Here is a 56894-nt window from a genome sequence, read left to right as displayed (position 1 = left end):
CCCACTCCAGCAGCAGCGCGCCGATCGCCTGGAACAGCGCCAGGTCGCCGTTGAGCCGGATCGGCAGGTGCAGGTCGGCGAGCTCGGTGCCGGTGCCGACGACGCCGCGGGGCTTCTGGGGGTTGCGGAAGCGCACCAGCCCGGCCTCGCGCAGCGGGTTGACGGAGATGATCCGGGCGCCGTTGCGCTTGGCCACCTCGAGCGCGGTGAGCATCCGCGGGTGGTTGGTGCCGGGGTTCTGCCCCGCGATCACGATCAGCTCGGCCTCGTGGAGGTCGTGCAGCGTCACCGAGCCCTTGCCGATGCCGATCACCTCGGCGAGGGCCACGGACGTCGACTCGTGGCACATGTTCGAGCAGTCGGGCAGGTTGTTGGTGCCGTACGCGCGGACGAAGAGCTGGTAGGCGAAGGCGGCCTCGTTGGAGGTCTTGCCCGAGGTGTAGAACACCGCGCGGTCGGGGTCGTCGAGACCGGTGAGGTGGCCGGCGACGAGGTCGAACGCCTCGTCCCAGCCGATCGGTGCGTAGTGGGTGGCGCCCGGGCGCAGCACCATCGGCTCCACGATCCGGCCCTGCTGGCCCAACCAGTAGTCGGTGCGCTGCGCCAGCTCGGCCACCGGGTGGGCGGCGAAGAACTCGGCGCCGATGGTGCGCAGCGTCGCCTCCTCGGTGACGGCCTTGGCACCGTTCTCGCAGAACTCCGCGGCCGCCCGGTCACCCGGGTCGGGGTCGGGCCAGCCACAGCCCTGGCAGTCGAAGCCGTCGGCCTGGTTGAGCCTGCTCAGGGTGGAGGCCGTCCGCCGTACGCCCATCTGCTCCACGGCGCGCTTCAGGCTCACCGCGACCGCCGCCGGGCCGGCCGCGGCCTCCTTGGGCTCCCCGACCCGCAGGTCGGCCTCGTCGATGTCGTCGACCGGCGGCTTGCGGCTCATGCGTCCATCCTGTCCCGCGCGTCAACAGGTGGTCGAGGACGTACGCCGTCCCGGCCGCGCTGGTTGAGGAAGAACGAAGTCCTTCACTCGTTGCTCAGTCGTCGAACCGGAGCGCCACGCTGCAACCACCTGACCCTCCCGCGCGTCCCACGTGGCTGGGGAATGGCCCGTGTGGGCCCTGTCCGCCGTGGCCACCGACCGCTAGGTTGCTGCCGTCGCGGACAGCACCGATCCGCAGCAGACAAGGCCGATAGCGGCTGCACATCCGCACGAGGAGCACACGATGACCGAGACCCCGCCTCCCCCGCCCGCCGGGGACCCGACCCCGCCACCTGCGGGCGGCGCCGTACCGCCGCCCCCGCCCGCCCCGGCCACCCCGCCGCCGGCGGCCGCGCCCGTCGCGGGCGTGCCGCGGCCCGCGGAGCTGCTCGACCGCTTCCTGGCCCGGCTGATCGACAGCGTGATCGTCGGCATCCCGTTCGGCATCCTGACCGCGATCTTCAGCGGCATCTTCCTGAACGGCTTCATCTACTCCACCGGTGAGCTGTTCCTCTACGGCCTCTTCACCGGCGTGGTCGGCACCGTGCTGTTCATGGGCTACCAGGTCTTCCTGGAGACCTCGCAGGGCGCCACCTTCGGCAAGCAGATCATGAAGCTGAAGGTCTACGGCCCCGACGGCACCTCGCACCCGACGGTGGAGCAGTCGGTGAAGCGCAACATCTGGAACGCCTTCCCGCTCGCCTACATCGTCCCGATCGGCGCACAGGCGGCCCTCGCCGGCCTCGCCGCGCTCGTGGCCGAGGTGCTGATCGCCGTGAACATCCAGCAGGACACGGTCAAGCGCCAGGGCTGGCACGACAAGTTCGCCGGCGGCACCCAGGTGATGAAGGTCGGCTGACCCTCACAGCAACGACAGTCGCAGCCGCGTCGAGTCCCCGATCTCGAGGGACTCGGCGCGGCGCACTGCTTTCTTGAGCGGCAGCACGAAGCCGCGGCGCTTGTCCGGGAACACCGACGTCCGCCAGGTCGACCCACCCAGCGTGACCTCGACCCGCACCGAGCCGAAGCCGGTGGGCGGGCCGCTGAGCAGCCGGACGTCGTCGTCGACCTCGGGCGGCAGGGTGACGAACGCCCAGCTGCCGCCGTCGGCCAGCCAGATCTCCGCCTCGAACTCCCAGGTGCCGTCCACGGCGCCATGGTGACGGCGAGCACCGACACCGGGGAACAAGCCGAGCGACCGCTCGCTTGAACCCGTCGTGACCACGATCGCCGACCAGCTCCCGCTCGCCCACGGCGCCCCGCTCGACAACCGGTTCGCGCTGGCGCCGCTGACCAACAAGCAGAGCCACCCCGACGGGACGCTGTCGGACGACGAGATCCGCTGGCTGGTGGCCCGGGCCGAGGGCGGCTTCGGGCTGACGATGACCGCGGCGGCGTACGTCGCGCCGGCGGGCAAGGCCTGGACCGGCCAGCTCGGCATCCACGACGACGCGATGCTCCCGGGTCTCGAGCGGCTCGCCACCGAGCTGCGCGCGGCCGGCAGCCGCTCCGCGGTGCAGCTCCACCACGGCGGCCTGCGCGCCGACCCCGCCGCCAGCGGCACCGGCCGGGTGGCGCCGTGGGCGGTCGAGGGAACGGCCCGCGCGCTCAGCACCGGCGAGGTCGAGCAGGCCGTGGCGGACTTCGTGGCCGCGGCGGTGCGCGCCGAGCGGGCCGGCTTCGACGGAGTCGAGGTGCACGGCGCCCACGGCTACCTCGTGGGCGAGTTCCTCGACCACCGGCACAACCAGCGCACCGACGGCTGGGGCGGCGAGCTCGCCGCCCGGGCCCGCTTCGTCACCGAGGTGGTGCGCGAGATCCGCGCCGCCACCGGTCCCGACTTCCAGCTCGGCCTGCGGCTGACGCCCGAGCGGCAGGGGATCCTGCTCGCCGAGGCCAAGACGGTCGCAGCCGACCTGATGACGTCGGGCTGGCTCGACTACCTCGACATGTCGCTGTGGGACGCGTTCAAGACGCCCTACGAGGAGGAGCACGACGGCCTCCTCATCGAGCACTTCACAGAGCTGCCCCGCGGGGAGACCCGGCTCGGCGTGGCCGGCAAGGTGCTCTCGGCCGCCGACGCGCAGTGGTGCCTCGACCACGGCGCCGACTTCGCGCTCATCGGCTCCGGCGCGATCCTCCACCACGACTTCCCGCGGCGGGCCCTGGCCGACCCGGCGTTCGTGGCGTGCGCCCAGCCGGTGACCCGCGACCACCTCGCGGCCGAGCGGGTCGGGCCGGCGTTCGTCGACTACCTCAGCACCGGCTGGAGCGACTGGGTCGCCTGAGGCTCAGCGGCCCTTCCAGACCGGCGGGCGCTTCTCGGCGAACGCCGTCGCGCCCTCGATCGCGTCCTCGGAGCCGAACACCGGGGCTACCAGCGCAGCCTGCTCCTCCCACGCCTGCTCGGTCGTCCAGTCGCCGGCCGAGCGCGCCAGCTGCTTGGTGACGCGGACGGCGAGCGGGCCGTTGGCGGCGATCCGGGCGGCGAGCTCCAGCGCCCCGCCGAGCGCCCCGCCCTCGGCCGTGACCCGGTTGACCAGCCCCAGCTCCGCGGCCCGACGGGCGGTGATCGGGTCGCCGGTGAGCAACAGCTCGAGCGCCACGGCCTGCGGGATGCGTCGAGGCAGGAACAGCGCCGCGCCGGCACCGGCGACCAGCGCCCGCTTCACCTCGGGTACGCCGAGCCTCGCGGTCTCGGCGGCGACGACGAGGTCGCAGGCGAGCAGCAGCTCGAAGCCGCCGGCGACCGCGTGCCCCTCGACCGCGCCGATGAGCGGCTTGGCCGGCGGCCGCTGGGTGATGCCGCCGAGCCCGCGGCCCTCGACCAGCGGCACGTCGCCGGCGAGGAACGCCTTGAGGTCCATGCCGGCGCTGAAGGTGCCGCCGGCGCCGGTCAGCACGCCGACCCGCAGGTCGTCGTCGGCGTCGAGCTCGTCGACCGCGGCCGCGATCGCGTGGGCCACGGCGCCGTTGAGCGCGTTGCGCTGGTCGGGACGGTTGATCGTGATGACCTGCACGCCGTCGCGTGCCTCGACCCGGACCTGCTCGTCAGTCGTCATGCGCGTCATCCAACCACCGGCGCACGCGGTCCAGTGGGCGGCGGGTTGCGGTCCGAGAGGACTTCAGGTTGCTCGGGTGGCTCAGTTCCGCCTGTGGAACCGAACCTTCCCGGTCGGTAGGTAGGTGGTCTGGTACGTCGGGTCGTGTGCTCGCTGGTGGTGTGAGGGGCAGAGGAGGACGCCGTCGCGGAGGTCGGTCCTGCCGCCGTCGGTCCAGCGGACTCGGTGGTGGGCCTCGCAGGTCGACGCCGGCCGGTCGCAGCCCTCACTTCGACAGGTCCTCTGCTGCAAGCCCAGTGCGATCCGCTGACCGGTCGAGAAGAGTCGTCGGGTGCGGCCGAGGTCGAGGACCTGCGACTGCCCGTCCAAGACCGCGGGGATGAGTCCGGCTTCGCAGGCGAGCCTGCGGGCGGCGCCGGGGCTGATCCGGGTGCCGGTGTCGAGCTCGCACGCCGCGAGCCGGCCCTCCAGCACCGCCAGCGGGATCGTGACCACCACGGTGGCGTTGACGCCGCCGCGCTGAGGCAGCACGTCTGCTGGGTACTTGAGGATGTAGTCGCAGAACGCCTGGCCCAGCGACTGCGACGTGACCTTCTCGTGGGTTAGCGCGGCGTGCGCGAAGAGCGCCTTCCTGAGCGCCTCGGCATGCATCGTCGGGACCACGAACCGGCCGTGTGTGCTGCCCTCGCCGTCGTCGAGCATCGTGAGCTTGCACTTCGCCTCGGCCTCGCGCTCCTCCTTCGCAAGCGCGGCGGCCTCGTGCGCTTCACCGACCTCGGGTGCGACGACGTCGAGGATGCGGTTGCCGAAGATCGTGATGTCGCGGGCGTCGTGGTGCTGCGCGAGCTCCACGAGGTGGTGCTCGGCGTCGCCGCGGGTGTCGGGGTCGAGGTCGTCGGGGAGCTTGTCGATCGCCCGCGCGATGACCTCGGCCTGCTCCAGCAGCAGCTCGCCGCGGGCCAGGGCCCGCGCCACGATCGGCATGGTGTCGAGCTGCTCGGCCAGCCGCATCGTTCGCGACGCGTCCCGGCGGGTCGCGTGGGTGGCCACCGCGAGCCACGCCGCGGTGCTGGTGGCGCCGGAGGCGGCCTCGAGATGCTGGGTCTGGGCGTGCTTGGCGAGCCGGAGCTCGAGAGCGGCGACCTGGCTCTTGAGCTTGGCGATCTCGGTCAGGGCATGGCCGGTCTCGGCGGCGTCCATGCTCCACAGCGGCAGGTCGCGGACGTCGTCGAGCACACCACGCGCCTCACCGACGGCACGCGTGACGCGGTGCCGGTAGCGGGTGGTGTGCGGGCTTGTCATGTGTTCTACTCAAGCACCGACCACCGACAGTCCCCGGCTGGTTTTCGCGTTGTCCACAACGGGATTCGCGGTTGTGACCCGATCGTTACCTAGGTTCTTGAGCGCTTGGTTTCGAGGCTCGTCGCTAGCGCTCCTCGCACCTCAACCAGCGCCCACCGTGCCCACCCCTGGTTGAGGAAGTCGCGCTGCCGACGTTCTCGAATCCTCCGCCGGCCGAACACCCTCCCGTCCCCAACGGATGCGGGCGCAGGTATCGCCGACCCGGCGCTTGTTGTCGCCGGCTTGCGCCGACCCGGCGTCAATTAACGACGGCTCGGCGAAACCTGGGCCGCCCGCCGTGGTTGCCGGAGGGCTGCCGGCTCACCGGGTTTCGAGACAGGCGTTGCACGCCTTCCTCAACCAACGATGGGACGAGCGCCCGCGCAGGCTGGCGGCGCGAGCTTGCGAGTGCCGGCAGTGCGCCGTACCAGCAGGCGGACCGAGGCTCGCGGTCAAGGACGCCGAAGGCGCCGCAGGGGATCCTTGACAGTGAGCGTCGGCCTGCTAGGCGCGCGGGCGCCCCGAGTCAGCACCGGGGCGACCCGAGTCCCGAGCAAGGGAGGGCGCTCGGCTCACCGGGTTTCGCGACAGGACTTCGTCCCTCCTCAACCAGCGAGCGGCACGTCACCAGGAGGCGCCGCCGACCTCCGACTCCCGCGCGCAGCTGCCGTCGGCGCCGCACAGGGACGACGAGGCCAGGACGTCGAGGCCGAGCAGCACCTGCACGACGACGAGCACCAGGGTGGCGAGCAGGATCGCCGCGACCGCCACCCGCCCGGCCAGCGGCATCGACAGGAACCAGCCACGCACCCGCTCGACCAGCGACTCGTGACCGGCGCGCGGGGCCTCGGTGACGTCCATGCCGTCAGCGTAGACCGAGCGAGGGGTCGTCGAGCACCCCCAGGTCGCGGATCGCGGCGCACGAGCGGGTGACCATCGCCGCGAACATCCGGTCCCCGCGCTCGGTGCGGGCGCCGTAGGCGCAGCCGAACACCGCGACCAGCGGGCCTTGGAGCAGCGACCAGCGGTAGTCGTCCCAGCAGGTGTCGCCGTCGTAGCCGGTGACGCCGTGGTCCACCAGCGCCCGGTGGTACGACGCCACCAGCGACCGCTCGTGGGCGCGCCGGGTGGCCGGCTCGAGGCTGGTGGCGACGACGTAGGCCAGGTCGCGCGCCGGGAGCGCCAGCGACAGGGTCTGCCAGTCGACGGCGACCACGTCGTGTCCGGCGGGCGGGAACATCAGGTTGTCGAGCCGGTAGTCGCCGTGCACCAGCCCGAACCGCTCGGCCCGGCCCAGCACCCAGGCCGCGGTCACCTCGACGCAGTCGCGCAGGGTGGCGACGTCCTCGTCGGCGAGCAGGTGCTCGCGGCCGTCGACGAACAGGTCGACGGTGGGGCCGTAGAGGTCGGCGAGCATCGCCGCGTCGTCGGGCCCGCTGAGGGAGAGTCCCTCGACGTCGAGCAGGGTGGGGTCGCACCAGCGAGGTCCGTGCAGTCCGGCGAGGTTGACCACGGCGTCACGGAGCGGCTCGACGCCGCAGCCGGCGACCTGGTCGCCCTGCCGCCGGGGTGCGAGGTCCTCGAGCAGCAGCGTGAAGTCGCCGCCCTCGGCGGCGGCCACCGCGTAGTAGCAAGCCGGCACCCGCACCGCCACGGTGGGGGCGAGGTCGGCGTAGAAGCGCACCTCGCCGCGGTAGGCGCCGGCGAGCAGCTCGCGGGTGGCGGGGTCGGGCGAGGGCAGCTTGGCGAGCAGCGTCGGCGGCACCGCGTGGCCGGCGAGGTGGCCGCGGAAGACGCTGCCGATCTGGCCGGTGCCGACCGGCTCCCACCGGACGGCGTCGACCCGCGCACCCAGTGCCTCCGAGAGCCACTCGGCGGTGAGCCCGTCGACCTCCGCCACGACCCCCGCCCTCACGCCGACCGCCCGGGGTTGACCGGCAGCTCGTCCAGCGCGTCGTCGCGGACCCGACGCCAGGCGGCCAGCACCGGCGCGAGCTCGTCGGGGGTGGCGCCGTGCAGCACCACGCTGTCGGCGCCGGCGTCGAGCTGGTCCTGCACCCGGCCGGCGCAGGCCTCCGCGCTGCCGACGGCGGCCGCGGCCAGCCACTCGTCGGGCAGCACCTCCTCGCGCAGCCGGGACAGCTCCTCGACCGTGCCGATCGCGTCGAAGGCGCCGGGGTAGCCCTGCACGAGCGGGTGCTCCCGGAACCGGCGCAGCACGTCGGGGTCCCAGCCGTTGGCACGCACCAGCACGTCGCCGTAGCCCTGGAGGTAGGTCGCCAGCCGGCCCACGAGCTTGCGCTGCCGGGCCTCCTCGGGCAGCGAGTCCTCGACGGTGGCGAGCACCGACCAGATCCGCACCGACGCCGGGTCGCGCCCGGCCCGCTCGGCCGACGCGCGCACCGTGGCGACGGCGCGAGTCAGGGTCTCGTCGGTGAAGAAGGTGTGCAGCACCACGCCGTCGGCCACCCGGCCGGCCAGCTCGAGCGACCGGTCGCCGATCGCCATCAGCAGCACCGGCACGTCCTCGGCGAACGAGGAGTCCTGGTGGAGGAACGGGTAGCTGCCGGCCGGGCCCTCGTGGCCGAGCACCATCTCGCCGCGCCAGAGCCTGCGGTAGATCCCGATCACGTCCTCGAGCTGGGCGCCGGTGACCTGCGGCAGCCCCATCACGTCGAACAGCGCGCCGAAGCCGCGGCCCAGGCCCAGCGCGTAGCGGCCGCCGCTGAGTCGGTAGGCGGTGGTCGCCAGCGTCGCGGTCACCAGCGGGTGCCGGGTGTTGTGGTTGGTGGCGGCGGTCGCGATGCCGGTGCGCTCGGTCGCGGCGGCCACGGCGCCCGCCAGCACCCCGGCGTCCTTGAGGTTGAACCGCTCGGAGAGGAACACCGACCCGATGCCCAGCTCCTCGGCCCGGCGGGCCTCGGCCAGGACGTCGCGCGGGGAGGCGGTGTGGCCGGGCAGCCCGTAGCAGGCGAGCTCCGGCAGCTGCCCGGTGGTGGTCGAGGTCATCCGGCCGCCGCCCGCTGCCGGGCCACGAACCTCGCGGCCTGGTCGTTGGTCCACCGCGGGGCCAGCCGGCTCACCAGCCAGGTCAGCCTGGCCCGGCGGGGCGCGACCAGCAGCGCGTCGCCGCGGCGTACGGCGTCGAGCACCTGGCGGGCCAGGTCGTCCGGGTCGAGCGGGGTCTTGATGCCCTGGCCCGATAGGTAGTAGTCGCGGCCGACGAAGCGGCCGACCACGCCTTTCTCGAGGATCGGCGTCTCGACCGCCGCCGGGCAGACGGCGAGCACGCCGACGCCGTGGGCGACCGCCTCGCTGCGCAGCGCCAGCGACAGGCCCACCACCGCGTGCTTGGTCATGCAGTAGCTGGTGATCAGTCCGCCCGCCACCAGGCCGCCCATCGACGCGGTGTTGACGATGTGTCCGCGGCGCTGCCGCACCAGGTGGGGGTACGCCGCGTGCACGCCGTGCACCACGCCGCGGATGTTGACGTCGACGATCGCGTCCCACTGCTCGAGCGTGAGCAGCTCGGTGTCACCGGCCCAGGTGATGCCGGCGTTGTTGAAGAGCAGGTCGATCCGACCGGCGGTGGCCACGACGTCGTCGACCACGGCGCGCACCGCGGCCGCGTCGGTGACGTCGAGGGCGACCGCCCGAGCGGTGCCCGGGCCGGTCGCGGCGGCTGAGACCGCCTCGGCGGCGGCGAGGTCGAGGTCGGCGCAGACGACCGAGGCGCCGGCCGCCACCAGCGCCCGGGTCAGCGCGGCCCCGATGCCGGAGCCTCCGCCGGTCACCACCGCCTGGGCGCCGGCGACCTCCGTGCCCCTGCTCACCCGAACGCCCGCGCGACGTGGCCGTGGATGTCGGGGTACCGCTGCAGGTGGGCGCCGCCGTTGAGGTCGAGCACCTCGCCGGTGAGCCAGGCGGCCCGGCTGATCCACACCGCGGCGTCGGCGACCTCCTCGGGGGTGCCGGCCCGGCCGAGCGGCGTGTTGGCGAGGTAGTCGTCCTCGATGCCGGGGATGTCGAGGGCCGGGGCGGTCAGCGGCGTGACGACCAGTCCGGGCGAGATCGCGTTGACCCGCACCCCGCGGCCGGCCAGCTCGAGCGCGGCGACCTGGGTGAGCATCGCGAGCCCGGCCTTGGCCGAGCAGTACGCCGCCATGCCGGTGCCGGGCTGGCGGGCGTTGAGCGAGGTGAGGGAGGTGATCGCGCCGCCGTCGGCGATCACCCGGCCGGCGTGCTTGAGCACCAGGAACGCGCCGGTGAGGCACACGTCCACGACCCGCCGCCACTCGGCGAGGTCGTGCTCGACCACCAGGCCGAGCGTCGACGTGCCGGCGCTGTTGACCACCACGTCGAGCCGGCCCTCGCGGGCCACGACGCCGTCGAGCAGCGCCGCGACCCCGGCGGCGCCGTCCTCGTCGGTGACGTCGACGTCGACGTCCGCGCCAGTCCCCGGCAGGTCGGCCGAGACGACCCGGCAGCCGTCGGCCCGGAGCGCGGTGACGCACGCCGCCCCGATCCCCGACCCCGCCCACGACCACCGCGACCCGGGTCGCCGCGCCACCGCCGTCGTCGTCCTGCTCCGCCATCCGGCCCTCCCGTGTGGTCCGCGTCACTAATTGACGCGTGTCAACCTAGGGCCTAGCGTCGCGCTGTCAACACCCCCCGGACCGATCCGCACCGGATCGGGAGCAGGAGCAGCAGATGGCGAGACCCACCACCGCGGTCATCGGAGCGGGCATCAGCGGGCTCACCGCCGGCAAGATGCTGGGCGACTACGGCGTGCCCTACACCTGCTTCGAGACCTCCGACCGGATCGGCGGCAACTGGGCGTTCGGCAACCCCAACGGTCACTCCAGCGCCTACCGGTCGCTGCACATCGACACCTCCAAGCACCGGCTGTCCTTCAAGGACTTCCCGATGCCCGAGGACTACCCCGACTTCCCGCACCACACCCAGATCAAGGCCTACCTCGACTCCTACGCCGAGGCGTTCGGCCTGCTCGACCCCATCGAGTTCGAGAACGGCGTCGTGCACGCCGAGCGGCTGCCCGACGGCGGCTGGGATCTCGACCTCCAGTCGGGCGAGCGGCGCCGCTTCGACCTGCTCGTCGTGGCCAACGGCCACCACTGGGACCCGCGCACCGCCGACTTCCCGGGCGAGTTCACCGGCGAGTCGATCCACTCCCACCACTACATCGACCCCCACGACCCGCTCGACTTCACCGGCAAGCGGATCCTCGTCGTGGGCCTGGGCAACAGCGCCGCCGACATCGCCGTGGAGCTGTCGAGCCGGTCGCTGCAGAACGAGGTCACGCTCTCCACCCGCTCGAGCGCGTGGATCGTGCCGAAGTACACCTACGGGCTGCCGGCCGACAAGTACTACGTCACCACGCCGTACCTGCCGCTGTCGTGGCAGCGCAAGCTGGTGCAGAAGATGCAGTTCATGACCGGGTCGAACCCCGAGCTCTACGGCCTGCCCAAGCCCAACCACAAGTTCTTCGAGGCCCACCCCACGCAGTCGGTGGAGCTCCCGCTCCGGCTCGGCTCGGGTGACATCACGCCGAAGGGCAACGTCGCCCGCCTCGACGGTCGCACCGTGCACTTCGACGACGGCACCAGCAGCGACTTCGACGTGATCGTCTACGCCACCGGCTACAACATCACCTTCCCGTTCTTCGACCCCGAGCTGGTCAGCGCACCCGACAACCACATCCGGCTCTACAAGCGGATGTTCAAGCCGGGGCTCGAGGACCTGGTGTTCATGGGGTTCGCCCAGGCCACGCCCACGCTGTTCCCGTTCGTGGAGGCGCAGGCCCGGCTGCTGGCGGCGTACGCGACCGGGCTCTACCGGCTGCCGTCGGCGGCCGAGATGGAGCGCACGATCGACGCCGACAACGAGAAGTTCATGGGGCACGTGCTCGACCGGCCCCGGCACACCCAGCAGCTCGACTACTTCGTCTACGAGCACGACCTGCGGGCCCGCGAGATCCCGGCCGGGATGGCCCGGGCCGGTCGGGCGGGGAGGGCGTCGTGACCACCGAGAGCGACAAGGCCAGCCGGCCGCACGGCGACCGGCGGCGTTCGGCCCTGCTGCACGCCCTCGACGAGCACCTCCAGGACAGCAGCCTCGACTCGATCACGATCGCCGACATCTCCCGAGCGGCGGGGGTGACCCGGTCGGCGTTCTACTTCTACTTCGAGAACAAGGCCGCCGCGGTCGCCGCGCTCATGGAGGACATGTACGACCAGGCGTTCGTCGCCACCGGCGAGCTGACCGGCGCGGGCACGCCGGCGGAGAACATCGAGGCCACCATCCGCGGCCTGTTCGCGGCCTGGGAGCAGCACCGGCACCTGTTCCGGGCGATGCTCGACGCCCGCGCGACCAGCCCCGCGGTGCGCGAGATGTGGGAGAGCGACCGGCTGTCGTTCGTCGAGCCGGTGGCCGAGATGATCCGCGGCGAGCGGGCCGCCGGGCGGGCGCCCGACGGCGTCGACGCCGCGGCCCTGGCCTCGGTGCTGCTCGAGCTCAACGACCGGATGCTCGAGCGGCTCGCGCTCGGCGGGCCGCTGGAGCGCGAGGAGCTGGTCGCGGCGGTGGTGCAGGTCTGGTTGCGGACGATCTACGGGAGGACCGACGCGTGAGCGCCTACGAGCAGGTGACCGTCACGGGCGACGGCGCCGACCTGGACGCCTGGCACTTCGCCGGTGCCGGCGACGGCCTGGCCGGCCCCGCCGGTCGGCCCGTGGTGGTGATGGCGCACGGCCTGGCCGGCACCAAGGACTCCGGTCTCGAGCCGTTCGCCGTCGGGCTGGCCAAGGCCGGGCTGGACGTGCTGGCCTTCGACTACCGCGGGTTCGGGGCGAGCGGCGGCCAGCCGCGGCAGCGGGTCTCGGTGGTCGGGCAGGTCGCCGACTACCGCGCCGCGATGGCGCACGCCGCCACCCTGCCCGGGGTCGATCCGCGGCGGCTGGTGCTGTGGGGCGTCTCGCTGGCAGGCGGTCACGTGCTCACCGCGGCGGCCGGGCGCGACGACGTCGCCGCTGTCGTCTCGCTCACCCCGCTGGTCGACGGCCTCGCCGCCGGCCGCCTCGCGACCCGGCACCACAAGCCGTCGTCGATCGCCCGCTCCACCGCGCTCGGGGTGCGCAGCCGGGTGGGCGCGCTGGCCGGACGCGGACCGGTGACGATGCCGGTGGTGGCCCGCCCCGGCGAGGTGGGGGCACTCACGCTCGAGGGCTGCTACGACGACTACCTCGCGCTCGCCGGGCCGACCTGGCGCAACGAGGTCGACGCCGCCGTCGGGCTCGAGCTCGGCGCCATCCGGGTCAAGCAGGACGCCAAGCGGGTGACCTGCCCGGTGCTGGTGCAGATCGGCGACCTCGACCGCAGCGCACCCCCGCACGCGGCGGCGAAGGTCGCGTTCGCGGCCCGTGCCGAGGTGCGCCACTACCCCTGCGACCACTTCGACGTCTGGCCCGGCAAGGACTGGTTCGAGCCCGCCCTGGCCCACCAGGTCGCGTTCCTCACGCGGCACCTGGCGGCGGACTGATTCGTCAAGTGACGGTCCGTGTCGTGAATCGACCCGGAACACGACCTCAACGCGTCACTCGACGCACCTGGGGCGCCCGATCAGCGCGAGCGCAGCCAGGCCAGCACGGCGGCCCGGGTGGCGGGCGCCGAGGGCTCCAGCGGCAGCGCGCTGCCGGCTCCGGCCACCACGCGGGTGGTGACCGAGGTGCCGCGCGCGAACCCCTTGCCGCCCTGGGCGGCACGGCCGCGGACCAGCGCGTCCCGCGCGCCGAGGAGCCGCAGCGTGGGCACCTTGACCTTCCCCGCGCCGTACGCCGTGGCGAGGGTGGTCGCGGCGAGGGTCGAGACGTCGCCGCAGGGCGTCGGGTTGCGCCGGGCGGAGGCGGCCCGCTGCACCGCGGCAGGGGCGGCGGCGAAGAGCAGCGACCGGTACGCCGCGTCGTCGACTCCGAACGGCGCGTAGCCGCCCCGGCGGCAGGCCGCGGCCTGGCGCCGCGACTCGGCCGCGGCCGTCGGGGAGGCGTCGCCCGCCGACCACGACATCAGCACCAGGCCGTGGGTGTCGTCCCAGTGGGCGGCCTCGAGCTGGGCGATCGCGGCGCCGGTGCCGTGCCCGTGCACGACCACCCGCGCGGCGTGGGGCGGCACGCCCGGACCGCTGGTGTAGGCGTAGGTGCCGGAGTAGAGCTTCTGCACGACCTCGTGGAGCATCGTCGCCTGCGCACCCAGGCAGGTCCGCCGGCCGTCGGCGAGAGGGCTGGCGTCGTAGCCGAGCCGGTCGATCACCAGTGAGGTCTCGCCCTGGCGGGCGAGCTGGCGGGCGTAGTTGAGCGTGGGGTGGCCGGGCAGGGTCCAGAACCAGCCGCCGGTGCCGGCGTCGTGGACCAGCACGTTGAACCGCCGGGGGCCACCGTGGCCGTTGACCATCTGGCGGGGGCCGACCAGCCGGCCGCGCACCTGGTACTTCTGCCGGTCGGGGGTGCAGCCGGCCGGGGTGTTGTTGACGTTGTAGAGGTCGAAGACCACCGACCGCGACGCGATCTTGCGCGGGGTCGGGTAGCCGCCCGCCTGGGCCGGGGCCGCCACCAGCGTGGCCGCCACCACCGCCACGGCCGCGAGCAGGGAGAGACCGGGCAGCGCACGGGGGACCATGCTGTTGAATTTACGTCAACTAAGGATGCCCCTGGCACCCGGGGTGGGTGTGAGGCTCCCGACACCCGACGGGCAATCCCGTTGCGAGACTGGGGATTCGCGTGTCGCAGGTCACACCGGTCAGGCCGCCGCCGCCTCGACCGCCCGCTCCGTGGCGGCCGGCCGCACGTGGACGTGCGGCACCAGGGCGGTGATGGCGACGCCCACGAAGGCGGCCACCGCGCCGATCAGGAAGCACGCCTCGTAGGCGCCCCGGGTGGGCAGCCCGGCCGCCGTGACCGAGCCGGCGAGCACGGTGGTCATCACCGCCGAGGCGACCGTGGTGCCGACCGAGCGCATGAGCGAGTTGATGCCGACGGCGGCGCCGGCCTCGGCCATCGGCACCGCGCCCAAGATCATCGTGGGCATCGCGGCGTACCCGATGCCCACGCCGGCCGAGGCGATGATCGAGGCCACGGCGAGCTCCCAGGCCGCGTTCATCAGGAAGAACGCGACGAGGTAGCCGACGCCGAGCACCGAGCCGCCGACCATCAAGGTCAGCTTCGGGCCGACGTTGGTGAGCAGCCGGCTCGAGACCGGCGCGAAGAGCAGCATCATCAGGCCGCCGGGCGCCATCCACAGGCCGGCCTCGAGCATGGTCTGGCCCATGCCGAACCCGGTGGACCGCGGCAGCTGGAGCAGCTGGGGCACGACGATCGCCTGCGCCATCATGCCGAACCCGATCGCGACGGCCGCGACGTTGGTGAGCAGCACCGGACGGCGGGCGGAGGTGCGCAGGTCGACGAGCGGCTCGTCGCGGCGCAGCTGGTAGCTCCCCCACACCAGCAGCACGGCGACGCCACCCACGATCGCGCCGACGGTGCGGCCGGAGCCCCAGCCCCAGTCGTGGGCCTTGGAGACACCGACCAGCACGCCGACCAGCCCGACGCCGAGCCCGACGCCCCCGAGGAAGTCGATCCGTCCGGGGTGGGCGTCGTGCACGTGGGGGACGACGAACAGCACGCCCAGCGAGGTGAGCGCCGCCATGATCGCGGCCATCCAGAACACCGCGTGCCAGTCGAAGGACTGGGCGACCCACGCCGAGAGCGGCAGCCCGATGGCGCCGCCGACGCCGAGCGTGGCGCTCATCGCGGCGATCGCGGTGCCGGTGAGCCGGGGCGGGGTGACCTCGCGCATCAGCGCGATGCCCACCGGGATGAAGCCCATCGCCACGCCCTGGAGGGCGCGGCCGACCAGCATCGGCGCGAGCGACGTCGAGAGCGCGCACACCACCGAGCCGACGGCCAGGATCGCGGCGCTGGCGACCAGGACCCGCTGCTTGCCGAGGATGTCGCCGAGCCGTCCCGACACCGGCATCGCCACCGCGGCGGCGAGCAGGGTGACGGTGACGACCCAGCCGGCGTTGGAGACCGACGTGCCCAGCAGCCGGGGCAGGTCGCCCTGCAGCGGGATCACGAGCGTCTGCGTCAGCGAGGCGGACATGCCGCCGAAGCAGAGCGCCACCACGGTCAGGGGTGCGCGGTCGGTCGCGGTCGAGGGCGGGGCGTCGGACACCGTGTGTACGATACACATCCCTGTCCGGTCTGGAAGAATCCGTGACCCGCATCACCTGCCGACCACCGGAGCCATGACCCAGACCCCCGAGCCGGCCCCGCCCGCCGACGACCCCGCCGACGACCCCGCCGACGACCCCGCCGACGACCCCGCCGACGTCGCGGTGCTGGCCGACCAGCTGCTCCGCCTCCAGCGCCGCCGCACCCAGACCTACGCCGGCAGCCGGCTCGAGACCTCGGCCTTCCGGATCCTGTGGGTGCTCTCCGACGACCGTCCCCGCACCCTGCGCGAGCTCGCGACCGAGCTCGAGCTCGAGCAGTCGACGGTCAACCGCCAGGTCAACGCCGCGATCGACGCGGGCTGGCTGGAGCGGTTCGACGTCGAGGGCAGCGCGAGCCGGCCGGTGCGGCCCACCCCCGCCGGCCGCGCGGCGTACGACCACGACGGCCGACTGCGGGCCGCGCAGATCCGTGCCGCCCTCGCCCGGATGGGCCCCGACCGCGCTGCGCTCCTCGTCGAGCTGCTCCGCGACTACAACGACGCGCGCGACGCCGTGCTGGAGGGGTGACCCGCCGCGGCACGGTGGTCACGGGCGTTCGGCACCCGATCCGCCCGGAAGCACCTGCCGTTCGCCCGTGACTACCCCGGACGGACGGCCCCGACCATCCCTGCGGTCGTGAAGACCGCGAGCTGCTCGGCCCAGGCGGGGTCGAGGCCGGTGGGGCCCAGGGGTCGGCCGTACGCCGCGTGGTCGACGCTGGCGAGGGCGGTCAGCATGGAGTACATCGCGATGCCGGTGCGCCGGGCCAGGGCGTCGTCGAAGGTCGGCAGCGCCCGGGTGGCGGCGGTGAGGAAGGCCGCGGAGAGCTCCTGGTCGTCACCGAGCTCCGCGACCCAGAGCGGGTCCTCGTCGAGGCCGAGGCGGGCGAAGAGCTTCATCCACGACAGGCCGCCCACCGGGTCGGCGTCGAGCACGTCGACCAGCGGCTGCAGCACCGCCGCCACGACCTGGCGCGGGGTGACCCGGTCGGCGGCCACCAGGACGTCGAGGAGCTCGCGCATCCGCACGGCCACCGGCCGGGAGCGCCGCTGCACGACGGCGGCCACCAGGTCGTGCTTGGCGGGGTACCAGTAGGTCAGCGCCGCCGGCGCCACGCCGGCCTCGCGGGCGATCGCCCGCAGCGAGACGCCCTCGGGGCTGGTGTCGCCGAAGAGCCGCTCGGCGGTGTCGAGGAGCAGCAGCCGCACGTCGACGTCGGCCCGCGGGCCGGGCGGGTGCGCGGTCGTCACGCGTCGGAGTGTATGTCCGTCAGGCGGCGGTGCAGGGCGACCGCGTCGTGGGGTGCGTGACCCCGGGCGTCGTTGTCGAAGTAGACGTGCACGTCCTGCCCGGCCGCCAGCCAGCCGCGGCAGCGCTCCGCCCACGCGTCGAGCCGGCCGGCGTCGTAGCCGCTGGCGTAGAGCTCGGTGTGGCCGTGCAGCCGCACGTAGCGGAAGTCGGCGGTGTCCTCGTCGAACGCCGGCCAGCGGCCCGCCGAGTCGGCGTGCACCAGCGCCACGCCGTGCTCGCGCAGCAGCGCCACCGCCTCGGCCGTCGCGAACGACGGGTGCCGCGGCTCGAGCGCGTGGCGCAGCGGCCGGTCGTCGAGGGCCTCGAGGGCGGGCTCGGGCACCTTGTCGTCGTGGCGGGCGGCCACCTCGGCGGCGGCGCCGGTGCTGCGCGGCAGCGAGGCCAGGAAACCGCCCACCCGCTCGGTGTCGAACCGCACGGACTCCGGCAGCTGCCACAGCAGCGGCCCGAGCTTGGCGCCGAGCCGCAGCACCCCCGAGGCCAGGAAGTTGGCCAACGCCGTGTCGGTGTCGCGCAGCCGTTTCATGTGGGTGAGGTAGCGCCCGCCCTTGACCGCGAGCACGAAGTCGTCGGGCGTCGCGTCGCGCCAGGCGTCGTAGGACGAGGGGCGCTGCAGGGAGTAGAAGGAGCCGTTGAGCTCGACCGAGCCCATCCGCTCGGCGGCGTAGGACAGCTCGTCGCGCTGGCGCAGGCCCTCGGGGTAGAAGTCACCGCGCCAGGAGCGGTAGCTCCAGCCGGAGATGCCGATCAGCGCGCGGGCCACCGCTACTTCTCCGGGTCGTGGCCCCAGTTCATCAGCGACCACCGCCACTTGGTGTCCGCGACGTCGCCAGCGGGCCGCTGGGCCAGGTGACGGTGGACGTAGCCGACGACCTTGCGCATGTGGGCGGCGTCGTCGGCCGTCAGCTCGGACTTGCTCGTGCCCAGGATCGACACGATCCGGCGTCCGGAGCGGTGCCCGGTCGACTCGCCCTCACCCTGGCCCACCGACCGCGACTCCTCGGTGTCGAGCCACTTCTCCAGCTCGGCCTGCGTCATGTTCACCGCCGCCTGCCAGTCGTCCCAGACGTCCTGCACCTGCTCGTCGACCTCGGCCATGCCCCTGCGTTACCCGGCCGGCGTCCGAGCAGTCGCTCAGAGGTCGGCGGCGCCGTGGTCGGCGTCGAAGGTGTCGCCGGTCAGGCGGGTCTTGACGAAGCTCACCAGCGAGGCAACCTTGCTGCCGGGGGTGTCCCAGTACTCCCCGCCCTCGAGGTCGACCCGCACCAGCACGGCGTCGGGGTTGTCCGGGCCGCCGGGCAGCCAGGCCTCGGCGAAGGTGTTCCACAGCTCCTCGAGCTTGGCGCGGTCGGTGACCACCTCGGCGGTGCCGTGCACCGAGACCCAGGCGTCGCTGCTGGCGAACGTGAGCCCGACGTGCGGCCGAGTCCGAAGATGGCGGACGTGGTCGGTGTCGCGCGCGGTGATGAACCAGAGCTCGGCCGACGGCTCCACCTCCTGGCGCGCCATCGGCACGGCGCGCAGTCGGCCGTCGTCGTCGGTGGTGGTGAACATGGCGATCGGCAGGTCGCCCAGCAGGTCGAGCAGCCGGGCAGCGTGGTCGGTGGCGGGGTCGCTGGTCGGGTCGGTCATGGCGGGGCGGTACCCGGGGCGCCCCCGGCCACCCGCCGGGTCCGGCGGTGGGCTGTCCCGACCGGGTCGGGGGTACGGTCCTGGCACCGACGCCCGAGGGGGAGCCCGTGACCGTCCCGACCCGCCGGCTGCACCGGCCGCTCACCGCCGCCGCGACCAGCGTCCTGACCGTGCTGGTCGCGACCGTGCTCCCGGCCGTCCCGGCCGGCACCGCGGCGGGGTCCGCCTCGGACGCCGGTGCCGCGACCGCCGCGCCGCTCACCCAGGAGCGGTACGCCGCGCTGGGCGACTCCTCGGCCGCGGGGCCGATCATCGTGCCGCAGCGACCCGGAGCGCCCTCGCCGTGCTACCGCAGCGCGGTCAACTTCCCCTCGCTCGTGGCGGCCGCGCTCGGGACCAGCGGCGCCGCCTTCGCCGACGCGACGTGCAGCAGCGCCGAGACGATCCACGCCTTCGAGACCCAGGGGCAGAACCCGCCCCAGCTCGACGCCGTCGACGGGCGGACCACGCTGGTCTCGGTGGGGCCGATCGGCGCCAACGACGCGGGCATCGTCTCCGCGGTGGTCCGCTGCCTGGTCCCGGGGTGCGCGCAGCGCGAGGGCGACGAGATGCGCGCGGCCGTGGCGGCCGTGCGGCCGGGCGTACGACGCGTGCTCGCGGCCGTGCGGCGCGAGGCGCCGCGGGCCGCGGTGGTCGTGGTCGGCTACGGCCGCTACGTCCCGCCCGGCGCCTGCCCGCTGACCCAGCCGCTGACCGTGGCCGACGCGACCTACGTGCAGGACCTCATCGACCGGCTGAACGGGATCCTCGCCGGCGAGGCCCGTCGAGCGGGCGCGACGTTCACCGATCTCGGCGCGACGCCGGGCGCCCTCGACCACACGGCCTGCGCCCCGCCCGGCCGGCGGTGGCTGGAGGGGCTGGTGCCGCTGAGCGGCGACGGCGCGGTGCCCTTCCACCCGACGGCGCTGGGGATGCGGGCGTTCGCCGGCCAGGTGGTGCGGGCGGCCGGCCAGGCCCGCAACGAGCAGCTGCGCGCGGCGCGCGCCTCGCTGTCGGTCGGGCAGCGGTGCGTGCGCGGGCGACCTCGCCTCACCGTGCGCGGGGGTCTCGGCCTCGTCGACCGCGTGGGCTTCCGCACCGCCGGCACCACCCGCAGGGTCGACGTGGCCGCGCCGTACCGCTGGCGGGTGCGCGGCCCGGTGACCCGCCGGGCCGTGGTGCGGGTCCGGCTGGTGCGACCGGGCGCCGGCAGCCTGCGCGTGCTCCGTCCGGTGCTGCGCCGCTGCCGCTGAGCCCGCGCCGGACGCCCTCCCCAGGGGGACGGGAGGGCGCCCGGCCCACCGGACCCCGGCGGGCGGCGGCCTCAGGCCACCGCGGCGTCGGGACCGAGCATCTCGGCGAGCGCGGCCCGGGCACGGCTCAGCCGCGACTTGACCGTCCCGTCGGCCACGCCGGTGCGCTCGGCGACCTCGTGCACCGAGAGGTCGGCGATGTAGTGGAGGACGACGGCCTGGCGCTGCTCCTCCGGCAGTCGCCGCAGCGCCGCGACCAGCGCCGCGCGCTCGTCGAGCGGGGCCGGAGGCTGGGTCTGCACCTCGGCAGCGGCGATCAGCTCGGTCGCCCGCTGGAACCGGCCGCCGCGGCGGAAGCCGTCGACGGCGACGCGGTAGGCCGTGGTGTGCACCCAGGCGTCGCCGCGCTCGGCCCAGTCGGGTGCCGAGGGGTGCCGCCAGCCGCGCGCGAACGCCTCCTGCACCGCGTCGCGGGCCAGGTCGCGGTCGCCCAGGCGGGCGGTGAGCTGACGGACCAGCCGGTCGAAGGAGCGGCGGTAGAAGTCGGTGAACTCGGTGGACTCGGTGTCCGGGTCGGTCTCCGGCGCGAGCTGGGTGGTGGTCATCGTCGTGCTCCTGGGTGAGGGTCCGTCAGGACAGTTCTCCCAGCGACCGGTTGCGGCGACCTTGCAGGATCCTTGTGGCCCGGCAGCGGAGCGGTGAACGGGTCGGGCCTCGGGTCGGCGTCGGAGCCGCGACGGCGGGCCGCGGACGTCGTACAGTGCTGGCGTGGGACCCGCCTTCAGCCTGCTGGGTCCGCTCGAGGTCCGTTCGGCATCGGGGTCGCTCGTCCACCTGGGCGGACCCAAGCCACGCCTGCTCCTGGCCATGCTGCTGGTCCACCACGGCCGGCCGGTGCCGGTCGACCGGCTGGTGCACGCCCTGTGGGGGGAGACACCCACCGACGGCGCGGCCACGACGCTGCGCAGCCACGTGGTGCGGGTACGGCGGCTGCTCGAGGAGGCCGGCACCCCGGCGCGGCTGGAGACCCGGTCGGGCGGCTACGTGCTCGAGGTCGACGCGAACGACGTCGACGTCACCCGGTTCGAGCAGCTGCTCGGCGAGGGCCGGGCGGCCGCCGACGCCGGTCGCCTCGACGAGGCCGCCGGGCTGCTCGACCAGGCACTCGCGCTGTGGCGCGGCGACGTGCTGGCAGACCTGCTCGCCCCCGAGTTCGCGGTCGCGGCCACCGCCGACTGGGCCGAGAAGCGCCTGGTCGCCCACGAGACACGGCTCGACGTCCAGCTCGCCCGCGGCCGTCACCGCGACGCTGTCCCGGTGCTGCAGACGCTGGTCGAGGAGCACCCGTTCCGGGAGCGGTTCGCCGCCCAGCTGATGCTCGCGCTCTACCGCAGCGGTCGGCAGGCCGACGCGCTCGCGGTCGCCTCGACCACCCGCGCCCGGCTGGGTGACGAGCTGGGCCTCGACCCCGGCGCCGAGCTGCAGGAGCTCGAGACGGCGGTGCTGCGCCAGGACCCCTCCCTCGACCTCCCGGCCGCCCCCGTCGTGTCGACGCCGCAGCCTCCCGAGGACGACGACACCGGGTGGGACGCGCTGACCCGGCGCGAGACCGCCACCCTGCTCGCGATCGGGCGCCGGCTGACGAACGCCGAGATCGCCGCGGAGTTCCACGTCTCGCAGCGCACGGTCGAGAGCCACGTCGCGGCGCTGCGCCGCAAGCTCGACGCCTCGAGCCGCGCCGAGCTGGTCGACGCCGCGCTCGCGCTGCAGGCGCGGTCGGTGCCGACGCCGGGCGGCGCGTTCGTGGGCCGCGAAGACGACGTGCGCACCGTCCGCGAGCTGCTCGACGTCTCGCGCTGGGTGACGGTCTGCGGCCCCCCCGGCGTGGGCAAGTCGCGGCTGGCGATGGAGGTCGCGACCGCCCAGGACCGCGCCCCGGTGGTCGTCGGGCTCGACGCGGTCGAGCCCGGCGAGGTCGCCGCCGCGGTGGCGGCGGCCCTCGACGTCACCGTCGAGCGGCCCGAGAGCCTGGTGGCCGCGTGCGCCTCCGGCCTGTCGGGCCAGCCGACGCTGCTGGTGCTCGACGACTGCGACCTGGTGCTCGACGAGGTCTCGGCGCTGGCCACCGACCTGGTACGGCGAGCGCCCCGGCTCACCGTGCTCACGACCTCGCGCTCGCCCGTCGGCGGCCGGGGTGAGGCCGTGCACCCGGTGGCGCCGCTGCCCGTGGGCCCGGGATCGGCGGCCGTCGAGCTGTTCCTGGACCGCGCGCGCACCGCCCGCGCCGAGGTCGACGCCGCCGCCACCCCCGCCGTGGAGCGGATCTGCTCGTTGCTCGACGGGCTGCCGCTGGCGGTCGAGCTCGCGGCCGCCCGCCTCGCCCACCTGCCGATCGACGACCTCGCGGCCCGGCTCGAGCACGGCTTCGAGGCCCTCGAGCGCGCCCGGCCCGTCGACCGGCACCGCACGCTGGAGACGGCGTTCGCCTGGACCTGGGACGTGCTCGACGACGACGAGCGCCGGGTGCTGTCGTGCCTGGCGGCGCTGCCGGTCGCCTTCGACCTCTCCGTCGCCGAGGCGGTGGCGGGCGAGGGCACGGCCGGCACCGTGCTACGGCTGGTCGACCGGTCGCTGGTGCTGGCCACCGGTCCCGACGAGCCGGCCGGCGCGCTGCGGGTGCTCGGTGCGCTGCGCACCTTCGCGCTCTCCCGCACGCCGGAGCCGGAGGCCGCGGAGACCCGTCGCCGGCACGCGCGGCTGATGACCGACCGGGTGCTGGCCCGGGTGGCCCGCGCGCGCACCGACGACAGCCCGGCGGCCTTCCGCGCCGTCGCGGCACTCGGCGCCGGCGCGGCGGCCGCGGCACGGTGGGCCGCCGAGCACGACCCACCGCTCGCCGCCCTGCTCGCCGCGAGCCTGGCCGAGCTCGGGGAGCAGTACCGCCCCGAGGCCACCACCCTGGCGACCCTGGCCCGGGTGGCCCGCGACGAGCGGGTCCGGGCGGTGGCCACGCCCGACCAGCTGCTGCAGCTCGGCCTGGGGCTCGCGTTCAGCGACCTCGAGCTGGTCACCGAGCTGGGCCACCTGGCCCACCAGCGGGCCGAGGAGCCGCACGAGCGCCGGGCCGCCCACCAGCTGGCCGGCTGGGCGGCGGCGTACCAGGGCCGCACCGAGGTCGCGCTCGCCGAGCTCGGCAGGGCCGAGGAGCTGGCCGAGGAGCAGGGCGCGACCTGGCACCTGGCCTGCGTGCGGCAGGGTCTGGGCATCGCGCTGCGCCCGGTAGACACCGATCGGTCGCTGGCGGCGTTCACCGCCTCGCTCGGCAGCTACGCCGCGGCGGGCGACACCGCCCACGTCAACAACGTGCGCTACATGATGGCCGCCACCGCGGTCCGTGCCGGCCGGCGCGACGAGGAGGTGCGCGACTGGATCGACCTGTGCATCGCCTACGCCCGCGAGGTCGGCAACCCCCACGAGCTGGCGCACGCGCTGATGGTGCGCGGCCTCTACGAGGAGGCCGCCACCGAGGTCGAGGCGGACGAGATGGCCGAGGCGCTCTCGGACCTCGAGGCGAGCGGCGACCTGCGCTGCCTGGCCCGGATGCGGCTGGTGATGGCGCGCGACCGGCCCAGCGCGGACCGGATCGGGCTGCTGGAGCAGGCCCACGAGGCCGCCGCCGGCGTCGGCGACCCCGACCTGGTCAGCGAGGTCAGCGGCCACCTGGTCGCCGCCCACTGGGCCGCCGGCGCCCACCGCGCCGCCGCGGTCGAGCTCGGCCGGCTCCAGGCGCTGGTCGGCGACGACCGGGCCCGCTCGGTGGCCCCGGCGCCGCTGCTCGAGGAACTGGACCGGTGGCGCACCGCGCTGGCCGAGGGCGCCGCCCGGGTGGCGGCCGCGCACGTGCACTGACCGCCCGGAGACCGTGCGGAAATCCGTGTGCTGCACGGATGCGCCGCACCCGGGCGTCGCGCTGTCATGGATCCACCCCACGAGGAGAGGAACCATGACCACCACCACCGCACCCCCCGACTGGACCCGGGTCGACACGGGCTGGGGCCGCCGGGCGGCCGAGTTCGCCAGCCTGAGCGAGCCCGGCAACTGCCGCGAGTACGTCGCGGTGCACCACGTGCTCGGGCTCGACCACGGTGACCGGCTGCTCGACGTCGCCTGTGGTGCCGGCCTGGCCCTCGAGCTCGCCGCGCTGCGCGGCGCGACCTGCGCCGGGATCGACGCCAGCCCCCGGCTGGTCGCGGTCGCCCGCGACCGCAGCCCCGGTGCCGACGTCCGGGTCGGCGACATGCACGCCCTGCCGTGGCCGGACGCGTCGTTCGACGCGGTGACCAGCTTCCGCGGGGTGTGGGGCACCACGCCCGAGGCCCCGGCGGAGATCCGGCGGGTGCTGGTGCCCGGAGGACGGGTGGCGATCACCGTCTGGGGCCACGTCAAGGCCTCCCCCGGCGCGTGGGCGCTGGCGCCGTTCCGACTCGCCGCGGAGCCGCAGGTCGCCCACCAGGCCGCGATGGTCGCGCTGGGGCGGCCCGGCATCGGCGAGGCGCTGCTCGCCCGCCACGGCTTCGTCGACGTACGACGCGTGGTGGTGCCGTTCGCCTGGGAGTTCCCCGACCCCGCGACCTACGCCCGCACGCTGGCCTCGACGGGCCCGGCGTACGAGGCGATCGAGGCGGTGGGCGAGGCGGCGTTCCTGCGCTCGGCCACCGACGTCGCGGCGGCCCGGGTGCGCGACGGGCTGCCGCTGCGCGCCGAGATCGAGGTCGTCTGCCTGCTGGCTCGCGCCCCGGGCGGCGACCGGTGAGCGCGAGCTTCCTCGGGCCCGCTCCCGACAGCGACGGGGCCAGGCGGCTGGTCGAGGAGGACCTCGACGAGCTGGGCTACGTGATGAACGGGACCCGGCTGTGGGCGCACCACCCCGCCGCGATGACCGGCCTCTTCGACCTGCTCGGGGTGGTCAACGAGCCGGTGCGCCTGAGCCTCCGGGAGCGCGCGCTGCTCACCGTCGCGGCGGCCGCCACCCGCCGCGACTCCTACTGCGCGCTCGCGTGGGGCGCGAAGCTCGCCGCGGTCGCGGACGAGGCGACCGCGGCCGCGGTGCTGCGCGGGGAGGACCCGCAGCTCGACGACCGCGAGCGGGCGCTGGTGACGTGGGCGCGGCTGGTCGCCACCGACCCCAACGCCACCACTGCCTCCGACGTCGAGGCGCTGCGCACCGCCGGCTGGAGCGAAGCGGAGGTGCTGGCGATGACCGTGCACGTCGCGCTGCGGATGGCCTTCTCCGCCGTCAACGACGCCCTCGGCGCCGCGCCCGACCCGGCGCTCGCCGAGCGGGTGCCGGCTGCCGTCCGCGCGGCGGTGGACTTCGGGCGGCCACCGGCCGACTGACCGGCGGTTGCCCAGGGCCGACTCGGGCACAGGGTCTACCCACGTCCCTGGAGGAGAGCGATGGCAGCGCGCGGCGACACCGCCACCGGCAACGGCGACCGGCCCCACCCCGAGGCGGAGGGCAAGCCGGACGCCCCCACCGACCTGACCCGGCCGTCGTGGACCTACGTGCTGCGCAAGACCGTGCGCGAGTTCTCGGCCGACCAGTGCACCGACCTGGCGGCCGCGCTGACCTACTACGCCGTGCTGGCGCTGTTCCCGGGAGCCTTGGCCCTGCTCTCGCTCGTCGGGCTGGTCGGCCAGGGCGAGGAGACGGTCGAGACCCTGCTGCAGGTGCTGCGCGACGTGGGCGCGGGCTCCGCGGCCACCACCCTCGAGCCGACGCTGGTGGAGCTCAGCCGGGCACCCGGCGCCGGGCTCGCGCTGGTGCTCGGCCTGGCCTCCGCGCTCTGGGCGGCCTCCGGCTACGTGAATGCGTTCGGGCGCGGCATGAACCGCGTCTACGAGGTGCGCGAGGGACGCCCGATCTGGAAGCTGCGCCCGGTGATGCTGCTCGTCACCCTCGTCACCGTGGTGCTCGTCGCGGTGGTCGCGCTGGGGCTGGTGCTCACCGGCAGGGCCGCCGAGGCCGTCGGCGACGCGGTGGGCCTGGGGTCGACCGCGGTGACGGTGTGGAGCATCGCCAAGTGGCCGGTGCTGCTCGCGGTCGTGGTCGTCATCGTCGCGTTGCTCTACTACGCGACGCCCAACGTGGTGCAGCCCCGGTTCCGGTGGATCAGCATCGGCGCGGTGGTCGCGATCGTCGTGTGGGTGCTCGCGTCGGCGGCGTTCGGCTTCTACGTCGCCAACTTCGCCAGCTACAACCGCACCTACGGGTCGCTGGCCGGCGTCGTGGTCTTCCTGCTGTGGCTCTGGATCACCAACCTGGCGCTGCTGTTCGGAGCCGAGCTCGACGCCGAGCTGGAGCGCGGCCGCGAGCTCCAGGCGGGCCTGCCGGCCGAGGAGGACATCCAGCTCCCGCTGCGCGACACCCGCGGGGTCGACAAGGCCGAGGCCAAGGAGCGCGAGGACGTCGAGCGCGGACGGCGGCTGCGCACCACCCGCGGGGGCGACGCCGACGCGCCGGACGGCGACTGACGCCGTCGGCCCGTCGCCGGCCGGGACGGAGCGCTGGACCGGACCGGTCGGGTTCGCGGCCCGACCCCCCTCCCGAAAGCCGTCACGCGGTGTCACACTGTGCGCACCGAGTCCCTCCCTAGGCCTCGGTCTCGCTCCCGGCACGCGTGCCGGGTCGAGGCGGCGTCCTTGTTCGACCGAGGGCAGTGGGGGTCAGAACAGGGACGCCGCGCTCGGAGACCGTGGCCCTGACGTCCCCGCTCCGGCGGTCAGATCACCGGCGCGAAGTGCTGCACGACCGGGAACGGGTCGTAGAAGTGGTGCAGCAGCCGGCGCCACTCCTCGTAGCGCTCCGAGCCGCGGAAGCCCTGCTCGTGGGCCTCGACCGAGGTCCACCCCACCAGCAGCAGGAACAGCGAGGGCTGCTCGAGGCAGCGTCGAACCTCCACGAACAGGAATCCTTCGGACGCCGCGATCAGCTCGCGCGCCTGCGCGAAGGCGGCGGCGAACTCGTCTTCCCGCCCGGGCCGGACCTGGAGCAGGGCGTGCTCGAGGACGGGTGCGGACCGGGCGGCGGCAGGATCGCTCATGCCGTCAGCCTGGCAGAGGCGCGTCCCGGCCGCGCAGGGGCGGGAGTCCCCGACCGGCACATACCCCCCAGGGTTTTTTCACGATTCCCCGGACAGCGGGGCGTCGCTGTCGCACAGTGACGGGATGAAGGGCTTCCGGGGCCGTCTGCTGCCGCTCGCTCTCGGCGTGCTGGCGCTGGGGCTGCCCGCCCTTCCCGTCGTCGCCCCGGCCGGTGCGCAACCGGCCCGCAAGGCCGCCAGCGAGGTGCGGGTCGCCTGGGGCGACCCCCGGGCGGAGGTCGGCGAGACCACTCGAGTGGTCGCGACCGTGCGGCCGCGTCACGTGGCTCGCCGGGTCACCCTGCAGGTGCGTCGCCACGGGCGCTGGACCGCGGTCGTCTCGAAGGTCGCGCGCGGCCGGGTCGCCTTCCAGGTGCACCACCGCCGCGCCGGCACCACCCGCTACCGGGTGCGCGTCGTCCCCACCCGCCACCTCCGGGTCGCCCGGTCGCGCGTGCACGCCTACCGGGTGGCGCCGCCGGTGCCGGTCCTGCCGCCGCCCGACCACCACCAGCCGCCGCCGCTGCCCGACGGGCTGCTGCTCGGCGTCGCGTACGGCTCGAACCAGGAGCCCGCGCCCCACGAGCGGGCCGCCGGCACCGGGCTGCACCTGCGGCGGGTCTTCTGGCGTGCCGACCAGGTCGAGCGGGCGGTGAGCACCGCCCGGGCCGACGTGGCCGCGGGCCGCACCAGCGTGGCGTCGTTCAAGCTGCCGCGCACCTGGGCCGAGATGGCGGCCGGCGCCGGCGACGCCTGGGCGCGCGACCTCGCCGACCGGATGGACGCGGTGCCGGGCGAGGTGTGGATCGCGCTGCACCACGAGCCCGAGCGCGACCAGCCGGACATCCTGGACTGGACCCGGATGCAGCAGCGGCTGGCGCCGTTCTTCGACCGCGACAACATCCGGTTCGGCGTGATCATGACCGGCTGGCCTCAGTTCGTGGCCAAGGACCCCGTGTTCGCCCCGGCCCGGATGTGGCCGCACGGCGCCCCGGTCGACTGGATGGGCTTCGACGTCTACCAGACCCTCGGCATGAAGGCGTCGTCGACGTGGACCGACCTCGGCGTGTTCTGGCCGCAGATCGAACGGTTCGCCGCCTCGGTCGGCGTGCCGTGGGGGCTGACCGAGACCGGCATCACCGACCAGGGCTGGGCCGACCCCCGGGGCCGGACCTTCTTCGCCGACCTGACGGCCGCCGTGTCGCGGCACGGCGGGTCGTTCATCTCCTACTTCGACACCGAGATCAACGCCGACGGCACGTGGGGGCTCAAGGCCTCCAAGTGGGACCGGTGGATCGACCTGATGCGGGTGGCGGGGCGACGGTCGGTGTCGAGCGACGCCGCTGGGTCCTCGACCTGACCCCGGCACGACCGGGATCCCTCACTCGTCGACGCTCTCCCCCTGCGGCTCCACCGGGCGCACGGCCTCCTCGGCACCGGAAGAACCGGCGGCATGCGGACCGGGCGACTCCGACGTCGTGCCGGCGGCCTCGCCCGCACCGCCGTCCGGGCGTGGCTTGCGCGACGGGCGGCGCCGTCCGCTGCGGCCCGAGCGCGGTTCGTCGGCGCGACCCGCGGGCTGGTCGGCGGACGACTGGTCCGGACCCCCGGGCCGCTTCCGGCCCTGGCCCGGCCCGGACTTCCGGCCCGGCCGCTGACCCGCCTGCCCACCCGAGGGACGGCCGGCCTGGCCGCGGTAGGTCGGCGCGCCGCCGAGGAACAGGTCGGCGCTGCCGGTGACGAGTGGTCCGGCCAGGCTCGAGGTCGGCAGCCAGAGCTGCACGAACAGGTCGTCGTCGACGACCGGCACGGCGACGGGGACCGGGGTGGTGCCGACCTGGTGGTCGAACATCCCGGTCGCGAGCTCGCCGACCGCGCGCAGCGAGGAGCAGACGTCGGCGACGGTGCGGTCGCGGGCGGCGACCAGCCGGGCGGCGAGCGCCTCGGCCAGCTCGCTGGTGCGACCTCGGGGCTGGCCGCCCTGGTCGATCTGGCGCATCGCGGAGCCGACGGCGTCGAGGGCGGCCTCGAAGACCTCGGTCCAGGCGCCGCCGCGCAGGCCTACCTCCACGGTGCCGGGTCGCGGCTCGGCCCGCCCGGGCCGGCCGCCCGACCGGCCGGTGTCACGGCCCACCGAGAGCGGGACCGTGAGCCAGGACGACCCCTGCTCCTGGGACCGGGCGGCGAGGGCCACCGGGGTGATCCGGCCGCCACCGACGACGAGCAGGTCGGCGCGGCCGAGCTGGCTCCGGTCGAGCCCGCTGAGGTCGGCCGCGCGGCCACCGGCGAGGGCGTCGACCACCGCGGTGACCGCCGGCGAGGTCCGCACGGCGCCCCAGAACGACGGCGCCGCCCGGGGCGGCAGCTTGTCGAGCCCGAGCGCGACCACCCGCAGCGGCTCGCGCCCGGTGACGCCGACGCGGCGCAACCCCTCGCGCAAGGGCTCGACCGCGGCGGGCACCCCGGCGTTCGCGGCCTCGACGAGAGCGAGCTCGAAGGCCTGGTCGGTGAGTCGGACGTGGGGGCGGAACAGGGTGGCGAGCTGGGCGAGCGTGACCTGCTCGGGGTCGGGAGGGATCGGGTGCTGGTCGCGGCCCGGCCCGGTCTGCAGCAGGCGGGCCCGCAGCAGCTCCGCCACGGCGAGCCGGGTCACCTGCTGGGTGACCCACGCCCGCGGCGACGTCGCCCACTCGTCGGGGTGCTGCTCGGCCAGGGCCTGGACCTGCTCCTTGGAGGGTCGTGGGGGCAGGTCCAACCGCAACGACGGGAGCACCAGCTCCCGGGACGCCGACTCGGCCACGTCAGGCCACCATCCTCATCTCGCCGTGCCGCGGCCGCACCGGTCCGGTCCGGCCACCACCAGAACCGTAGTCACTGCACGCGGACGGCGCCGACCGAGGTCCACGCCCGGACTCACCGGGCTCCGGGGCGACGCAGGCCGTGCACCAGCAGGTCGGCGAGCGCCTCGTAGGCGCGGGCGTCGTCGAGCCCGGTCAGGTCGGCGATCGCGCCGGCCTGGATGGCCCGCATCAGCTGGGCCACGGCGGCGCCCACGAACGCCGGGTCGACGTCGCGCAGCGAGCCGTCGGCCACGCCCTCGGCCACCAGGTCCTGGGCTCGGCGGGCGGCGTGCCGGGTGTTCTCGGCGTAGAGCTCCGCGGCCGGCGCGAACGCCGCCAGGTCGGCGTAGAACCGCTCGCCCGCGGGGCCCAGCTCGCGGGCGACCGCGCGGAGGTAGACCTCGAGCCGTCGCCCGGCGTCGGGCTCGGCCTGCACCTCGGCCTCGATCCGCTCCGCGGCCCGCCGGAAGAACCGCCGGGTCGCCGCCACCACCAGCTGCTCCTTGCTGGCCGCCACCAGGTAGAGCGTGCTGCGCGAGCAGCGCAGCCGGGCGGCCAGGTCGCCGACCCCGAAGCGCAGGAAGCCCTCCGCGAGGTAGAGCTCGACCAGCTGGTCGAGGAGCTCGTCCTGGCGTCGGGTGGTCCTGTCGGCTGTCCGCGGCACCCCCGCACCCTAGTGGGCGCCGGCCGACGCCAGTACCGTGAGACGTACCTGAGTACCGCTGACGAGCCACCGAGGAGCCCGAATGCCCGCCCGCCGCGTGCTGCCCACCGACGAGGCCGCCGACCTGCTGCGGCTGGTCCGCACCATCGCCGCCGAGGAGCTCGCCCCGCGCGCCGCGGCCGCGGAGGCCGACGAGGAGTTCCCCCGCGAGGTGTTCCGGCTGCTCGGTCGCACCGGCCTGCTCGGCCTGCCCTACCCCGAGGAGCACGGTGGCGGCGGGGTGCCGTACGAGGTCTACCTCCAGGTGCTCGAGGAGCTGGGTGCGGTGTGGGCCACGGTCGGCGTCGGCGTCTCGGTGCACGCGCTGTCGTGCTTCGGGTTGGTGACCCGGGGCACCGAGGAGCAGCAGCGACGCTGGCTGCCCGAGATGCTCGGCGGCGAGCTGCTCGGCGCCTACTGCCTCTCCGAGCCGCACGCCGGCTCCGACCCTGCGGCGATGCGCACCACCGCCCGCCGCGACGGCGACGACTACGTGCTCCGCGGCACCAAGGCCTGGACCACGCACGGCGGCCGGGCCGACTTCTACAAGGTGATGGCCCGCACCGGCGACGGCCGCGGCGACATCTCCTGCTTCCTGGTGCCCGCTGACTCCCCCGGCCTGAGCGCCGACCCGCCCGAGCGCAAGATGGGGCTCACCGGGTCGCCCACCACCGCGATCCGCCTCGACGACGTCCGCGTGCCCGCCGAGCGCCGGCTCGGCGACGAGGGCGAGGGCCTGCGGATCGCCCTCGCCGGCCTCGACTCCGGGCGGCTCGGCATCGCCGCCGTGGCCACCGGCCTGGCCCAGGGCGCGCTCGACCAGGCGGTGGCCTACGCCCAGCAGCGCGAGACCTTCGGCCGCCGGATCATCGACCACCAGGGGCTCGCGTTCGTGCTGGCCGACATGGAGGCCGCGGTGCAGTCGGCCCGGGCGACCGTGCTGCACGCCGCCCGCCTCAAGGACGCCGGGCTGCCGTTCGGCCGCGAGGCCTCGGTCGCCAAGCTGGTCGCCACCGACAACGCGATGCGGGTCACCACCGACGCCGTGCAGGTGCTCGGCGGCTACGGCTACACCCGCGACTTCCCGGTCGAGCGCTACATGCGCGAGGCCAAGGTGATGCAGATCTTCGAGGGCACCAACCAGATCCAGCGGATGGTCATCGGCCGGGGCCTCGACAGCGACGCCGCGGGGGCGATCACCGCGCGCTGAGCTGGGCGCGGCCAGGCGAGTGCCCGGCCGTCAACGGCAGGTCGCCCGGAGGTTCGGAGGCCGAATCCCGTGGCCACGCTGCGAATCCACCCCCCGCGTCCCGAGGGTTGGCGGGCTGTGGGGGGTGTCCGGCGACGCGGGCGTCGCGCGCCCAAACGACCAGAACCCCTCAATCGCGTGGTTACGGTCGATTCCCACCACCCCCAACGACCAGAACCCCTCGATCGCGTGGTTGCGGTCGATCCCCACCCCCAACGACCAGAACCCCTCAATCGCGCGGTTACGGTCGATCCCCACCACCCCCAACGACCAGAACCCCTCGATCGCGTAGTTACGGTCGATCCCCACCACCCCCAACGACCAGAACCCCTCAATCGCGTGGTTACGGTCGATTGAATCCCCGGTCGACCGGGGATTCCCACCCCGCACCGCGTGAGAGGCTGCCCCGCATGCCCCAGGTGCCGGCCGCGACCCGTGCGCTGCGGGTGCTGCGGTTCCTGGCCAGCCAGCCCGACCCGGTGCCGCTGGCCCGGATCGCCCGGGCCTGCGAGCTGCCGCGGAGCTCGGCCTACCACCTGCTGGCCGCCATGGTGGCCGAGGGCTTCGTGGTGCACCTCGCCGACGAGCAGCGCTACGGGCTCGGGCTGGCCGCGTTCGAGGTCGGCACCGGATTCACCCGCCAGGCGCCGCTGCAGCGGCTGGCCCGCCGGCCGCTGACGGTGCTGGTCGACCGCACCGGGCAGTCGGCCCACCTGGCCGTGCTCCACGGTCGCGACGTCCTGTACCTGCTCGAGGAGCGGGCGCCGGGCCGGCCCCCGCTGGTGACCGACGTCGGCGTGCGGCTGCCGGCGCACCTGACCGCGAGCGGCCGGGCGATCCTCGCGGGGCTGCCGGCGGCGCAGGTGCGGGCGCTCTACCCGACGCCCGACGACTTCGTCGACCGCCTCGGGGTCGGGCCGCGGTCGCTGAGCGCCCTGCGCCGGCTGCTCGGCGAGGCTCGGCAGCGCGGCCACGCCGTCGAGGACGGCGAGGTCAGCCCGGGCCTGGCCAGCGTGGCGCGGGCCGTGCACGACCACAACGGCCACCCGGTCGCCGCGGTGGCCGTGACCTACCCCGCCGCCGAGGTGGCCGACCCGGCGCCACTGGCCGCCGAGGTCACCGGCACCGCAGAGATCCTGACCCGCCGGATCGGCGGGGACCGCGGTCTCACATCCGAGACGCGCGGGCGCGGCCGCCCCTAGCCCCACCACCCCGCCCGGCCAAGGATGGGGCCATGGCAGCAACGGTGGTCGTGGGCACGGGTCCGGTCTCGTTCGAGGACGTCGTCGCGGTGGCCCGCCACGAGGCCACGGTCGCGCTCGGCGAGGACGCGCTCGCCGCCGTCGACCGGGCCCGGGCGGTGGTCGACGAGCTGGCCGCCGCGCCCACCCCGGCGTACGGCATCTCCACCGGCTTCGGGGCCCTCGCCACCCGCCACATCCCCACCGAGATGCGGGCCCAGCTGCAGCGCTCGTTGGTGCGCTCCCACGCCGCCGGCTCGGGCCCCGAGGTCGAGCGCGAGGTGGTGCGGGCGCTGATGCTGCTGCGCCTCTCGACGCTCGCCACCGGCCGCACCGGCGTGCGCCGCGAGACCGCCGAGCTGCTCGCCGGCCTGCTGAGCCACGGCATCACGCCGGTGGTCCACGAGTACGGCTCGCTCGGCTGCTCCGGCGACCTCGCGCCGCTGGCCCACTGCGCCCTGGCGTTGATGGGCGAGGGTCCGGTGCGCGACGCCGCGGGCGTGCTGCGACCGGCGGCGGAGGCTCTGGCCGAGGCCGGGCTGCGCCCGGTCGAGCTGGCGGCCAAGGAGGGCCTGGCCCTGATCAACGGCACCGACGGCATGCTCGGGATGCTGGTGCTGGCGATCACCGACCTGCGCCGCCTGCTGCGCACCGCCGACGTCGCCGCGGCGATGTCGGTGGAGGGCCAGCTCGCCACCGACCGGGTCTTCGCCACCGACCTCCAGGCGATCCGGCCGCACCCGGGCCAGGCCGCCGCGGCGGCGAACCTCACCGCGCTGCTGCGCGATTCCGGCATCGTGGCCTCGCACCGCGGTCCCGACTGCAACCGGGTGCAGGACGCCTACTCGCTGCGCTGCTCGCCCCAGGTCCACGGCGCCGCCCGCGACACCGTCGACCACGCGGCACTGGTGGCCGCACGCGAGCTGGCGTCGGCCGTCGACAACCCCGTCGTGCTCGCCGAGGAGGGCCGCGTCGAGAGCAACGGCAACTTCCACGGCGCCCCGGTGGCCTACGTGCTCGACTTCCTCGCGATCGTCGCCGCCGACGTCGCCTCGATCAGCGAGCGTCGCAGCGACCGCTTCCTCGACAAGGCCCGCAGCCACGGGCTGCCGCCGTTCCTCGCCCACGACCCCGGCGTCGACAGCGGCCTGATGATCGCCCAGTACACCCAGGCCGCGATCGTCTCGGAGCTCAAGCGGCTGGCCGCGCCGGCCAGCGTCGACTCGATCCCCAGCAGCGCGATGCAGGAGGACCACGTCTCCATGGGTTGGTCGGCCGCCCGCAAGCTGCGCCGCGCCGTCGACGGGCTGACCCGGGTGGTAGCGATCGAGGTGCTCACCGCCGCCCGGGCCCTCGACCTGCGATCCCCGCTGGAGCCGTCGCCGGCGACCGGAGCCGTCGTCGCCCTGCTGCGCGGGAACGGCGTGCCCGGCCCCGGCCCCGACCGCCACCTGGCCCCCGAGATCGAGGCCGCCGTCGGGCTGGTCGCCTCGGGCGCCGTCGTCACCGCCGCCGAAGAAGTGATCGGAGAGCTCGCATGAACGTGCCTGATGGCGTCAACCCCCGCCTCCCCATCCATGCCGCCACCGGCACCGACCTGACGGCCCGGTCGTGGCAGACCGAGGCGCCGTTGCGGATGCTGATGAACAACCTCGACCCCGAGGTCGCCGAGCGGCCCGAGGACCTCGTCGTCTACGGCGGCACCGGTCGCGCCGCCCGCAGCTGGGAGGCGTACGACGCCCTCGTGCGGACCCTGCGCGACCTGCGCGACGACGAGACGCTGCTCGTGCAGTCGGGCAAGCCGGTCGGCGTGATGCGCACCCACGAGTGGGCGCCCCGGGTGCTGATCGCCAACTCCAACCTGGTGGGCGACTGGGCCAACTGGGAGGAGTTCCGCCGACTCGAGGACCTCGGCCTGACCATGTACGGGCAGATGACCGCCGGGTCGTGGATCTACATCGGCACCCAGGGCATCCTCCAGGGCACCTTCGAGACCTTCGCGGCGGTCGCCGACAAGCGCTTCGGGGGCACCCTGGCCGGCACCATCACCCTGACCGCCGGGTTGGGCGGGATGGGCGGCGCCCAACCGCTCGCGGTGACGATGAACGACGGCGTGGCGATCTGCGTCGAGGTCGACCAGGCCCGGATCACCCGCCGGATCGAGCACGGCTACCTCGACGAGCAGGCCGACTCGGTGGAGGACGCCGTGGCCCGCGCCGTCGCCGCGCGCGACGAGCGGCGGCCGCTCTCGATCGGCCTGCTCGGCAACGCCGCCGAGGTGTTCCCGCGGCTGCTGGAGATGGACGCCCCGATCGACGTGGTGACCGACCAGACCTCGGCCCACGACCCGCTGAGCTACCTGCCGATCGGCATCGCGGTGGGCGACTGGGCCGACGCCGCCGACCGCGACCCCGAGGGCTTCACCAAGGACGCGCAGGCCTCGATGGCCGCCCACGTGCGGGCGATGGTGGGGTTCCAGGACCGGGGGGCCGAGGTCTTCGACTACGGCAACTCGATCCGCGACGAGGCGCGCAAGGGCGGCTACGACCGGGCCTTCGAGTTCCCCGGCTTCGTGCCGGCCTACATCCGGCCGCTGTTCTGCGAGGGTCGCGGTCCGTTCCGGTGGGCCGCGCTCTCGGGCGATCCGGCCGACATCGAAGCCACCGACCGGGCGATCCTCGAGCTGTTCCCCGACGACGCGCGGCTGCGGAAGTGGATCACCATGGCGGGCGAGCGGGTGCAGTACCAGGGTCTGCCGGCCCGGATCTGCTGGCTGGGCTACGGCGAGCGCCACCTCGCGGGCCTGCGGTTCAACGAGATGGTCGCCAGCGGCGAGCTGAGGGCGCCGATCGTGATCGGCCGCGACCACCTCGACTGCGGGTCGGTGGCGTCGCCGTACCGCGAGACCGAGGGCATGCTCGACGGCTCCGACGCCATCGCCGACTGGGCGATCCTCAACGCGCTCGTCAACACCGCCTCCGGCGCGACCTGGGTGTCGTTCCACCACGGCGGCGGCGTCGGCATGGGCCGCTCCCTGCACGCCGGACAGGTCTGCGTCGCCGACGGCACCGAGCTCGCCGCGCAGAAGATCGAGCGGGTGCTCACCAACGACCCCGGCATGGGCGTGATCCGCCACGTCGACGCCGGCTACGACCGCGCGGTCGAGGTCGCCGCCGAGCGCCGGGTGCGGATCCCGGTGCGCGAGGGCTGAGACCCGGAAACCAACGAGTCCGGGCGCCCCCGGCGGGGGGGGCGGGCGACGGGGTCGGGAGGGAGCCGGGTGCGCGAGGGCTGACACCCGCAACCCCCCGCGGCCGGCCGCCCGGGGGGGGCCGCCCGGACTCGGAGGTCGGCAGGGGCAGGGCAGGATCAGGCCAGGATCAGGCCAGGTCGAACCGGTCCAGCTCCATGACCTTGGTCCAGGCGGCGACGAAGTCGGTGACGAACTTGTCCTGCGCGTCGTCGCTGGCGTAGACCTCGGCGATCGCCCGCAGCTGCGAGTTGGAGCCGAAGATCAGGTCGACGGGGGTCGCCGTCCACCTCACCTCGTCGGTGGCGAGGTCGCGAATCTCGTAGACGCCCTCCTCGGTCTGCGACGCCTTCCACCGGGTGCCGGGCGAGAGCAGGTTGGCGAAGAAGTCGTTGGTGAGCACGCCGGGACGCTCGGTGAGCACGCCGTGCCGGGCACCACCCGCGTTGGCGCCGAGCGCTCGCAGACCGCCGACCAGCACGGTCATCTCGGGGGCGCCGAGCTCGAGCATGTACGCACGGTCGACCAGCAGCACCTCGGGCTGGAGCTTCTCGCCGGGGCGGACGTAGTTGCGGAACCCGTCGGCCCGCGGCTCGAGCACCCGGAAGGACTCGGTGTCGGTCTGCTCCTCGGTGGCGTCGGTGCGACCCGGCCGGAACGGCACGGTGACGTCGGAGCCGGCGTCGCGCGCCGCCTTCTCCACCGCGGCCGAACCGGCCAGCACGATCAGGTCGGCCAGCGAGATCTTCGCGCCGCCCGCCGCGTTGAACTCGCTGCGGATGCCCTCGAGGGTCTCGAGGACGGTCGCGAGCTGCTCGGGCTGGTTGACCTCCCAGCTGCGCTGGGGCTCCAGGCGGATCCGCGCGCCGTTGGCGCCACCCCGCTTGTCGGTGGTGCGGAAGCTGGCCGCCGACGCCCACGCGGTCGACACCAGCTGGGCGGTGGTCAGGCCGGAGTCGAGGACCTTCGCCTTGAGGGCGGCGATGTCGGCCTCGCCCACGAGCTCGTGGTCGACGGCCGGCACCGGGTCCTGCCAGAGCTGGGGCTCGGGCACCCACGGGCCGAGGTAGCGCTCGATCGGGCCCATGTCGCGGTGCAGCAGCTTGTACCAGGCCTTGGCGAACGCCTCGGCGAACTGCTCGGGGTGCTCCAGGAAGCGGCGCGAGATCTTCTCGTACTCGGGGTCGAAGCGCAGCGCGAGGTCGCTGGTGAGCATGGTGGGCTTGCGCTTCGGCGAGTCCGGCGTCGGGCCGGGGATGATCTCCTCGGCGTCCTTGGCCACCCACTGGTTGGCGCCGGCCGGGCTCTTGGTCAGCTCCCACTCGTAGCCGAAGAGGATCTCGAAGAACCGGTTGCTCCACTTCGTGGGCACGTCGGTCCAGGTGACCTCGAGGCCGGAGGTGATCGCGTCGGCGCCCTTGCCCGAGCCGAACGAGCTGCGCCAGCCCAGGCCCTGCTCCTCCAGCGGCGCCCCCTCCGGCTCCGGGCCGACGAGGTCGGCGTCGCCGGCCCCGTGGGTCTTGCCGAAGGTGTGGCCGCCGGCGATCAGCGCGACGGTCTCCTCGTCGTTCATCGCCATCCGCGCGAAGGTGTCGCGGATGTCGCGGGCCGAGGCCACCGGGTCGGGGTTGCCGTTGGGGCCCTCGGGGTTGACGTAGATCAGACCCATCTGCACGGCGCCGAGCGACTCGTGCAGGTCGCGCTCGCCGCTGTAGCGCTCGTCGCCGAGCCAGGTGTCCTCGGGACCCCAGAAGATCTCCTCGGGCTCCCAGACGTCCTCACGACCGAAGGCGAAGCCGAAGGTCTCGAAGCCCATGTCCTCGAGCGCGACGTTGCCGGCGAGGACGAGCAGGTCGGCCCACGAGATCTTCTGGCCGTACTTCTGCTTCACCGGCCAGAGCAGCCGACGCGCCTTGTCGAGGTTGGCGTTGTCGGGCCAGCTGTTGAGCGGGGCGAACCGCTGCCCACCGTCGCCGGCGCCGCCGCGGCCGTCGTAGATGCGGTAGGTGCCGGCGGCGTGCCAGCTCATCCGGATGAACAGGCCGCCGTAGTGGCCGAAGTCGGCCGGCCACCAGTCCTGGGAGGTGTGCAGCACCTCGACGATGTCCCGCTTGAGCGCGTCGACGTCGAGCTTCTCCAGCTCGGCGGCGTAGCTGAAGTCGGCGCCGAGCGGGTTGCCCTTGGGCGAGTGGGCGTGCAGCACCGAGAGGTCCAGCATGTTCGGCCACCAGTCCTTGAGACCGTGCGGGCGACCGCCGGTCTTGGGCGTCGGCGAGTCGATCGCGGGATTCTCGCTCTCGCTGCCCGAGGCCGCGGCCGAGTCGTGCATCACCGGGCAACCGGACTCCGCCTTGCGGTCCACCCCCTGGGGGCTCTCCGGGGTGGTGCGGTCCTGGCTGTCGCTCATCTGCTTCCTTCCGGTGGGGCGGTCACTGAGGGGTGGGTACGGCCGCGCACCGGGGACAGGTGCCCCAGTAGACGACCTCCGCCTCGTCGACCACGAAGCCGTGGTCGTCGGAGGCGGTGAGGCAGGGGGTGTGCCCGACGGCGCACTCGACGTCGGCGATGTCGCCGCAGGATCGGCAGACCACGTGGTGGTGGTTGTCGCCGACCCGGGCCTCGTAGCGGGCGGTGGCGCCGGCCGGCTGGATCCGCCGCAGCAGGCCCGCGTCGGTCAGCGCGCGCAGCACGTCGTAGACCGCCTGGTGCGAGACGCTCCCGAGGTCGGAGCGCACCATGCCGATCAGCGCGTCGGTGTCCGCGTGCGGCTGCCGGTGGACGGCGGCCAGCACGGCCAGCCGGGGCCGGGTCACCCGCAACGACGCCGACCGCAACGCGGTCTCGAGGTCGGGGGTGGTCACGGGCTCAGCATGGCAGGTTTACTGGAATGGTTCAAGATTGTGGCGGGAGCGGCAGGGGTGCGGGTGACAGCGCCACCACGGCGATGTCGTCGGCCGCCACGTCGCCCTGGAAGGCCAGGATCTCCCCGACGATCGTCGCGACCTGCTCCTCGGCGGTCCGACCCGCGGCGCGGCCGACCAGGGCGGCGAGCCGTTGCTCGCCGTACAGGCCCTCCTCGTCGCGGGCCTCGGTCACGCCGTCGGTGAAGAGAACCAGCGTGCGGTCGGCGAGGTCGAGGTCGACGGTGGTGAAGACCGGCTCGGGGAAGACGCCGACGAGGGTGCCGGGCGTCCCCACCTCCACCACGCTGCCGTCGGCACCGCTGGTCATCGGTCGCGGGTGCCCGCCGAGGGCCAGGCGCACCCGGCACCCGTCGGCGTCGGGGTCGACCCGGACCAGCGCCAGGGTGCAGAAGTGCTCGACGTCGTGGGCTAGCAGGGTCGCGTTCAGCCCCCGGAGCACGTCGGCGGGGTCGTCGTGCTGCATGGCCAGGGCGCGCAGCTGGTCGCGGACGAAGGCGGTCACCGCGGCGGCGCGGATGCCCTTGCCCTCCACGTCGCCGACCACCACGATCCAGCCGGTCGGCGAGACCTGGAAGACGTCGTAGAAGTCGCCGCCCACCACACTGCCGTCGCCGGCGGGACGGTACGCCGCGGCGATGTCGAGGCCGGGCACCCGCGGCGGCGTCGGCGGGATCAGCGTCTGCTGCAGCCGCTGGGCGCTGGCGGTCGCCTCGGCCCGGGCCCGCTCGGCCTCCTGGGTGGCGTGCAGGAGGTTGGTCTCGAAGGTACGGCGGTGCCGCGCCTCGAAGACGATGACCCGGATCGCCTCGTCGTCGATGTTGGCGCTGACAAGCACCGGCACCCGCTCGCCGTCGGGACGCACCACCTCCAGCGCTACCTCGTCGAAGTGGCCGTGGAGGTCGAGCGCCGGCTGGAGGTGGGTCTCGAAGTAGATCCGGGCGGCGACGGGGAGCAGCCGGGGGAAGCGCCAGTCGGCGACCACCTCCTCGACCGGGCGACCGACGAGGCGCCCGAACGCCCGGTTGGCCCGGACGACGCGGTGGTCCCGGTCGAGGACCACGTAGCCGCAGGGCGCGAGCTCGAAGAGGTCCTCGACGGTCACGGCGTCAGGAACGACCTGATCGCCTGGGACGTCGCGTCGGGAACGCTGAGCTGGGGGCAGTGGCCGGTGGTGTCGAGGAGCACCAGCCGCGCGTCGGGGATCGACTCCGCGACGTAGCGCCCGGCGCTGACCGGTGCGATCGAGTCGCGCTCGCACTGGAGCACCAGGGTGGGCACCGTGACGCCGGGCAGGTCGGCGCGGTTGTCGCCGAGGAAGGTGACCGCCGCGAACCGGCGCGCGACCTCGGGTCGGGTGCGGCAGAAGTTGTCCTCCATCTCGGCGGTCAGGTGGGGAGCGTCGGGGTCGCCCATCACCATCCCCGCGAGCGGCGCCTGCCAGCCGAAGTGGTTGTTCTCCATCAGGTCCAGCAGGTCGAGGACGTCCTGGCGGGCGAAGCCGCCCTGGTAGCCGTCGTCGTCGAGGTAGCGCGCCGAGGGGCCGACCAGCACCAGCCGCTCGACGAGCTCGGGGGCCCGCTGCTGGACGAGCACGCTGATCATCGCCGAGACCGAGTGGGCCACGAGCAGCGCGGGCCCGAGGTCGAGCTCGCGGAGCAGGTCGACCAGGTCGTCGGCGTAGCCGTCGAGCGAAGCGTGCCGCTCGACGTCGTAGGAGTCGGGGACGGACCCGCCCATGCCGGGCAGGTCGAAGAGGACCACACGGTGGTCGGGCTCGAACTCCGGCACGACGTGGCGCCACATGCGCTGGTCGCACCCGAATCCGTGGGCGAAGACCATCGCGGGGCCGTTCGCGGCCCCGGATACCGAGACGTTGAACCTCTCGGTGTAGGACATGGCCGCACCCTAACCGCCTCCGCCCGCCACCGGGGCATCCCCTGTCACGACGAGCCGGAAGGGTGGGTACGAGACAGACCCGCCGGCTTCTCGGGTCGCCAGCGGGTCTGTAGGGGGCCGCCCGTGGTGTCGGAGGACCGTCACCCCAGGGGCCGGGGGTGATCGTACGAGAGACCACCCACCGGGCACCAGCACCCGGACCGGGCGTCTGGACCACCCGACGGGCTCAGGCGGAGGGTCCGAACGCGTACTCCTGGCACACGTCCACCCGCCGGTAGCCGAGCCGCTCGTAGATGCCGGCGCCGGCCTCCGTCGCCTGGAGGCAGGTGCGGGCGTACCCGCGGCTCGCGGCGACGCCGAGCGCGGCGGAGACGATCGTGCTGGCGTGCCCGCGGCCGCGGTGGGCCTCGAGGGTGGCGACGCCGTAGAGACCGGCCACGCCGCCGGCGAGGTGGACCTCGGCGCCGGACACGACCCGGCCCCGGTGGCGGCCGACCACGAGCACCGACCGGCTGCCAGGTCGCGTCAGGTGCCCGGCGGCGGCGACGAGGAACCGCGCGACGTCCCGGGCGGGCGGGGTCCAGTTGTGGGCGAGGAGCTCGGCGTACTCCGCGACCCCCTCGGGCGTCTCGACGACCTCGACGGAGAGCCCGCTCGTCGCACCCCACCGCTGCTCGGGGACGGGTCCGGTCATCACTGCCTCCGACTCGGCCGCCACGAACCCCACCCGGGGCAGGTGCCTGCGCGCGTCGTCGACCTGGCGCTGCCCGAGCGCCCAGAAGGAGAACGGCCGTCCCGTCCCCCGGACGAGGCCGGCGCAGCGCTCGGCGGTCGTCGCGTCGAGCGACGCCGACCACGAGGCCAGGCACAGGGTGTTGAACGTGTCGTGGTGCAGCCCGCTGTCGGCGAGCTCGACCGGGCCGAGGCGGTGGGTCGTGGCACCGGGCACGAGGTGGTGGAGGTGGCTGGCGTGGGAGCGCAGGTTCTCCTGCACGGCGGCCATGGTCGCGGCACCGGCGCGCTCGTCGTCGGTGACCGCCGGTCGGTGCGGCACGGCTTCCTTCCTTCCTGCGACGCCGATCCGGCGCGGGCCACCGTGGTGGCACCGCGCCGGACCCGCGATCGCGTCCTACTCGTAGACGGGGGTGAGGTCCCAGGCGATCGTGTCGGGCGAGCCGTCGCTGTCCGGCACGACCAGGTCGGCCGCCAGGGTCGGGCGGGCCGGGTCCCAGGGGTTGCCGAGCACCGTGTTGCCGGGCCGCCAGGGCTCGGCGTGCTCGGACGTGCGGCCGTCACAGTGCCACACCGAGTCCGGGAGCGGATCGGCGTAGCCCATGTTGACCTCGTAGGTGTGGTCGGCGTCGTCGAGCACCAGGTAGCCCGAGCCCGGGTCCAGGGGCACCACCGTGGCCTTCTGCGACCAGGTGCAGTCGCCGTTGTCGCCGGTGAGCGACCAGTCCACGCTGCCGGCGGCCAGGTCGTAGTAGGTGTCCTCGCCGATCGTGACGTCGCGCTCGAAGCGGACCCGCATCGACCAGGTCCCCTCGTCGCTGGCCTGCGCGTTGATCTCGTAGCCGTGCAGGGTGCCGACGTAGGCGTCCGGCAGACCGCTCCTGCACGACTGCCTCTCCTCGACGGTCGCGTCGCAGACGTCCGGGTCGTCCGGGGTGTTCTCCGGTCCGCCCGGCCGACCCCCGTCGCACAGGTCGTGGCCCGCACCGCCGGTGCAGGTGTCGGCGCCGTCGCCGGCCTCGATCAGGTCGTCGCCGGCGTGGCCGTCGAGCCGGTCCGCGTGGCGACTGCCGGTCAGCGAGTCGTCGTCGGTGCCGCCCGCGAGGTGGGTGGCGGCCGCCGTCGTGACCAGCGAGTCGTCGCCCGCCTCGCCGTCGGCGAAGCCGCCGGTCGCCGCCACGGTGACCGTGTCATCGCCCGCGCCGCCGAACGCGACGTCCCGGTTGCCCGTGCCGGTGAGGACGACGTCGTTGCCGGAACCGCCGTAGACCTTGTCGGTCTGGCTGCCGCCGTCGAGTCGGTCGTTGCCGGGCCCACCGTCGATCCGGTCGTTCCCGGTTGCGCCGCTGAGGCGGTCGGCACCGGAGGCCCCCTCGACGCGGTCGTTGCCGGCCCCGGCGACGACCGCGTCGTTGCCGGGTCCACCGTCGACGGTGTCGTGGCCGCCGTCGGCGCAGATCAGGTCGTCACCCCCGCGGCCGAGGATCCGGTCGTTGCCACCCTTGGCGACGATGACGTCGCGCTTGGGGGTGCCACGGATCACCTCACCCTTGGCGGTGCCGACGATCGTGGCCTTGCGGCCCTCGCAGCGGGGTTTGGCGGCGGCGGCCTGGTCGGTCACCGTGCCGAGCAACGGCAGGGTGACCGCGACCAGGACCGTCGCGATGAGGCGTCTGTTCATGCTTCTCGTTCCTCCGGTCTGGCTGGTGTCGGATGTGGTTGGTCGGTGGGCGGCCGGGCGGCGGCCGCGCCGCGTCATCGGCCGGCCTCGTCGTGGGCGCGGGCGTGCACGACCCAGGCGGCCCCGGCCCACAGGGCGGCGACGACCACGCCGCCGCCCAGCCCGGACAGCGGGATGGTGCCGGCCCAGGTGAGCGGCAAGGCCACCACGAGACCGCGCGGCAGCCACGTGGTGTCGCGGGCGACCACGGCGAGGGCGACCAGGCCGAGGAACCACAGGGCGTTGGCGGGCAGGGCCACCGCTGCGAAGAACGAGGGGTCCTCGCCGCGGACGTTGGAGATGGTGGCGACCGCGGCCAGCGGCACCATGCCCAGGCCGGCGACCCAGGCCGGCCAGGTCCGGCGCACCGGAGCCAGCCAGAACAGGAAGGGCAGCTGGGCGACGAGCAGGAGGCTGAGCCCGCCGATGAGGACGTGCTCGACGCCCACGACCGTCGACTCGCCGGACGGCTCGTGGACGACCTGCAGGATCCCGGTGACCGCGCTCGCGACCGCGGTGACCGTCGCCGAGACGACGGCGGCGCGGGGGGAGCGGGGCAGCAGGTGCTCGTCGGGATGGGGTGGGAAGGAGCGGAGGTGGTGGGCGACGGGGGCGCCGTCGAAGGTCGGTGAGTTCATGCTCCGACGCTCCCAAGGCGGGACCCTCCCGCGCGTCGCCCTGGCGTCGTCTGCTCGTCGTCCGCCGGGCCGGACCGCGTCAGCCTGGAGGCTGACCGGCGTTCCCCTCCAGGGTGATGGGCGGGCGCCGCGGCCTCTCTAGGCTTCCGGCCATGGACGTCTGGCAGCGGTTGGTCGAGGTGCCCGCCGCGCCCCGCCGGGCCGACGCCCTGCTGGTCGGTGGCATCGGTCTCTGGGCGGGGCTCGAGGCGGTCTTCCTCGGCGGCCCCGGCACGACGGCCGAGCGGCTGGGCGTCGCCGTGGCGGTCTCGGTGCCGCTGCTGTGGCGCCGCCGGTTCCCGGCGGCGGTGCTGCTCGTGGTCTCCGCGGTGCTGCTGCTGCGCGCGCTCGGGGGCGGACCGCCCGAGGAGGGGTCGACGCCCCTGGCCTCGCTGCTCGTCGCGGTCTTCAGCTGCGGGCTGCGGGCCCGGGCCCCGCTGGCCGTCGCCAGCCTGCCCGTGCCGCTGGCCGCGGTCTCCAGCGCCACGGCGCTCGACTACTACACCGGCGAGCCCGCCCCGGCCGACTACGCCGTGTTCGCCTTCCTGACCGTGCTGGCGTGGTCGGGCGGGTGGCTGCTGCGCCGCCGGGCCGAGGCCGCGCGGGCCGCGCTGGCGGCCACCGACGAGCGCGCCCGCACCTCGGTGCGCGCGGCCGTGGCCGGCGAGCGCGAGCGGATCGCGCGCGAGCTCCACGACGTCGTGGCCCACTCCCTGTCGGTCGTCACCGTGCAGGCGGGTGCCGCGCAGAGCCTGCTGCGCACCGACCCCGACCGCGCCGAGCACCACATCGACGCCGTACGACGCACCTCGCGGCAGGCCCTCGTCGAGATGCGCCGACTCCTTGACGTGCTCCACCAGCCGCCCGTCGACGGCGAGCCGGCGCCCGACCTCGACCAGGTGCCGGCGCTCGTCGAGGAGCACCGGGCGAGCGGGCTGCCGGTCACCCTGGTCGAGGACGGCGTCCGTCCCGCGCTGGCCGCGGGACTCGGCCTGGCTTCTTACCGGATCGTGCAGGAGGCGCTGACCAACGTGCGCAAGCACGCCGGCGACGTGGCGACCGACGTGCGTCTGGGCTACGACGCCGAGCGCATGACGATCGAGGTGAGCAACGACCTGCCCGGCCGGCCCCGCGAGTCCGTGGGGTCCGGGCACGGCCTGACCGGGATGCGCGAGCGGGCCAGGCTGCACGGCGGCACCGTCGAGGTGGGCGTGGTCGGGAACCGGTTCCGCGTGCGGGTCGTCCTGCCCGTGGAGGCACCGCCCTCCTGACCCACGTCACCACCCGGGAGGCAGCATGACCACCGTGCTCGTCGTCGACGACCACGCCCTGGCCCGCGAGGGGATGGCCGCCATCCTCGGCGCCCAGCCCGGGCTCGAGGTCGTCGGCGAGGCGGCCGACGGCCGCGCCGCCGTGACCGCGACCCGTGAGCTGGGGCCCGACGTCGTGGTCATGGACGTGCGGATGCCCGTCATGGACGGCATCGAGGCGACCCGGTCCATCGTCGCCGAGCACCCCGGCGTGCGGGTGCTGGTGCTGACGACGTTCGACCTCGACGAGTACGTCTACCAGGCGCTGCGGGCCGGGGCGAGCGGGTTCCTGCTCAAGGACGCGCCGCCCGCCGAGATCGCCGCCGCCATCCGGTCGGTCGTGGCCGGGGAGACCCTGCTCGCCCCCTCGCTGACCCGACGCCTGGTGGAGCGCTACGTCGGCGGTCCGTCCCCCACCGCCGCGACGGAGCGCCTCGCCGACCTCACCGAGCGGGAGGTCGAGGTGCTCGCCGAGGTCGCCCGCGGGCTCACCAACGCCGAGATCGCCGGCCGACTGTTCCTCAGCGAGGCCACGGTCAAGACCCACCTCGGCCGGGTGCTGTCGAAGCTCGGGCTGCGCGACCGCACCCAGGCCGTCGTCGTCGCCTACGAGACCGGCCTGGTCCGGCCCGGCGCGCACGACGTCGCCGGCTCGTCCGCCCACGGCACCGTGGCCGCGCCGGTCACCACGACCAGCTCGTCGGTGGCCCGGGTGAGCGCGACGTAGAGGTCGGTGGCGGCCATCAGCTGGGGCTCCACGACGACCACCGCGTCGAACTCCAGGCCCTTCGACTCCCCCGGCGTGCACCGGGCCACGCCGGGAGGCAGCGCCCCGACGTCGCTCGCCTCGGCCGCGACGACCGCCACGGTGCCGCCCGTGCCCCCGCGACCGGCGAGCACGTCGCCGACCACGTCGGCGACCGCCGCTGCGACGTCGGTGACCCCGAGCAGCACCCGCACCGGCCGACCACCGCGGCGGAGGGCCCGCGGCGGGCGCAGGTCGGGGCGGTGGCGGGCCAGCACCAGCCGGGCCGGCTCGAGCAGCTCCGCAGGCGTGCGGTAGGAGACGTCCAGCTCGGCCAGCCGCCACCGGCCGGCCAGCGCGGGCTCGAGCGCCTCGGCCCAGGTGCGGGCGGCACCGACCCGCGAGGCCTGGGCCAGGTCGCCGACGACGGTCATCGAGCGGCTGGGGCAGCGCCGTACCAGCAGCCGCCACTGCATCGGGGTGAGCTCCTGGGCCTCGTCGACGACCACGTGGTCGAACACCCAGGTGCGGTCAGCAAGCGCCCGCTCGGCGAGGCTCCGGTGGTCGTCGGTCGCGAAGCGGGCCGCCAGCAGGGCCGAGTCGACCGGCGGTACCGCCGCGGGGTCCTCCCAGTCGATCGTGTCGGCCTCGTCGTCGTCCTCCAGCGGCCGCGACCCGTGCAACACCTCCAGGACGCCGCGGGCGTACTGCTCCTCCTGCGCCCGCCGCCGCACCTCCGCGGCCCGCTCCTCGGTGTCGTCGTGCCCGAGCAGCTCGGCCGCCTCGTCGAGCAGCGGCAGGTCGGCGGGGGTCCACGCCCCGGGCTCGTCGCGGGCGAGGAGGTCGCGCTCGGCAGGGCCCAGGATTCCCTCGGTGGCGGCGGCGAGGAGGTCGGGCTCGGACCAGAGCCGCCCGAGCAGCCGCTCGGGGGTCAGCCGCGGCCAGGTGTCCTCCACGAGCGCGGCCACCTCCTCGGACTCCGCGACCTCGCTCCGCAGCGCGGCGAGGTCGGCCTCGTCGAGCCACGTCGACCCGTCCCAGGGATCGGTGCCGATCCGGTCCCCCCAGCGCGCGGTCAGGGCGTCGACCACGGCCTCGGCGTACGTCGCGCGCGCCCGCTCGTGGGGCAGCCCGCCGGCTCGGGCTCGCTCCCTGGCCGCCGCCAGCACCGCCTCGTCGAGCACCACGGGGGTGCCGCTCATCGCCACCTCCGCCCCGCCGGGCGGGACGGCCTGCAGCACCGCGACCGCGCGGCGGAGCACGTCGACCATGACCAGGCGTCCCTTCACCTCGGCTGCCGCAGGCGGCTCGGCGTACGTCGCCGCCACCCCCGGGAAGAGGTCGCCGACGGTCGCCGGCACGACCGCCGTCTCGCCGAGGGCGGGCAGCACGTCGGAGACGTAGTCGAGGAAGGTCCGGCTCGGACCCACGAGCAGCACGCCGGTGCGCGACAGCCGGTCGCGGTGCTCGTGCAGCAGGTAGGCCACCCGGTGGAGGGCGACCACGGTCTTGCCCGCGCCGGGAGCGCCCTGGACCACCAGCGCACCCCGCGGGTCGGCCCGGATCATCGCGTCCTGGTCGGCCTGCACCGTCCTCACGACGTCGCGCATCCGACCCGTCCGGGGTGCCGTCAGGGCGTCGAGCAGGTGCCGCGCCGGCACCATGCTGCCGGGATCGTCCCCGTCGCCGCCGACCAGCACCTCGTCGTCGTGACCCAGCACCCGGTCGCGGCGGACCCGGAGGTGGCGACGGCGGGCCACGCCCAGCGGTCGGTGGGCCGTGGCGGCGTAGAACGGGCGGGCCGCGGGGGCTCGCCAGTCCAGGACGAGCACCGACCCGTCGGCGTCGGCGACCGCCGTCCGCCCGAGGTAGTGCCGCTCCCCGTCGACCAGGTCGAGCCGTCCGAACGCCACCGAGTCGCGCGCCGCGACCAGCCCCGCGACCCGGGCGTGCAGGCGCGCGGCGTCTGACTCGCGCCGGTGCCGCGCCGCCGGGTCGGTCTCGACCGAGGTGAGGACCTGCTCCAGGTCGGCTCGCGCCGAGCGCAGCAGCGAGTCGCGCCGTGCGGCGGCCGCCAGCACCGCGGCGACGTCCTCGGGGTCGGGCTCCGGTCGCGTCGACCGGCCGCTCCTCGACCGCCCTTGATCGGCCTTGATATCCTTGTGGTGCAGGCGAAAGTCCGCCCCGTCCGACGTCGTCTCCACGACCGTCCAGACTATCGCGACCGCCCGAGCCGAGCCTCTTGGGTGCAGGAATCCGGCGTGCGAGTGCTGCGCCTACCGGGTGCGCCGCACCCGGCGCCGCAGCTGCAGGATGCGCAACGACGCCGCGGTCACCGCCAGCAGCAGCCCCGCCAGGGCCGCGACGAGCAGCGTGACCGCCTGGGGCGCCTCGCCCTCCCAGCCGAGGAAGTGCACCTCCGCGGTCTGGGTGTTCTGGGCGATGAAGACGACCAGCAGGAGCAGCACCAGGCAGAGCCCGACCACCGCGAGCCAGGTGCCGCTCGCCCGCGACGAGCGGAGCGGGTCCTTGCCCTCGACGCCGCGCTCCGGCGCCGGTCGCGCGGGCGCCGGCTCGGGGATGTCGCCGGTCATGGGTCCTCCAGGTGCTCGCGGGTGTGGCGTCGGCGGGCGGGTACGGCGGGCCAGCACCGTGCGTTACCCGTCACCGCGCCTCCCAACCGCGAGACACCCCCGACTGCGAGCGACGTACGGCGTCCCCTCGACCCGCGGCACGCCGCGAAGGTCACGACTCAGCCGTCGAGGCCCGGAACGGGGCAGCTCCCGTCCACCTCGAACTCGGGCCCCGTGCAGATCGTGACCTGGTACGGAATGGTGACGGAGTAGGCCTCGTCATCGACCGTGTAGTCGATGGTGATGCTGTCGCGGTGCAGCACCCCCTCCTCGGTGACCCTCATCCCGACCAGGAGTTCCCAGCCGAGGCCGGTGGGGTCGGAGCGGATCGAGGCACCCTCGGCGTCCACGACGTCGTCGACGTCGAACACACCGCGGGCATCCCGCGGCGCCCCGCGCTGGTTGAGGTGCGAGCGGAGCGAGCCTCGAAACCCCGCCGAGCAGCGAGCGGAGCTAGCTCGAAACCCCGGACTGCCGAACGCCCTCCCTCGGGGAGGGGAGGACGTCTGTCTCACCGGGTCTCGGGACAGGACTTCGTCCTTCCTCGACCAACGGTGGTGGTTGGTGTCGGAGCCGCCTGTCGGAATCGAACCGACGACCTAATCATTACGAGTGATTCGCTCTACCGACTGAGCTAAGGCGGCAATGTTGCCCGGACCGTTGGTGGAAGCCCTGGCCCGGGCAACGCGGAGAACTATACGGAAGGGCCACGCGCGCCGCCTAACCGGCGGAGCGGGTGGCCCTGGGGTCCGCGGGGGTCGGCTCAGGCGGCGGCGACGACGCGGTCGGCGGCCGTGGCGGCCCGGCCGGTGACCTGGGTCTGCTCGCTGCCGCACCAGCAGGTGAAGGCGAGCACGATGCCGCGGTCGGTGTTGACCAGCGAGGTCACCTGGCTGGGGAAGATGAGCTGACGACGGTCGCAGGCGGAGCAGTGGTGGTCGAACATCGGGTGACCTCCTTCGGGATCGGGTGACTCCATTCTCGGACGGAGGCAGCGATAGGGGTAGCCTCACTTTCCAGCGGCTTCCCTAGGAGATACCTATGTTGTCCCTGCATCAGCTGACCTGCTTCCTGGCGACGTACGAGCACGGGTCCCTGACCGCCGCCGCCGAGGAGCTCGGCTACGCCCAGCCCAGCGTCTCCGAGCAGATCCGGGCGCTGGAGAAGTCTCTCGGTGTGCAGCTGTTCCGCCGGGTCGGCCGCGGCGTCGTGCCGACGACGGTGGCCGACACCCTGCGCCCGCACGCCGAGCGCACGCTCGCGGCAGCCGAGGACACCCGGCGGGCGGCGCAGCAGGTGGCGCGGTTCGAGACCGGGACCATCCGGTTCGGGATGTTCGGGATCGCCCGGTTGTACGCCGGCGCAGGGCTCGTGGCCGACGTGCTGGCCCGCCACCCCGGCGTCCGCGTCGAGCTGGTAGGGCAGAACAGCGCCGGCGTGCAGGAGGACCTGCGCCGCGGCCGACTGGAGGCGGCGATGATCGCGATCCCGCAGGTGCACAGCGAGGGCATGTCGGTGACACCGGTCGCCAAGGACGAGATCGTCTACATCTCGAGCGACCCCGAGCGGCTGAGGAGCCCGGTGACCGCGCGTCAGCTCGGCAACGCGACCCTGGTCATGCCCGACACCACCTGGCGGGCGGAGGACTCCGTGCGGATCGCCGTGCGCAGCTGGCTGCACTCCAGCGGGCTCAACCCGCAGACCCGGATCGAGGTCGAGGACCCCGAGATCGCCGTGGAGCTCGTCGGCATGGGCCTGGCCGACTCCGTCATCCCGCGGGGCGCGGCCGAGCAGCTGCTGCCCCGGCTGGCGCCGAACGCCGGCTGGGTGTCGTTCCGGCCCAAGATCCACGACGTGTTCGCGATCGTGCACCGGGCGGGTGCCACCCTCTCCCCCGCCGCGCAGCTGATGATCGAGATCGCGACAAGGAGGATCCAGGCGGTCGCGCAGCCGGTCTGAGGGCGGCGTGCGGTGGTCAGGATCCCCGGTCGACCGGGGATTCCCCATGTTGTCGGGCATTGCAATGCCCCACAACACCGAGCACTGCCCTCCCAGTGGCGGGCACCGCGGCGGTTGGCGACCCACGGCCCTGCTAAACTGTAGTGACTTGAGCGACTAACAGTCCCTATGGAGGCAGCCATGACGCTGACGCCCCAGCGCACCCAGCAGCGCACCCAGGTCGACGTGCACAAGATCGGCGGCCGGATCGGCGCCCGGATCGAGGGGGTCCGGCTCGGCGCCGACCTCGGCGACGACGTCGTGGCCCGGATCCGCGCCGCCCTGCTCGAGCACAAGGTCGTCTTCCTCCGCGGTCAGGACCACCTCGACGACGCCGGCCAGATCGCGTTCGCCCAGCAGCTCGGCACGCTCACCACCGCCCACCCCACCGTCAACACCGGCAGCGCCCACGTGCTCAGCCTCAATGCCACCAAGGGGATGGCCGCCAACTCCTGGCACACCGACGTGACCTTCGTCGACCACGTGCCGGCGATCAGCATCCTGCGCGGCGTGCACATCCCGCCGTACGGCGGCACCACCAACTGGGCCAACACCGTCACGGCGTACGACGCGCTGCCGCGGCCGCTCAAGGCGTTCGTCGACACGCTCTGGGCCGTGCACACCAACGAGTACGACTACGTCGCCTCGGTCGAGGACCCGGAGGCCGACGGGCCCGACCGCGACGCCCTCGACCGCGGCCAGTTCCGCTCGTCGTACTACGAGACCGAGCACCCCGTCGTCCGGGTGCACCCCGAGACCGGCGAGCGCTCGCTGCTGCTGGGCCACTTCGTGAAGCGGTTCCTCGGGCTCAACACCGCCGAGTCGCACGCGGTCTTCCAGCTGCTGCAGCAGCGGGTGACCCGGCTCGAGAACACCGTCCGCTGGAGCTGGCAGCCCGGCGACGTGGCGATGTGGGACAACCGCGCCACCCAGCACTACGCCGTCGCCGACTTCGACGACCACCGCCGCGAGGTGCGCCGGGTGACGCTGGTCGGCGACGTGCCGGTGAGCGTCGACGGCGCCCGGTCGCGCGTGGTCGCCGGCGACTCCGACGCCTACACCCGCATCGACGAGCTGATCAGCTGAGAGCGGGCCCGACGACCGGGGCGACCCGTCAGCAGGACAGGCCGTCGTCGGGAACGGTGCCGTCGACGAGGTAGTCCTCGACCGCGGCGTCGACGCACTCGTTCTCGGAGTTGTAGCCGGTGTGGCCGTCGCCGTCGCGGCTGACCAGCACGCCCGACTCGAGCTGGTCGGCCAGCGCCTGCGCCCACTCGTACGGCGTCGCGGGGTCGCGCGTGGTGCCGACCACCACGATCGGCGCGGCCCCGGCGGCGCGGATCCGGCGCGGGGGCTCCGAGGAGGTGACCTGGATGCCGTGGCAGCTGAGCAGCGACCAGGCGAAGACCCGGCCCAACGTCGGCGAGGCCTCCTCGAAGGCGGCGTACTGGCCGGGGATCTCCTCCGGCTCCGGCGCCCAGGGGTCGTCGAGGCAGTTGATCGCGTAGATCGCCTCGAAGCTGTTGTCGCCGTAGCTGCCGTCGGGCCGGCGCGAGGAGTAGGTGTCGCTGAGCTCGAGCAGCGCGGCGCCGTCGCCGTCGAGCGCGTCGTCGAGGGCGGCGCTGAGCAGCGGCCAGTACATCCGGTTGTAGAGCGGCGTGATCAGGCCGTAGAAGGCGTTGCCGACGGTGAGCTCGCGGTCGTCGACCTCCAGCGGCTCGGCGTCGACGTCGTCGAGCAGGCCGGTGATGGTCGCCAGCCCCTCCTCCACGCTGTCGCCGAGGAAGCAGCTGTCGCTGGACTCCAGGCAGTAGCCGACGTAGGCGCGCAGCGCGCGCTCGAAGCCCCGGGCCTGGCCCAGCACGACCTCGCGCGAGCCGAGCGAGACGTCGACCGCGCCGTCGAGCACGAGGTGACCGACCCGCTCGGGGAACAGGTCGGCGTACGTCGCGCCGAGCTTGGTGCCGTAGGAGGCACCGAAGTAGTCGAGGGTCGACTGCCCGAGGGCGGCGCGCAGCACGTCCATGTCGCGGGCGGCCTCGACGGTGGTGACGTGGCCGAGCAGCTCGTCGGTGCGCTCGACGCAGCCGGCGAAGAACTCCTCGGTCGTCCGCACCAGCGCGTCGATCTCGGCCTGGTCGGCGGGCTCGGCGTCGATCGCGACGTAGTCGTCGACCTCCTCGTCGGTGAGGCAGTCGACCGGGGAGCTCTCGCCGGTGCCGCGCGGGTCGAAGCCGACGATGTCGAAGTGCGAGCGCAGGGCGTCGCGGAAGACGAACGGCGCCGACTCGGCGTACGTCGTGCCGGGCGCACCGGGACCGCCGGGGTTGACCACCAGCGAGCCGATCCGCTCGTCCGGGTCCTCGGCCGGCACCCGCAGCAGCGCCAGCCGGATCGTCTCCCCGGTGGGGTCGGCGTAGTCGACCGGCACCTCGAGGGTGGCGCACTCGTCGCTGCCGCGGCACTCCTCCCAGTCGAGCCGCTGCTCGTAGAACCGGGCCAGCGCCGGGTCGGGCGGCACGGTCGCGTCGGGGTCGGGGTCGGGGCCGGTGCGCAGCGGGCGGCCGGGACGACCGTCGTCGCTGCCGTCGCCACCGCCGTCGTCGAGCGCGCCCAGCGCGGCGACGACGCCCGTCAGCACCAGGGCCAGCACCACCAGCCCGGCGACCACCCGCCTCATCGCGCGCTCCCCTCCGGCACCTTGAGCGCGACCATCATGCCCTCCAGGGCCAACGGCACCGGCACGTTGAACTCCAGCATCTGCTCGCGGGCGTCGAAGATCCAGCCGATCCGGCGCAGGTTCAGCTCCGGCGTCGAGCTCCGCGCCACGGTCTCCACGTCGCCGCGGATCTCCTCGTTGACCAGCGGACCGGACGCACCCGTGGCCAGTGCGACGGCGTCGCGGTAGACCGAGATGAGGTCCATCAGGCCGCGGTCGACCATGTCGAGGTGGCGCCGCTTGGCCCGCGAGCGCTGCTCCTTCTCGAGCGCAGCGAGGGCGGGGGCGTACTCCCGCGGCCGACGGCCCCGCTCGACCACGCCGTAGGTCGCGTCGAGGTCGGCCTTCTCGCGGGCGTCGAGCTCACTGGTGACCAGGTCGGCCTCCTCCTTGGTGACCTCGGCGAGGTTGGCGGCGGCGGTGAGGCACGCGCGCAGCGAGGTGAGCCGGGCCGGCAGCGCGACCACCTCGCGACGTCGGTTGCGGGTGGCCTCGTCGCGCGCCAGCGCCCGGGCCCGGCCGATGTGGCCCTGGCTGGCCCGGGCGGAGTACGACGCCAGCGCCTCCCCCACGCCGTCGTGGCGCACCAGGAACGCCGCGACGTCGTCGGTCGACGGCGTCGCCAGCGTGACTAGCCGGCAGCGCGACCGGATGGTGGGCAGCACGTCCTCCACGGTGGGGGCGCACAGCATCCACACGGTGCGCTCGGTGGGCTCCTCGATCGCCTTGAGCAGCGCGTTGCAGGCCTGCTCGGTGAGCCGGTCGGCGTCCTCGACGACGACCACCTGCGAGCCGCGGCCCACCGGCGAGAGCGCGGAGCGGCGCACCAGCTCGCGCACCTGGTCGACGCCGATCGAGAGCCGTTGGGTGCGCACCACGCCCACGTCGGCGTGCGACCCGGCCAGCACGGTGTGGCAGGCGTGACAGGTGCCGCACCCGGTGCGGGTCTCGCACTGCAGGGCGGCGGCGAAGGCGACCGCGGCGTTGGAGCGGCCGGAGCCGGGCGGCCCGGTGAACAGCCAGGCGTGGCTCATGCCCTTGCCCGACGCCGCCGCGCGCAGCGACTCCACGACCCGGGCCTGGCCGACCAGGTCGTCCCAGACGGTCACGAGTAGCCGCCGTCCAGCAGGCTGCCCACCCGGTCGCGGACCCGGGCCGCGACCTCGTCGACCGGCAGCCGCGCGTCGAGCACGAGGTAGTGGGCAGGGTCGCGGTCGGCGAGCACGAGGAACCCCGCGCGCACCCGCCGGTGGAAGTCGAGCGACTCGCCCTCGATGCGGTCGCGGCCCTCGAACCGGTCCAGGCCGGCGGCCGGCTCGAGGTCGAGCAGCACGGTGAGGTGGGGGCGCAGGTCGCCGGTGGCCCAGCGAGCGACCGGCTCGACGTCGTCGATGCCCAGACCTCGCCCCGAGCCCTGGTAGGCGAGGGTGGAGTCGACGTAGCGGTCGGTGATCACGACCTCACCGCGGTCGAGGGCGGGCCGCACCACGGTCTCGACGTGCTCGGCCTTGTCGGCGGCGTAGAGCAGCATCTCGGTGCGGTCGTCGAGGTCGCCGGTCTCGGGGCTGAGCACGATCCGGCGCAGCTCCTGGCCGACGGCGGTGTCGCCCGGTTCGTGGGTGAGCCGGACGACGTGGCCGGCGTCCTCCAGCCAGTCGCGCAGCAGCTGCGACTGCGTCGACTTGCCCGACCCCTCGCCGCCCTCGAAGCAGACGAAGAGGCCGGTGGCGGCGTAGGTCCCCGGGTAGGTCACGGCCCGAACCTACGAGGTGACGCCGACACGCGGCGAGCCGACCCCACCACCGGTGCGGCGTCCGGGGTGGGGCGCCGGGGCTGGACGGCGTACGACGGGCGGCGGCTCAGCCGGGCAGCGCGCGGTGCCCGCGCTTCCCGGGCAGCGCGCGGAACCCGTGCTTGCCCGGCAGCGCCCGGAACCCGCGCTTGCCGGGCAGGGCCGCGCCGTACTGAGGTGCCCTACGGCCGGGCAGGGCGCGGAACCCGCGCTTGCCGGCCGGGCCGGCGACCGTCGTGCCGGCCCGCTGGCTGGTGGTCTGCTGGACGGAAGCTCCCGAGTCGGCGGCGGCGGCGGTGGCCGTCGTCGTGCCTCCCACGAGGGTCGTCGCCACGATGGTGGCGGCAACCGCGATAGATCGCCTCACTGACGTGCTCCATGTTCGGTTCTGTGGGGGGTTCCGTGGGGGGATACCCCGGAGGGTACCGGAACCCGGGCACCCGACCTAGGAGGGTCGATGCCGCGCCGGTCTAGCCGACCAGACCGCTCGGTCGCCGGACGGCCGATCACCCGGGCTGGAGGGTCCCGGGGGTGACGGCGGGCAGCACCGCGGCGTTGCAGAGGAGCCGCGGCGAGCCCAGCACCGACCGGGGCCGGTCGTCGTTGGTGAGCACGTCGAGCCCGGTGCGCACGGTGAACAGCTGGGTACCGATGATCGAGGCCGCCGCCCTCTTGGCCGGGCCGAGCGGTGTGACCACCGGGAACTCGCCGAGCAGCGCACCGGAGGCGGCGTGCCGCGCCAGGTAGGTCTCCTGGCGGTCGCCGGCCCGGCGCTTCGCGCGCTGGGAGTCGAGGAACCCGGTCCAGGTCTCGAAGGTGGTGCACAGCCCGGCGGTGCGCACGCCCAGCCAGGTGTTGGGGTCGCCCTCGATGCTGCGGGGCAGGCTGCGGCGGCCCACCACCGAGAGCCGGTCGGTGTACGCCGGCCCGTCGAGCACCGCGAGCGGCTGGTCGACCAGGTCGAGCCAGGCGTACACCGCGACGGTGCGCACCTTGCTGCGGCTCCGGCCCCGGACGGCCCGGAACGACGTGGGCCCGCCCCGGGTGAGGGTGACCCGCGTGGAGAAGCGGCCGCGGCGGTCGGGGCGGACCGTGGCGACGGTGCTCCACCGGCCGGTGCCGTGGCGGCGCTGGAGCCGGACCTTCGCCCGGCCCTCGCTCGACACGCCCCTGAGCGTCACCTTCCGCCCGGCCTGCGACGAGGCGGGGACCGGCTTGAGGGTCACTGACGTGCGCCGTTCGACCGAGGCGCTCGGGGCGGCCACGAGGAGTCCCAGCAGGAGGGCGGCCACGACGAGGAGGGCGGTGCGCACCCGGTGATCATCGACCCGTCCCGGCGGGTCCGGGGCCGGAACGCCGAAAGTGCAGTGGGGGGGGCGCCCCGCGGGGCCGGGGGCCCACCACCGGCGCCCCCGGGGCGGAGGCCGCCC

At 74.5% G+C, this 56894-nt stretch carries 54 protein-coding genes and 1 tRNA gene (1 of these 55 running past the window's edge); 20 read left to right on the top strand and 35 right to left on the bottom strand.

Annotation, left to right across the window (positions count from 1 at the left end; genetic code table 11):
- On the bottom strand, positions 1–931 hold the 5' end (the start) of the coding sequence (locus tag JT721_RS11465) for an FdhF/YdeP family oxidoreductase (protein WP_205473279.1). Its footprint begins 1445 nt before the window's first position; 931 of the gene's 2376 nt are visible here — the first part of the coding sequence; the start codon lies at positions 929–931; its stop codon lies off the left edge, out of view.
- 283 nt (positions 932–1214) lie between these two features.
- On the opposite strand from JT721_RS11465, the gene JT721_RS11460 reads away from it, so the two are divergent.
- Positions 1215–1829 carry an RDD family protein gene (locus JT721_RS11460; protein WP_205473278.1) on the top strand — a complete coding sequence of 205 codons (615 nt, stop codon included), beginning with the start codon at positions 1215–1217 and terminating at the stop codon, positions 1827–1829.
- Between the two features lie 3 nt (positions 1830–1832).
- Here the strand turns inward: JT721_RS11460 and JT721_RS11455 are convergent, their stop codons facing one another.
- On the bottom strand, positions 1833–2120 hold the full coding sequence (locus JT721_RS11455) for a DUF1905 domain-containing protein (protein ID WP_307828005.1): 288 nt from the start codon (positions 2118–2120) through the stop codon (positions 1833–1835).
- A gap of 67 nt (positions 2121–2187) precedes the next feature.
- On the opposite strand from JT721_RS11455, the gene JT721_RS11450 reads away from it, so the two are divergent.
- Positions 2188–3258 carry an NADH:flavin oxidoreductase gene (locus tag JT721_RS11450; protein ID WP_205473276.1) on the top strand — a complete coding sequence of 357 codons (1071 nt, stop codon included), beginning with the start codon at positions 2188–2190 and terminating at the stop codon, positions 3256–3258.
- Between the two features lie 3 nt (positions 3259–3261).
- Here the strand turns inward: JT721_RS11450 and JT721_RS11445 are convergent, their stop codons facing one another.
- From JT721_RS11445 to JT721_RS11415, 7 genes are all read right to left on the bottom strand, one after another.
- On the bottom strand, positions 3262–4032 hold the full coding sequence (locus tag JT721_RS11445; protein WP_205473275.1) for a crotonase/enoyl-CoA hydratase family protein: 771 nt from the start codon (positions 4030–4032) through the stop codon (positions 3262–3264).
- Between the two features lie 81 nt (positions 4033–4113).
- Positions 4114–5334 (bottom strand): HNH endonuclease signature motif containing protein, encoded by a 1221-nt coding sequence (locus JT721_RS11440; protein WP_205473274.1) that lies wholly within the window; start codon positions 5332–5334, stop codon positions 4114–4116.
- A gap of 663 nt (positions 5335–5997) precedes the next feature.
- A complete protein-coding gene (locus tag JT721_RS11435) occupies positions 5998–6234 on the bottom strand; it encodes a hypothetical protein (protein WP_205473273.1) in 237 nt (78 codons plus the stop codon).
- 4 nt (positions 6235–6238) lie between these two features.
- Positions 6239–7273, bottom strand: a complete 1035-nt coding sequence (locus JT721_RS11430; protein WP_205473272.1) for a phosphotransferase — start codon at positions 7271–7273, stop codon at positions 6239–6241.
- 11 nt (positions 7274–7284) lie between these two features.
- Entirely contained in the window at positions 7285–8382 is a 1098-nt protein-coding gene (locus JT721_RS11425; RefSeq protein ID WP_205473271.1) for a TIGR03857 family LLM class F420-dependent oxidoreductase, read from the bottom strand.
- A complete protein-coding gene (locus JT721_RS11420; RefSeq protein WP_205473270.1) occupies positions 8379–9206 on the bottom strand; it encodes an SDR family oxidoreductase in 828 nt (275 codons plus the stop codon). The genes JT721_RS11425 and JT721_RS11420 overlap by 4 nt, the downstream gene beginning before the upstream one ends.
- Positions 9203–9943 (bottom strand): SDR family NAD(P)-dependent oxidoreductase, encoded by a 741-nt coding sequence (locus tag JT721_RS11415; protein WP_205473269.1) that lies wholly within the window; start codon positions 9941–9943, stop codon positions 9203–9205. The genes JT721_RS11420 and JT721_RS11415 overlap by 4 nt, the downstream gene beginning before the upstream one ends.
- A gap of 140 nt (positions 9944–10083) precedes the next feature.
- Here JT721_RS11415 and JT721_RS11410 point away from each other — a divergent pair, with 140 nt between their 5' ends.
- From JT721_RS11410 to JT721_RS11400, 3 genes are read left to right on the top strand one after another with little or no spacing between them, the layout of a single operon-like run.
- On the top strand, positions 10084–11415 hold the full coding sequence (locus JT721_RS11410) for an NAD(P)/FAD-dependent oxidoreductase (RefSeq protein ID WP_205473268.1): 1332 nt from the start codon (positions 10084–10086) through the stop codon (positions 11413–11415).
- Positions 11412–12023: a TetR/AcrR family transcriptional regulator gene (locus tag JT721_RS11405; protein ID WP_205473267.1), complete on the top strand. Its 612-nt coding sequence runs from the start codon at positions 11412–11414 to the stop codon at positions 12021–12023. Before JT721_RS11410 ends, JT721_RS11405 begins: the two co-directional genes overlap by 4 nt.
- Positions 12020–12931 (top strand): alpha/beta hydrolase, encoded by a 912-nt coding sequence (locus JT721_RS11400; RefSeq protein WP_205473266.1) that lies wholly within the window; start codon positions 12020–12022, stop codon positions 12929–12931. The genes JT721_RS11405 and JT721_RS11400 overlap by 4 nt, the downstream gene beginning before the upstream one ends.
- Positions 12932–13011: 80 nt before the next feature.
- On the opposite strand, the gene JT721_RS11395 is transcribed toward JT721_RS11400, so the two are convergent.
- Complete coding sequence (locus tag JT721_RS11395) at positions 13012–14064, bottom strand: hypothetical protein (protein WP_205473265.1); 1053 nt, start codon at positions 14062–14064, stop codon at positions 13012–13014.
- Positions 14065–14184: 120 nt separating this feature from the next.
- Positions 14185–15618, bottom strand: a complete 1434-nt coding sequence (locus tag JT721_RS11390) for an MFS transporter (RefSeq protein ID WP_205473264.1) — start codon at positions 15616–15618, stop codon at positions 14185–14187.
- A gap of 73 nt (positions 15619–15691) precedes the next feature.
- Between JT721_RS11390 and JT721_RS11385 the strand changes: the two genes are divergently transcribed.
- Positions 15692–16186 (top strand): MarR family winged helix-turn-helix transcriptional regulator, encoded by a 495-nt coding sequence (locus JT721_RS11385; protein WP_205473263.1) that lies wholly within the window; start codon positions 15692–15694, stop codon positions 16184–16186.
- Positions 16187–16257: 71 nt separating this feature from the next.
- Here JT721_RS11385 and JT721_RS11380 read toward each other — a convergent pair whose 3' ends face one another.
- The 4 genes from JT721_RS11380 to JT721_RS11365 are packed head-to-tail and all read right to left on the bottom strand — an operon-like array spanning position 16258 to position 18601.
- Positions 16258–16908: a TetR/AcrR family transcriptional regulator gene (locus tag JT721_RS11380; protein WP_205473262.1), complete on the bottom strand. Its 651-nt coding sequence runs from the start codon at positions 16906–16908 to the stop codon at positions 16258–16260.
- A complete protein-coding gene (locus tag JT721_RS11375) occupies positions 16905–17732 on the bottom strand; it encodes a DUF72 domain-containing protein (protein WP_205473261.1) in 828 nt (275 codons plus the stop codon). Before JT721_RS11375 ends, JT721_RS11380 begins: the two co-directional genes overlap by 4 nt.
- A 2-nt stretch (positions 17733–17734) precedes the next feature.
- Positions 17735–18067: a DUF3140 domain-containing protein gene (locus JT721_RS11370; protein WP_205473260.1), complete on the bottom strand. Its 333-nt coding sequence runs from the start codon at positions 18065–18067 to the stop codon at positions 17735–17737.
- A 36-nt stretch (positions 18068–18103) separates the two neighbouring features.
- Positions 18104–18601, bottom strand: coding sequence for a pyridoxamine 5'-phosphate oxidase family protein (locus JT721_RS11365; protein ID WP_205473259.1), 498 nt, complete (start codon positions 18599–18601; stop codon positions 18104–18106).
- Positions 18602–18708: 107 nt separating this feature from the next.
- Between JT721_RS11365 and JT721_RS11360 the strand changes: the two genes are divergently transcribed.
- Positions 18709–19893, top strand: a complete 1185-nt coding sequence (locus tag JT721_RS11360) for an SGNH/GDSL hydrolase family protein (protein WP_205473258.1) — start codon at positions 18709–18711, stop codon at positions 19891–19893.
- A gap of 71 nt (positions 19894–19964) precedes the next feature.
- On the opposite strand, the gene JT721_RS11355 is transcribed toward JT721_RS11360, so the two are convergent.
- Entirely contained in the window at positions 19965–20498 is a 534-nt protein-coding gene (locus tag JT721_RS11355; RefSeq protein ID WP_205473257.1) for an RNA polymerase sigma factor, read from the bottom strand.
- A gap of 163 nt (positions 20499–20661) precedes the next feature.
- Between JT721_RS11355 and JT721_RS11350 the strand changes: the two genes are divergently transcribed.
- From JT721_RS11350 to JT721_RS11335, 4 genes are all read left to right on the top strand, one after another.
- Positions 20662–23802 (top strand): BTAD domain-containing putative transcriptional regulator, encoded by a 3141-nt coding sequence (locus JT721_RS11350; protein ID WP_205473256.1) that lies wholly within the window; start codon positions 20662–20664, stop codon positions 23800–23802.
- A gap of 94 nt (positions 23803–23896) precedes the next feature.
- Positions 23897–24706 (top strand): class I SAM-dependent methyltransferase, encoded by an 810-nt coding sequence (locus JT721_RS11345; RefSeq protein ID WP_205473255.1) that lies wholly within the window; start codon positions 23897–23899, stop codon positions 24704–24706.
- On the top strand, positions 24703–25290 hold the full coding sequence (locus JT721_RS11340) for a carboxymuconolactone decarboxylase family protein (protein WP_205473254.1): 588 nt from the start codon (positions 24703–24705) through the stop codon (positions 25288–25290). Before JT721_RS11345 ends, JT721_RS11340 begins: the two co-directional genes overlap by 4 nt.
- 60 nt (positions 25291–25350) lie before the next feature.
- Positions 25351–26427, top strand: a complete 1077-nt coding sequence (locus JT721_RS11335; protein WP_205473253.1) for a YihY/virulence factor BrkB family protein — start codon at positions 25351–25353, stop codon at positions 26425–26427.
- A gap of 248 nt (positions 26428–26675) precedes the next feature.
- Here JT721_RS11335 and JT721_RS11330 read toward each other — a convergent pair whose 3' ends face one another.
- Positions 26676–26996 (bottom strand): antibiotic biosynthesis monooxygenase, encoded by a 321-nt coding sequence (locus JT721_RS11330; RefSeq protein ID WP_205473252.1) that lies wholly within the window; start codon positions 26994–26996, stop codon positions 26676–26678.
- Between the two features lie 124 nt (positions 26997–27120).
- Here JT721_RS11330 and JT721_RS11325 point away from each other — a divergent pair, with 124 nt between their 5' ends.
- Complete coding sequence (locus JT721_RS11325; RefSeq protein WP_205473251.1) at positions 27121–28395, top strand: hypothetical protein; 1275 nt, start codon at positions 27121–27123, stop codon at positions 28393–28395.
- Between the two features lie 21 nt (positions 28396–28416).
- Here JT721_RS11325 and JT721_RS11320 read toward each other — a convergent pair whose 3' ends face one another.
- A complete protein-coding gene (locus JT721_RS11320; protein WP_205473250.1) occupies positions 28417–29835 on the bottom strand; it encodes a hypothetical protein in 1419 nt (472 codons plus the stop codon).
- Positions 29836–29948: 113 nt separating this feature from the next.
- Positions 29949–30539 carry a TetR/AcrR family transcriptional regulator gene (locus JT721_RS11315; protein WP_205473249.1) on the bottom strand — a complete coding sequence of 197 codons (591 nt, stop codon included), beginning with the start codon at positions 30537–30539 and terminating at the stop codon, positions 29949–29951.
- A gap of 82 nt (positions 30540–30621) precedes the next feature.
- Here JT721_RS11315 and JT721_RS11310 point away from each other — a divergent pair, with 82 nt between their 5' ends.
- The 4 genes from JT721_RS11310 (at position 30622) to hutU (ending at position 36279) form a co-directional block, all read left to right on the top strand.
- A complete protein-coding gene (locus JT721_RS11310) occupies positions 30622–31788 on the top strand; it encodes an acyl-CoA dehydrogenase family protein (protein WP_205473248.1) in 1167 nt (388 codons plus the stop codon).
- A gap of 449 nt (positions 31789–32237) precedes the next feature.
- Positions 32238–33029 (top strand): IclR family transcriptional regulator, encoded by a 792-nt coding sequence (locus JT721_RS11305; protein WP_205473247.1) that lies wholly within the window; start codon positions 32238–32240, stop codon positions 33027–33029.
- 32 nt (positions 33030–33061) lie between these two features.
- Positions 33062–34609, top strand: a complete 1548-nt coding sequence (hutH, locus tag JT721_RS11300) for a histidine ammonia-lyase (protein ID WP_205473246.1) — start codon at positions 33062–33064, stop codon at positions 34607–34609.
- Entirely contained in the window at positions 34606–36279 is a 1674-nt protein-coding gene (hutU, locus tag JT721_RS11295; protein ID WP_205473245.1) for a urocanate hydratase, read from the top strand. The genes hutH and hutU overlap by 4 nt, the downstream gene beginning before the upstream one ends.
- A gap of 169 nt (positions 36280–36448) precedes the next feature.
- Here the strand turns inward: hutU and katG are convergent, their stop codons facing one another.
- The 7 genes from katG to JT721_RS11260 all read right to left on the bottom strand — a co-directional run bounded on the left by katG (position 36449) and on the right by JT721_RS11260 (position 44228).
- On the bottom strand, positions 36449–38725 hold the full coding sequence (gene katG, locus JT721_RS11290) for a catalase/peroxidase HPI (protein ID WP_205473244.1): 2277 nt from the start codon (positions 38723–38725) through the stop codon (positions 36449–36451).
- A 22-nt stretch (positions 38726–38747) separates the two neighbouring features.
- Positions 38748–39179: a Fur family transcriptional regulator gene (locus JT721_RS11285; RefSeq protein ID WP_307828004.1), complete on the bottom strand. Its 432-nt coding sequence runs from the start codon at positions 39177–39179 to the stop codon at positions 38748–38750.
- A 31-nt stretch (positions 39180–39210) separates the two neighbouring features.
- On the bottom strand, positions 39211–40344 hold the full coding sequence (locus JT721_RS11280) for a PP2C family protein-serine/threonine phosphatase (protein WP_205473243.1): 1134 nt from the start codon (positions 40342–40344) through the stop codon (positions 39211–39213).
- Positions 40341–41138: an alpha/beta fold hydrolase gene (locus JT721_RS11275; RefSeq protein ID WP_205473242.1), complete on the bottom strand. Its 798-nt coding sequence runs from the start codon at positions 41136–41138 to the stop codon at positions 40341–40343. Before JT721_RS11275 ends, JT721_RS11280 begins: the two co-directional genes overlap by 4 nt.
- A 226-nt stretch (positions 41139–41364) precedes the next feature.
- Positions 41365–42192: a GNAT family N-acetyltransferase gene (locus JT721_RS21740; protein WP_205473241.1), complete on the bottom strand. Its 828-nt coding sequence runs from the start codon at positions 42190–42192 to the stop codon at positions 41365–41367.
- 75 nt (positions 42193–42267) lie between these two features.
- The gene (locus JT721_RS11265; RefSeq protein WP_205473240.1) at positions 42268–43551 is read right to left on the bottom strand and encodes a calcium-binding protein; all 1284 of its coding nucleotides are present in this window, start codon (positions 43549–43551) and stop codon (positions 42268–42270) included.
- Positions 43552–43625: 74 nt separating this feature from the next.
- Complete coding sequence (locus tag JT721_RS11260; protein ID WP_205473239.1) at positions 43626–44228, bottom strand: hypothetical protein; 603 nt, start codon at positions 44226–44228, stop codon at positions 43626–43628.
- A gap of 152 nt (positions 44229–44380) precedes the next feature.
- Here JT721_RS11260 and JT721_RS11255 point away from each other — a divergent pair, with 152 nt between their 5' ends.
- Positions 44381–45538 (top strand): sensor histidine kinase, encoded by a 1158-nt coding sequence (locus JT721_RS11255; RefSeq protein WP_205473238.1) that lies wholly within the window; start codon positions 44381–44383, stop codon positions 45536–45538.
- A gap of 25 nt (positions 45539–45563) precedes the next feature.
- The gene (locus JT721_RS20875; protein ID WP_240340585.1) at positions 45564–46304 is read left to right on the top strand and encodes a response regulator transcription factor; all 741 of its coding nucleotides are present in this window, start codon (positions 45564–45566) and stop codon (positions 46302–46304) included.
- Between the two features lie 2294 nt (positions 46305–48598).
- Here the strand turns inward: JT721_RS20875 and JT721_RS11245 are convergent.
- From JT721_RS11245 to JT721_RS11230, 4 genes are all read right to left on the bottom strand, one after another.
- The gene (locus JT721_RS11245; RefSeq protein WP_205473236.1) at positions 48599–48916 is read right to left on the bottom strand and encodes a lipopolysaccharide assembly protein LapA domain-containing protein; all 318 of its coding nucleotides are present in this window, start codon (positions 48914–48916) and stop codon (positions 48599–48601) included.
- A gap of 158 nt (positions 48917–49074) precedes the next feature.
- Positions 49075–49326, bottom strand: coding sequence for a hypothetical protein (locus JT721_RS11240; RefSeq protein WP_205473235.1), 252 nt, complete (start codon positions 49324–49326; stop codon positions 49075–49077).
- 200 nt (positions 49327–49526) lie between these two features.
- Positions 49527–49599, bottom strand: a tRNA-Thr gene (locus JT721_RS11235).
- A 119-nt stretch (positions 49600–49718) separates the two neighbouring features.
- Positions 49719–49901 carry a hypothetical protein gene (locus JT721_RS11230; RefSeq protein ID WP_205473234.1) on the bottom strand — a complete coding sequence of 61 codons (183 nt, stop codon included), beginning with the start codon at positions 49899–49901 and terminating at the stop codon, positions 49719–49721.
- 95 nt (positions 49902–49996) lie between these two features.
- On the opposite strand from JT721_RS11230, the gene JT721_RS11225 reads away from it, so the two are divergent.
- Positions 49997–50914, top strand: a complete 918-nt coding sequence (locus tag JT721_RS11225; protein ID WP_205473233.1) for a LysR family transcriptional regulator — start codon at positions 49997–49999, stop codon at positions 50912–50914.
- A gap of 180 nt (positions 50915–51094) precedes the next feature.
- On the top strand, positions 51095–52039 hold the full coding sequence (locus tag JT721_RS11220) for a TauD/TfdA family dioxygenase (RefSeq protein WP_205473232.1): 945 nt from the start codon (positions 51095–51097) through the stop codon (positions 52037–52039).
- Between the two features lie 28 nt (positions 52040–52067).
- On the opposite strand, the gene JT721_RS11215 is transcribed toward JT721_RS11220, so the two are convergent.
- From JT721_RS11215 to JT721_RS11195, 5 genes are all read right to left on the bottom strand, one after another.
- A complete protein-coding gene (locus tag JT721_RS11215) occupies positions 52068–53633 on the bottom strand; it encodes an alpha/beta hydrolase (protein ID WP_205473231.1) in 1566 nt (521 codons plus the stop codon).
- Positions 53630–54781, bottom strand: a complete 1152-nt coding sequence (locus JT721_RS11210) for a DNA polymerase III subunit delta' (RefSeq protein ID WP_205473230.1) — start codon at positions 54779–54781, stop codon at positions 53630–53632. Before JT721_RS11210 ends, JT721_RS11215 begins: the two co-directional genes overlap by 4 nt.
- Complete coding sequence (gene tmk / locus JT721_RS11205) at positions 54778–55425, bottom strand: dTMP kinase (RefSeq protein WP_205473229.1); 648 nt, start codon at positions 55423–55425, stop codon at positions 54778–54780. Before tmk ends, JT721_RS11210 begins: the two co-directional genes overlap by 4 nt.
- Before the next feature lie 106 nt (positions 55426–55531).
- A complete protein-coding gene (locus JT721_RS11200; protein ID WP_205473228.1) occupies positions 55532–55831 on the bottom strand; it encodes a hypothetical protein in 300 nt (99 codons plus the stop codon).
- A 139-nt stretch (positions 55832–55970) separates the two neighbouring features.
- Positions 55971–56777, bottom strand: coding sequence for a hypothetical protein (locus tag JT721_RS11195; protein ID WP_205473227.1), 807 nt, complete (start codon positions 56775–56777; stop codon positions 55971–55973).
- Between the last annotated feature and the right edge of the window lie 117 nt (positions 56778–56894).

Origin of the sequence: Nocardioides sp. SYSU D00038, assembly GCF_016924665.1 — a bacterium.
In the GTDB taxonomy this organism is placed as follows: Bacteria; Actinomycetota; Actinomycetes; order Propionibacteriales; family Nocardioidaceae; genus Nocardioides.
This window is presented reverse-complemented; position numbering and strand designations above follow the sequence as displayed.

Coding starts and splice junctions, on each gene's coding strand:
- JT721_RS11275 (WP_205473242.1), bottom strand. CDS start 41,138: ATGTCCTACACCGAGAGGTTCAACGTCTCGGTATCCGGGGCCGCGAAC.
- JT721_RS11305 (WP_205473247.1), top strand. CDS start 32,238: ATGCCCCAGGTGCCGGCCGCGACCCGTGCGCTGCGGGTGCTGCGGTTC.
- JT721_RS11445 (WP_205473275.1), bottom strand. CDS start 4,032: ATGACGACTGACGAGCAGGTCCGGGTCGAGGCACGCGACGGCGTGCAG.
- JT721_RS11435 (WP_205473273.1), bottom strand. CDS start 6,234: ATGGACGTCACCGAGGCCCCGCGCGCCGGTCACGAGTCGCTGGTCGAG.
- JT721_RS11370 (WP_205473260.1), bottom strand. CDS start 18,067: ATGGCCGAGGTCGACGAGCAGGTGCAGGACGTCTGGGACGACTGGCAG.
- hutH (WP_205473246.1), top strand. CDS start 33,062: ATGGCAGCAACGGTGGTCGTGGGCACGGGTCCGGTCTCGTTCGAGGAC.
- JT721_RS11365 (WP_205473259.1), bottom strand. CDS start 18,601: ATGACCGACCCGACCAGCGACCCCGCCACCGACCACGCTGCCCGGCTG.
- JT721_RS11225 (WP_205473233.1), top strand. CDS start 49,997: ATGTTGTCCCTGCATCAGCTGACCTGCTTCCTGGCGACGTACGAGCAC.
- JT721_RS11355 (WP_205473257.1), bottom strand. CDS start 20,498: ATGACCACCACCCAGCTCGCGCCGGAGACCGACCCGGACACCGAGTCC.
- JT721_RS11335 (WP_205473253.1), top strand. CDS start 25,351: ATGGCAGCGCGCGGCGACACCGCCACCGGCAACGGCGACCGGCCCCAC.
- JT721_RS11410 (WP_205473268.1), top strand. CDS start 10,084: ATGGCGAGACCCACCACCGCGGTCATCGGAGCGGGCATCAGCGGGCTC.
- JT721_RS11395 (WP_205473265.1), bottom strand. CDS start 14,064: ATGGTCCCCCGTGCGCTGCCCGGTCTCTCCCTGCTCGCGGCCGTGGCG.
- JT721_RS11460 (WP_205473278.1), top strand. CDS start 1,215: ATGACCGAGACCCCGCCTCCCCCGCCCGCCGGGGACCCGACCCCGCCA.
- JT721_RS11310 (WP_205473248.1), top strand. CDS start 30,622: ATGCCCGCCCGCCGCGTGCTGCCCACCGACGAGGCCGCCGACCTGCTG.
- JT721_RS11255 (WP_205473238.1), top strand. CDS start 44,381: ATGGACGTCTGGCAGCGGTTGGTCGAGGTGCCCGCCGCGCCCCGCCGG.
- JT721_RS11245 (WP_205473236.1), bottom strand. CDS start 48,916: ATGACCGGCGACATCCCCGAGCCGGCGCCCGCGCGACCGGCGCCGGAG.
- JT721_RS11220 (WP_205473232.1), top strand. CDS start 51,095: ATGACGCTGACGCCCCAGCGCACCCAGCAGCGCACCCAGGTCGACGTG.
- katG (WP_205473244.1), bottom strand. CDS start 38,725: ATGAGCGACAGCCAGGACCGCACCACCCCGGAGAGCCCCCAGGGGGTG.
- JT721_RS11385 (WP_205473263.1), top strand. CDS start 15,692: ATGACCCAGACCCCCGAGCCGGCCCCGCCCGCCGACGACCCCGCCGAC.
- JT721_RS11230 (WP_205473234.1), bottom strand. CDS start 49,901: ATGTTCGACCACCACTGCTCCGCCTGCGACCGTCGTCAGCTCATCTTC.
- JT721_RS11265 (WP_205473240.1), bottom strand. CDS start 43,551: ATGAACAGACGCCTCATCGCGACGGTCCTGGTCGCGGTCACCCTGCCG.
- JT721_RS11345 (WP_205473255.1), top strand. CDS start 23,897: ATGACCACCACCACCGCACCCCCCGACTGGACCCGGGTCGACACGGGC.
- JT721_RS11215 (WP_205473231.1), bottom strand. CDS start 53,633: ATGAGGCGGGTGGTCGCCGGGCTGGTGGTGCTGGCCCTGGTGCTGACG.
- JT721_RS11325 (WP_205473251.1), top strand. CDS start 27,121: ATGAAGGGCTTCCGGGGCCGTCTGCTGCCGCTCGCTCTCGGCGTGCTG.
- JT721_RS11330 (WP_205473252.1), bottom strand. CDS start 26,996: ATGAGCGATCCTGCCGCCGCCCGGTCCGCACCCGTCCTCGAGCACGCC.
- JT721_RS11440 (WP_205473274.1), bottom strand. CDS start 5,334: ATGACAAGCCCGCACACCACCCGCTACCGGCACCGCGTCACGCGTGCC.
- JT721_RS20875 (WP_240340585.1), top strand. CDS start 45,564: ATGACCACCGTGCTCGTCGTCGACGACCACGCCCTGGCCCGCGAGGGG.
- JT721_RS11425 (WP_205473271.1), bottom strand. CDS start 8,382: ATGACCTCGACCACCACCGGGCAGCTGCCGGAGCTCGCCTGCTACGGG.
- JT721_RS11260 (WP_205473239.1), bottom strand. CDS start 44,228: ATGAACTCACCGACCTTCGACGGCGCCCCCGTCGCCCACCACCTCCGC.
- hutU (WP_205473245.1), top strand. CDS start 34,606: ATGAACGTGCCTGATGGCGTCAACCCCCGCCTCCCCATCCATGCCGCC.